This is a genomic window from Streptomyces sp. NPDC037054, from assembly GCF_055606745.1.
This window is the reverse complement of the sequence record NZ_JBVJSJ010000022.1, coordinates 1-42,306: the sequence shown is the minus strand read 5'-3', so window position 1 is coordinate 42,306 and position 42,306 is coordinate 1. Positions and strand designations below refer to the sequence as shown.

34 protein-coding genes and 1 pseudogene are annotated in these 42,306 nt (G+C 73.4%); 30 read left to right on the top strand and 5 right to left on the bottom strand.

Annotated features, from left to right (window positions below):
• From ACZ7D7_RS33480 to tpg, 5 genes and pseudogenes are all read left to right on the top strand, one after another.
• A pseudogene (locus ACZ7D7_RS33480) lies at positions 1-254 on the top strand (Fe-S oxidoreductase); the annotation flags it as partial.
• 303 nt (positions 255-557) lie between these two features.
• Positions 558-1,520, top strand: coding sequence for a hypothetical protein (locus tag ACZ7D7_RS33475; protein ID WP_470829296.1), 963 nt, complete (start codon positions 558-560; stop codon positions 1,518-1,520).
• Between the two features lie 81 nt (positions 1,521-1,601).
• Positions 1,602-2,075: a hypothetical protein gene (locus tag ACZ7D7_RS33470; protein WP_470829295.1), complete on the top strand. Its 474-nt coding sequence runs from the start codon at positions 1,602-1,604 to the stop codon at positions 2,073-2,075.
• Between the two features lie 269 nt (positions 2,076-2,344).
• Positions 2,345-4,636 (top strand): telomere-associated protein Tap, encoded by a 2,292-nt coding sequence (gene tap, locus ACZ7D7_RS33465; protein ID WP_470829294.1) that lies wholly within the window; start codon positions 2,345-2,347, stop codon positions 4,634-4,636.
• A gap of 6 nt (positions 4,637-4,642) precedes the next feature.
• A complete protein-coding gene (gene tpg / locus ACZ7D7_RS33460; protein WP_470829291.1) occupies positions 4,643-5,197 on the top strand; it encodes a telomere-protecting terminal protein Tpg in 555 nt (184 codons plus the stop codon).
• Positions 5,198-5,372: 175 nt separating this feature from the next.
• Here the strand turns inward: tpg and ACZ7D7_RS33455 are convergent, their stop codons facing one another.
• Both ACZ7D7_RS33455 and ACZ7D7_RS33450 read right to left on the bottom strand, forming a co-directional pair.
• Positions 5,373-6,008 carry a TetR/AcrR family transcriptional regulator gene (locus tag ACZ7D7_RS33455; protein WP_470829290.1) on the bottom strand — a complete coding sequence of 212 codons (636 nt, stop codon included), beginning with the start codon at positions 6,006-6,008 and terminating at the stop codon, positions 5,373-5,375.
• A 53-nt stretch (positions 6,009-6,061) separates the two neighbouring features.
• Complete coding sequence (locus ACZ7D7_RS33450; protein WP_470829289.1) at positions 6,062-10,150, bottom strand: type I polyketide synthase; 4,089 nt, start codon at positions 10,148-10,150, stop codon at positions 6,062-6,064.
• 315 nt (positions 10,151-10,465) lie between these two features.
• On the opposite strand from ACZ7D7_RS33450, the gene ACZ7D7_RS33445 reads away from it, so the two are divergent.
• From ACZ7D7_RS33445 to ACZ7D7_RS33340, 22 genes are all read left to right on the top strand, one after another.
• Positions 10,466-11,509 carry a hydroxyacid dehydrogenase gene (locus tag ACZ7D7_RS33445; protein ID WP_470829287.1) on the top strand — a complete coding sequence of 348 codons (1,044 nt, stop codon included), beginning with the start codon at positions 10,466-10,468 and terminating at the stop codon, positions 11,507-11,509.
• 3 nt (positions 11,510-11,512) lie between these two features.
• Complete coding sequence (locus ACZ7D7_RS33440; RefSeq protein WP_470829285.1) at positions 11,513-13,033, top strand: M20/M25/M40 family metallo-hydrolase; 1,521 nt, start codon at positions 11,513-11,515, stop codon at positions 13,031-13,033.
• A gap of 44 nt (positions 13,034-13,077) precedes the next feature.
• On the top strand, positions 13,078-14,064 hold the full coding sequence (gene sbnA / locus ACZ7D7_RS33435; protein ID WP_470829283.1) for a 2,3-diaminopropionate biosynthesis protein SbnA: 987 nt from the start codon (positions 13,078-13,080) through the stop codon (positions 14,062-14,064).
• Between the two features lie 181 nt (positions 14,065-14,245).
• Positions 14,246-15,271, top strand: coding sequence for a 2,3-diaminopropionate biosynthesis protein SbnB (sbnB, locus tag ACZ7D7_RS33430; protein ID WP_470829281.1), 1,026 nt, complete (start codon positions 14,246-14,248; stop codon positions 15,269-15,271).
• A 117-nt stretch (positions 15,272-15,388) separates the two neighbouring features.
• Positions 15,389-16,669, top strand: coding sequence for a phenylacetate--CoA ligase family protein (locus ACZ7D7_RS33425; RefSeq protein ID WP_470829279.1), 1,281 nt, complete (start codon positions 15,389-15,391; stop codon positions 16,667-16,669).
• 3 nt (positions 16,670-16,672) lie between these two features.
• The gene (gene asnB, locus ACZ7D7_RS33420; RefSeq protein ID WP_470829277.1) at positions 16,673-18,544 is read left to right on the top strand and encodes an asparagine synthase (glutamine-hydrolyzing); all 1,872 of its coding nucleotides are present in this window, start codon (positions 16,673-16,675) and stop codon (positions 18,542-18,544) included.
• Between the two features lie 32 nt (positions 18,545-18,576).
• On the top strand, positions 18,577-19,593 hold the full coding sequence (locus ACZ7D7_RS33415; protein ID WP_470829276.1) for an aspartyl/asparaginyl beta-hydroxylase domain-containing protein: 1,017 nt from the start codon (positions 18,577-18,579) through the stop codon (positions 19,591-19,593).
• Positions 19,594-19,595: 2 nt separating this feature from the next.
• A complete protein-coding gene (locus ACZ7D7_RS33410; protein ID WP_470829274.1) occupies positions 19,596-20,942 on the top strand; it encodes an ATP-grasp domain-containing protein in 1,347 nt (448 codons plus the stop codon).
• The gene (locus ACZ7D7_RS33405) at positions 20,939-22,279 is read left to right on the top strand and encodes a YlbE family protein (RefSeq protein WP_470829272.1); all 1,341 of its coding nucleotides are present in this window, start codon (positions 20,939-20,941) and stop codon (positions 22,277-22,279) included. The genes ACZ7D7_RS33410 and ACZ7D7_RS33405 overlap by 4 nt, the downstream gene beginning before the upstream one ends.
• Entirely contained in the window at positions 22,276-23,511 is a 1,236-nt protein-coding gene (locus tag ACZ7D7_RS33400) for an MFS transporter (RefSeq protein WP_470829270.1), read from the top strand. Before ACZ7D7_RS33405 ends, ACZ7D7_RS33400 begins: the two co-directional genes overlap by 4 nt.
• A complete protein-coding gene (locus ACZ7D7_RS33395) occupies positions 23,508-24,689 on the top strand; it encodes a thiamine pyrophosphate-dependent dehydrogenase E1 component subunit alpha (RefSeq protein ID WP_470829268.1) in 1,182 nt (393 codons plus the stop codon). The genes ACZ7D7_RS33400 and ACZ7D7_RS33395 overlap by 4 nt, the downstream gene beginning before the upstream one ends.
• Before the next feature lie 119 nt (positions 24,690-24,808).
• Positions 24,809-25,777 carry an alpha-ketoacid dehydrogenase subunit beta gene (locus ACZ7D7_RS33390; RefSeq protein WP_470829298.1) on the top strand — a complete coding sequence of 323 codons (969 nt, stop codon included), beginning with the start codon at positions 24,809-24,811 and terminating at the stop codon, positions 25,775-25,777.
• Complete coding sequence (locus tag ACZ7D7_RS33385; RefSeq protein ID WP_470829267.1) at positions 25,774-27,162, top strand: dihydrolipoamide acetyltransferase family protein; 1,389 nt, start codon at positions 25,774-25,776, stop codon at positions 27,160-27,162. Before ACZ7D7_RS33390 ends, ACZ7D7_RS33385 begins: the two co-directional genes overlap by 4 nt.
• 55 nt (positions 27,163-27,217) lie before the next feature.
• Positions 27,218-28,579 (top strand): phenylacetate--CoA ligase family protein, encoded by a 1,362-nt coding sequence (locus ACZ7D7_RS33380; protein ID WP_470829265.1) that lies wholly within the window; start codon positions 27,218-27,220, stop codon positions 28,577-28,579.
• Complete coding sequence (locus ACZ7D7_RS33375) at positions 28,576-29,226, top strand: TetR/AcrR family transcriptional regulator (protein ID WP_470829263.1); 651 nt, start codon at positions 28,576-28,578, stop codon at positions 29,224-29,226. Before ACZ7D7_RS33380 ends, ACZ7D7_RS33375 begins: the two co-directional genes overlap by 4 nt.
• Before the next feature lie 52 nt (positions 29,227-29,278).
• A complete protein-coding gene (locus ACZ7D7_RS33370) occupies positions 29,279-30,379 on the top strand; it encodes an alpha/beta fold hydrolase (RefSeq protein WP_470829261.1) in 1,101 nt (366 codons plus the stop codon).
• Positions 30,376-31,401 carry a threonine aldolase family protein gene (locus ACZ7D7_RS33365; RefSeq protein WP_470829259.1) on the top strand — a complete coding sequence of 342 codons (1,026 nt, stop codon included), beginning with the start codon at positions 30,376-30,378 and terminating at the stop codon, positions 31,399-31,401. Before ACZ7D7_RS33370 ends, ACZ7D7_RS33365 begins: the two co-directional genes overlap by 4 nt.
• A gap of 111 nt (positions 31,402-31,512) precedes the next feature.
• Positions 31,513-32,547, top strand: coding sequence for a DMT family transporter (locus tag ACZ7D7_RS33360; protein ID WP_470829257.1), 1,035 nt, complete (start codon positions 31,513-31,515; stop codon positions 32,545-32,547).
• Between the two features lie 39 nt (positions 32,548-32,586).
• The gene (pheA, locus tag ACZ7D7_RS33355) at positions 32,587-33,468 is read left to right on the top strand and encodes a prephenate dehydratase (RefSeq protein WP_470829256.1); all 882 of its coding nucleotides are present in this window, start codon (positions 32,587-32,589) and stop codon (positions 33,466-33,468) included.
• An 853-nt stretch (positions 33,469-34,321) separates the two neighbouring features.
• A complete protein-coding gene (locus ACZ7D7_RS33350) occupies positions 34,322-34,999 on the top strand; it encodes an ArsR/SmtB family transcription factor (RefSeq protein WP_470829254.1) in 678 nt (225 codons plus the stop codon).
• Positions 35,000-35,159: 160 nt separating this feature from the next.
• The gene (locus ACZ7D7_RS33345; RefSeq protein WP_470829252.1) at positions 35,160-36,422 is read left to right on the top strand and encodes an MFS transporter; all 1,263 of its coding nucleotides are present in this window, start codon (positions 35,160-35,162) and stop codon (positions 36,420-36,422) included.
• Between the two features lie 262 nt (positions 36,423-36,684).
• Positions 36,685-37,098 carry a hypothetical protein gene (locus ACZ7D7_RS33340; protein WP_470829251.1) on the top strand — a complete coding sequence of 138 codons (414 nt, stop codon included), beginning with the start codon at positions 36,685-36,687 and terminating at the stop codon, positions 37,096-37,098.
• An 18-nt stretch (positions 37,099-37,116) separates the two neighbouring features.
• Here the strand turns inward: ACZ7D7_RS33340 and ACZ7D7_RS33335 are convergent, their stop codons facing one another.
• Positions 37,117-37,269 carry a hypothetical protein gene (locus tag ACZ7D7_RS33335; RefSeq protein WP_470829250.1) on the bottom strand — a complete coding sequence of 51 codons (153 nt, stop codon included), beginning with the start codon at positions 37,267-37,269 and terminating at the stop codon, positions 37,117-37,119.
• Positions 37,270-37,769: 500 nt separating this feature from the next.
• On the opposite strand from ACZ7D7_RS33335, the gene ACZ7D7_RS33330 reads away from it, so the two are divergent.
• Positions 37,770-38,225, top strand: coding sequence for a hypothetical protein (locus ACZ7D7_RS33330; RefSeq protein ID WP_470829249.1), 456 nt, complete (start codon positions 37,770-37,772; stop codon positions 38,223-38,225).
• A gap of 210 nt (positions 38,226-38,435) precedes the next feature.
• Here ACZ7D7_RS33330 and ACZ7D7_RS33325 read toward each other — a convergent pair whose 3' ends face one another.
• Both ACZ7D7_RS33325 and ACZ7D7_RS33320 read right to left on the bottom strand, forming a co-directional pair.
• Positions 38,436-39,029: an NlpC/P60 family protein gene (locus ACZ7D7_RS33325; protein WP_470829248.1), complete on the bottom strand. Its 594-nt coding sequence runs from the start codon at positions 39,027-39,029 to the stop codon at positions 38,436-38,438.
• An 18-nt stretch (positions 39,030-39,047) separates the two neighbouring features.
• Positions 39,048-40,232 carry a DmpA family aminopeptidase gene (locus ACZ7D7_RS33320; RefSeq protein WP_470829246.1) on the bottom strand — a complete coding sequence of 395 codons (1,185 nt, stop codon included), beginning with the start codon at positions 40,230-40,232 and terminating at the stop codon, positions 39,048-39,050.
• A 123-nt stretch (positions 40,233-40,355) separates the two neighbouring features.
• Here ACZ7D7_RS33320 and ACZ7D7_RS33315 point away from each other — a divergent pair, with 123 nt between their 5' ends.
• Entirely contained in the window at positions 40,356-40,961 is a 606-nt protein-coding gene (locus ACZ7D7_RS33315; RefSeq protein ID WP_470829245.1) for a TetR/AcrR family transcriptional regulator, read from the top strand.
• A 629-nt stretch (positions 40,962-41,590) separates the two neighbouring features.
• Positions 41,591-42,031 carry a TY-Chap domain-containing protein gene (locus ACZ7D7_RS33310; protein ID WP_470829243.1) on the top strand — a complete coding sequence of 147 codons (441 nt, stop codon included), beginning with the start codon at positions 41,591-41,593 and terminating at the stop codon, positions 42,029-42,031.
• Positions 42,032-42,306: the final 275 nt, after the last annotated feature.

Sequence of the window (42,306 nt, the reverse complement as noted above, 5' to 3'; positions counted from 1 at the left end):
GCGTCGACGAGGCCCTCGCCCTCAACCCGGACATCGTCTCCACCGCCTGCCCGTTCTGCCTCGTCATGCTGACCGACTCCGTCAACGGCAAGAAGGCTGCATCCGACAGCGGCTCCGCCGCGGGCGGCAGGGCCAAGGAATCCATCCAGGTCGTCGACGTCGCCCAACTCCTCCTCGACTCCGTCAAGACCCCCGCCGACCCCACCGACCAGGCGGAGCCGGAGAACGAACCGGAGCCGCAACCGGTGAAGTAGCCCTCCCAAGAGGGCAAGTGACGACTGCAGGGCTGCCGAATGGCGGCCCTGCGGTCGTTTCGGCAAGACGACCGGCCGCCCTCTCGCCGCCGCGTACGGGCAACGCCCATCAGACCGAACCGAAAGCGGCCACGTGCTGCCGTAATCCGCCCTCGTCCCTCGGGTGATGCTCGGTCTTTCGAGGAAATTCGAAAGGCTTTCGGCTGTCCCACGGTTGTCGAAGGATGGTGCCACAGCCAGTGGCCCGGACCGCTCCCTTTCCGCGACCACCGGTGGGTTTCGTATGCGGGGGAGGGGATCGGCATGGACAGCAGTGCGCACGGCTTACGGAATGGCGCCCGGCCGAAGGGGAAGACCTTCGTGCCGCGCGCCGTCCCCGCACTGGCCGTTACGGCACTCGTCGTCATCACCGGAGGCGGCTGCACCGGGACCGCGGAGCCCCGCACGGCCGAGCCGGCGGCTGCGGCGCGAGCGCTGACCGATGCCGAACTCCTGCGGATCTCAGACGCCCAGCAGCGGCTGATCGGCACCTGCATGAAGCGCGCGGGCTTCCGGTTCTGGGAAGCGGAGCGGCGGAGCAAGGCGGAGAGCCGAACCCTCGGCTACGTCTCGGACGACGTGGACTGGGCGCGTGAGTACGGCTATGGCAGCCGGCTCCGGGAAGCGGAGAACCGTGCGCGCCGCACCAACCCCAATCTGGCCTACCGCAAGGCGCTGTCCGACGAGCGGCGCGCCGCGTACGACGAGGCGTTGGACGGCGGGCGCGACGCACCCGTGTTCTCGGCCGACGTCCCGGGCGGCGCGACGATCCGCAAACGCGTGGGGGGCTGCGCGGCCGAGGCGGAGAAGCGTTTGTACGGGGATCCGGAGGCATGGTTCCGCGCGGAGAAGACCGTCGCGAATCTCCAACCCCTCTACGTTCCGCGGCTGATGGCCGACAAGCGGTTCACCGCGGCGCTGAGCGCGTGGTCGCGGTGCATGGAGCGGGCGGGACACGACTACGAAGACCCCGGCGCGGCCCGCGCGGCGGCGGACCGGCAGGTACTGATGCCCGACCCGGACAGGGCGTTCGACGCCGAACGGAAGCTCGCCGTCGCCGATGCCACCTGCGTACGCAACACCTCTCTGGTGTCCATCGGCCGAGAGCGCGAGACCCACTACGTGAACCAGTTGCGCGGCCGGTACGGCGAGGCCCTCGACACGCACACACGCCTGCAGCGCAGAGCTCTCGCACGGGCCGTGCGGATCGTCGAGCCCCGCGCCTGACCACCACCCCCAGATGTCCGCGGCCACCGGTCGCGGATCGGATCAGTACGTCCTCCACGAAAAGACAAAAAGGAGTTCATCATGCGAAAGTTGGGCACAGCCATAGCCGTTCTCGGTTTGACGGCCCTGGGACTGGCCGTCCCCGCCGCAACGGCCCAGGCGGGAACCCAGGGCGCCACCTGCGACGCGAAGTGGCCGGGCCGTGACGGTTTCGTCCGCGCCTGGCAGCATCCCGACTGCGAGGGCATCCTCCTCGGCGCGACCCAGGGCAACGACGCCCACTGGGGCGACAACCAGGGCGGGTTCACGCACTCGGCGTACTACGACACGAGTTCGGTCATGAACAGCGGCACCCTCGGCGGCAGGGACGTCGTCGCCTTCTACGTCGGCCCGGGCCACCAGGGCGGTTACACCTGCCTCTCGCCGTACGAGCTGTACGCGGACAACCTGACCGACAACTACTTCACCAACGGCGCCGGCGTCGTGGACAACCGGATCGGCTCCCACCGGTGGGTGACGGCCGCCGAATGCGCGCCGGGCAGCTGGCTCACCTGAGGCGGCATCCACCTGACTGGCGCGCCACTTCCTGCCGGCGGAAGCACGACGGTCGGGATGTGAACGAGGCGAGATAAAACGACCCCGGCGACCTGACGGCTGCCGGGGTCGTCCTGAAGGGCGTTCGCGAGCATGGCTGAGGGGCCCCTGTGGCAGTGGGCTTTTCGCGTCCGCCACGTCGGCACACCTAGGCGCGTACGGTTTTTGTGCGCCAAAGGTGCGCTGTCCGTACGCTTTTCGCGGATAGGATGGGCGCCTGGGAGGTGCCCATGTCCGAGTTGTTCGAGGCGGTAGACGCGCTCATCGCATCCGCGTCACCGCTGCCGCCGCCCGCGGAGCGCAAGCGGCTTCGCCTGGCCCACGGGCTGACTCTGGACCAAGTGGCCGGCGCGCTGAAGGTGCGCCGGGCCACGGTCAGCGGCTGGGAGGCGGGGCGGACCGAACCACGGGCGCCCGAGCGGGAGGCGTACGCGCGGCTTCTGAAAAAGCTCGCGGAACTCTATCCCGCACCCGCACCCGCACAGGCGCCTGAGCCCGCACCCGCGCCCGCACCGGGGCCCGGCTCGAACCCCGGTCCCACCCCGGAACCCCGCCCCACCCCGGAGCCCGGCCCCGCACCGGGGTCCGTCCCCAGCCCAAATTCCGGGTCTGCCGTCGTCCCCGCCAGGACCGGGGCTTCGGCAACGGCGCCTTCCGTCCCGGCCGTCGAGGAGCAGACGGCCCCACCGGCGCCCGCGCACCGGGCCGGCAACGCGCCGCCGCGTCGGCCGGCGGTGAAGAAGGCTGCCGTGAAGAAGGCCCCGGCGGAGCCCCGGCCCGGTGCCGCCGCCGAGGCCGACCCCCGTTTCGAGAACGGGCCGCTCGCGGTCGTCGACGTGGCCGACGGCGAGGCGCTCGCGTACTGCGTCGGCGGTCTGGTGCTGGACGTGCCCGCGAAGACGCTGCCCGCCCTGGTGGCCTGGACGCTGGCCGAGGCGAAGCTGGGTGCGCCCCGGCTGAGCTTCCACGGCAAGGACGCCGACCCGCTGGTCGTGCTGACCGAGGCCGCGTGCGAGCGGTTCGGCCTTCCCGCGCGGCTGACGCAGGAAGAGCGTATGGCCGGGCGGATTCCCGAAGGGCACAAGGTGGTCAAGCAGTTGGCGCGGGCCGACTGGAAGCTGACCAAGCGCGGCTTCGGGCCGTGGGCGCGGATCTACCGGCCGGCGCAGGGCTCCCAACGGGCGTGCGTGCAGTTGTGCATCCCGTCCTGGGGCGCGCTCGACCCGCGGCACTGGGGCGACACCGAGCGGCTGTATCCGGCCGACCTGGCCCGGCTGCTGGGCACGTACGCGACGCGGGTGATGACGCCGCGCGGGTCCACCGCGGTGACCGGCCTGGAGCTGATGACCGCCCTGCATCCGCCGACCCGGGCGGGGGAGCCGGACGCCACGGGCAAACGCCACAGCGAGCACAACCCGGGCTCGCTGGGCACCCAGCCGGTCGACTGCGCGCCGTGCGAGGCGCCGGACGGGCACCCGCTCCTGGCGGACCTGCCGCGTTTCCACCAGCGCACGCCCGCCGAGATGCTGATGGAGGAGGCCTACGACTGGGCGCGCCCCCTCACCGACAACGAATGCCTGCTGCCTCATGTGGTGGGCATCGACGTGAACATGGCCTTCGCGGCGGCCGCCAACGGCACGACCGTCGGGCTGGGGGCGCCCGTGCGCGTCAAGGCCCCGGCGTTCGACCCGAAGCTGCCCGGTTCGTGGCTGGTCGACCTCTCCCACGTGGACCTCTCCCGGGTCCTGGTCGGCAAGGAGCGCGTACGGCTGGAACGGGAGCTGCTGCCCAGTCCGTTCACGCCCGGCGGCGAGCGGCCTGGGGGACCGGCCTGGTACGCGACGCCGACCGTCGCGTACGCGGTGGAGCTCGGCTACGACGTCGCGCCGCTGGAGGCGTATGTGCGGCCGGACAACGGGCGCTATCTGGACGCCTGGTACACGCGGCTGAGGGACGCCTACGTGGCCACCATGGCCGAGCTGGGGGTCGGTGCCGATCTGTCGCCCGAGGAGTTCCTGGCGGCGATGGAGGGGCACCGGCAGCGGGATCCGCAGCTCGCGGTCGTGCTGTCGGCGATCAAGGCGACGGTCAAGGGCGGTATCGGCAAACTGCGCGAGCGGCCTCGCGGGGGAGGCTGGCGGCCGGGGCAGCCGTGGCCGGCGCTGGCCCGGCCGACCTGGCGTCCGGACATCCGGGCCGCCGTGATCTCCAAGGCGCGTGTCAACATGCACCGCAAGATGCTCAAGCACGCCGCCTTCACCGGCCAGTACCCGGTCGCGGTCCTGTCCGACTGTGCCGTGTACGCCTCGAAGGGGCCGAGTCCGCTGGACTTCCTGCCGTACCGCGACGGCAAGCCGCTGCCGGGGGGCTTCCGTCTGGGTGTCTCGCCGGGGATGGTCAAGCACGAGGGCACGCAGAGCACTTTGTGGGCCGAGGGCATCCGCGAGGAGCACGGTTCCGAGCTGAACCTGGCCAGGTACATCAAGGACGGACAGGTCACCACCAAGGACGACGGGGAGTAGGCCGCGATGGGGATGTTCGGCGACAGCCTGGACAAGGCGGTGCGGCAGGCGTTCACGCGCCCGGTTCCGAAGTCGGCGGGAGCGCAGATGCGTTACCTGGTCAAGCAGATGAAGGGCACGAAGGCCGTGGCGCAGTTGCTGCGCGTCTCGCAGCGCACCGTCGAGCGGTACGTCAAGGACCAGATCAAGAAGCCCCGCAGGGACCTCGCCGAGCGCCTGGAGGCGGAGGTGACGAAGCGGTGGCAGCCGCAGGTGCGGGCCAGGGCCCGGCAGGCCGCGGCGACAACCGGGGGCATCGTCATCGACACCCGGGCCCGCTTCGGCTACACCGCGGCGCCCGGGACCACCGACGACGCCCGTCTGCGGCACTTGACCGTGGCGCTGCCTCCGCACTACGCGGCACGGCTCTTCGAGGCCCGGGAACAGGGGGCGGGGGACCGGCAGTTGCAGGCGATCGCCGCTGAGGGACTGCAGGAGACGTACTTCAAGGACGGCGGCCGGCGGGCCGCGGGGCTTCAGGTGGAGTACACCGATCTGGAGCACGTCGAGTTCGGTCTGTAGGCAGGTCCCTTGAACCGCAGCGGGGAAAAGGGAGAGGGCAGGGCGCCCGTTCGCCGATCAGCGTCGCATCGTCGAAGGGCTCATCTACCGGTACCGCACCGGCCGGCGCGCCGGGGTGAGGCCCCCTCGGGGGCCTCACCCGCGCGTACGAGCCGGGTCCGCGGTCCGCGGCCGGTCAGCGCGGTTCGCGGTAGCCGAGGACGCCGGTGAGGACGACCCGCAGGATCGCCCGCAGCTCCACGTGCAGCGGCGGCTTGCCCTCGTTCTGCGGCGACCAGCGGTAGAGCGCGCCGAGGTAGCAGTCCCGGAGCATGTGGCCGACCTGCTCGGAGTCGATGTCCGGCGCGACCCGCCCCTGGCGCTTGCCCAGTTCGATGATCGTGGTGAAGATCGAGGCCGTGTACGGCTCCTCGTCGAGCGGGCGCCCGGCCTTCACCCATGCCTCCAGCATGACGGGGGTGATGTCCCGCTCCGCCTCGTTGAGCTGGGCCAGGGCGGCCATGCACCGCTCCAGGTGGACGGTGACGTCGTCGGTCGCGTGCAGCGACTCCTCCATGATGGAGTTCAGCCTCTCGCTGCGTCCCTCGGCCCAGGCGGTGACCAGGTCCTCTTTCCGCTGGAAGTAGTTGAAGAACGTCCCCCGCGCCACGTCCGCGCGCTCCGCGATCTGGTCGATCGTCGTTCCGTCGTACCCCTGCTCGGCGAAGAGGTCGAGGGCGGAGGTGTAGATGGCGTGCTTGACGCGCTGCTTGCTCCGCTCCCGGCGTCCCAGCGGACGCCCCGCTTCCGTCCGAGGTGTGTGGATGGCCATGGCACGGCCTCGCTCTCACTGCACGTGTTTCCCTATCAGAACCTATATTTATACTAGGGTACATCTATGGGTTGCCGTCTGGGTTCGTTCCCGCGAACGTCCGGCTCGGCACCGTCGAGAGCCGTGACCAGGTCGCCGATGCTCTCCTTGCCCAGCAGCCGCTGGACGGCCACCTCCGTTCCGTGGCTGGCCCGCAGCCTGCCCCGCAACTGCAGGGCCATCAGGGAGTCGAGGCCCAGTTCGCGCAGGCTCATCCTGGGGTCTATCCGGTTCACCGGCGTGCCCAGCACGTGGGCCGCGTGGTCCAGGACCGTGGCGAGGGCGGGCCGCGCGGCACCGGCGCGCTCGCCTCGCCGTCCGGCCGGCTCCGTGCGGGCGTGCGCCCCGGCCGGCTCCGTACGGCCCGGCGTTCCGGCCGGCTTCGCCATGAGGTCCTCGGCCGACTCCCAGCCGGGCTCGCCCTCCCCCCGCCCGCCCGACTCCCAGCCGGGCTCGCCCACCGTCCACCCGCCCGACTCGCCGCCCGGCGCCGCATCCGGGAGCCGGCGCATGCGCACGCCCCGGAACTCGGCGGCGACCCGCCCGTCAGCGGCGACCAGCAGAATGTCCGCCTGGCCACCGGCCGGGGCGTCCTGCGCGGCGGGCGACGGGGCGAACCGCGCCACCGACCAGTACGCGCCGTCCAGCGGGCCCGACAGCCGCACGCTCTCGAAGGACTCCGTCAGGAAGACGCACGTCGCGGCACCCGGGCCGCCGGAGTGCGGCCACGCGGCCACGACCGGCAGCAGTCCGGCCTCCAGGGCAGCGGCCCCGCCGCCCGGCGGGACGGCCACCCGGGCCACGGCCTCGCCGTCGCGGCGCCAGACCTGGCCCACCGTCCGCAGCGCCTCGCCGATGCGGTATCCCCGCGCCTCGGCCCGCCGGTAGAACTCACTGCCCGGCACGTACTCCGTGCACCGGGTCAGCGCCAGGTCCAGCTCCCGCGACCCGTCCGGCCCGGTCTCCCGGCGTACCGGCGACGCGCGCAGCAACCCCGTCAGCCACGGGTCCGCGCCCGGTCGTACGGCCGGCTCGACGGCGAAGCGGTACAGGCCTGCCGTGTCCTCGGGTACGAGCGTGATGCGGGCGACGGTGTCCAGGGCGTCCGGCAGGTGCGGCTGCTCCGCGCCGAAACGTATCCGCTCAAGGGTGAACTCGCCGTCCGGCAGGACGTCCCGGGCCAGTTCGGTGACCGCGCCGCAGTACACGGGCGGCGGCACGGGACACAGCCCGCGGACCGACAGGCCGTCGGCCACCTCCGCCAGGCCGAGGCGGCGCAGGGCGACGTCCCTGGAGTACGTCCCCGGACCGGCCGGGGCGGAGGCCGCGCCGTACGCCCCGCGCGTCGCGGGCTCGGGGACGTACCGCTCCTCGTCCCACACGTACAGGGGCAGCGGCACGCGAGGTGCCGGTCCGGAGTCCGGGACGCCGTGGAAGCGGTCCCAGTCGACGGGGACGCCCAGGGTGAACGCCCGCCCCAGGGCCCGTAGGGCCGCCGACGTGCCGTCCTGCTCCTTCAGCAGCGTCGGCACGCCCGTGCCCGGCAGCCCGGCGGCCGCCTCGACGTCCCGCACGGCCTGGACCAGTACGGGATGCGGGCCGACCTCCACGAACACCCGGTCGCCCGCTTCGGCCGCGCGCTCCACCGCCTCCCTGAACCGGACGCGCTGCCGCAGGTTCTCCTGCCAGTACGCCGCGTCGAGGGCTCCGTCCCGCACCGGCTCGCACCGGGTCGTGGAGAACATCGGGGTGTGCGGGGCCGTGGGCCGCAGGTCCCGCAGCGCGGCCCGCAGGTCGTCCCCTATCTCGTCCATGACGGGCGAGTGCGAGGCGACGTTCACGCGGACGACGCGGCACAACGTGCCCTGCTCGTCCAGCCGCCCGGCGATGCGTTCCAGCGTGACGGTGTCGCCCGCGAGGACCGTCGCCTCGGGTCCGTTCTCGGCCGCGACGCACACCCCGTCGCCGTACGCGGAGACCAGCTCGCGGGCCTCGGCCGCGGGCAGTTCCACGGACAGCATGGCCCCGCGCCCCGCCAGCCGCTGCATCAGGGCGCTGCGGCGGCAGATCACCGCGGCGGCGTCCCGCAGGGACAGCGCCCCCGACACGTACGCCGCGGCCGCCTCGCCCATGCTGTGCCCGATGCAGAGCGCCGGGTCCACGCCCATCTCCCGCCACAGCGCCGCCAGCGCGACCTGGACGGCCCAGAGCGTGGGCTGCACCTTGTCGACCGTGTCGGGGAACCCTCCGTCCTCGGCGTTCAGCGCGTCGAGCACGGACCAGCCCGCCTCCTCCCGCACGGCGGCGTCGCACTCCGTCATGGCCGCGCGGAACGCCGGCGAGGAGCGCAGCAGGTCCCGTCCCATCCCCGCCCACTGCGAGCCCTGCCCGGCGAAGACGAAGACCGGCTCGCGGTCCGCGGCGAACCCGGCCTCGCCGGTGCCGCCGTAGGGAGACTCGCCGCCGTCGGCCAGCGTGCGCAGGACCGCGGCGACTTCCGCGTGGGTCGTGCCGACGGCCCACAGGCGGTACGGGTGCGCGTCGCGGCGGGTGGCCGCGGTGCGGCAGACGTCCCGCAGTGCGATGCCGTGTCCGGGGCCGCCCGGCTCCAGGTGGCCGGCGTAGCGGGCGGCGAGTCCGCGCAGGGACCGCTCCGAGCGGGCCGACAGGACGAGCAGGTGTGGGGCTTCCCGGGCGTCGTCGCGCTCCGTCCCGGTCGCGGGGGCGGACGGACGCGGGGTTCGGTGGATCGCGGGGGCGGACGGACGCGGGCTCCGGCCGGCCGCGTCGGCGGCGTACTCGCCGATCACGACGTGGGCGTTGGTGCCCGAGATGCCGAAGGAGCTGACGCCGACGACCGCCGGCCCGCGGTCCGGGTCCAGCGGGGTGTTCTCCGTGACGACCCGGACGGGCAGGTCCCCGGCGCGGAGGAGGTCGTTCGGCGTGGCGCAGTGCAGGGATGCGGGCACCGTCCGGTGACGGACGGTCAGCACCGCTTTGATGAGGCCCGCGAGGCCGGCCGCCGCCTCCGTGTGCCCGATGTTGCTCTTCACGGAACCGACGAGGAGGGGCCGTGCGACCGGGCCGTCGGAGCCGTAGAACTCGGCGAGGGCGCGCAGTTCGACACCGTCGCCGACCACCGTGCCCGTGCCGTGGGCCTCGACGTAGTCCAGGCGCGCCGGGGCGATGCCCGCGCTGCGGCACGCCTCCCGCAGCATCTCCACCTGTCCCGGCACGGCGGGCTGGAGCAGCAGGCCGCTGCCCTGGCCGTCGTTGGTCACCGCGCTGCCCCTCAGGACCGCCAGCACCGGGTCGCCGTCACGGACGGCGTCGGGCAGGCGCTTGAGGAGGACGGCGGCGACGCCCTCGCTGCGGACGAAGCCGTCGGCGTCCGCGCTGCCGAACTTGCAGCGGCCGTCCGGGGACAACATGTGGCCCTGCGAGTAGGCGATGGAGTCGGTGGGGGAGAGCAGCACGTTGACGCCGGCGGCGACGGCGATGTCGCTCTCACCGGTGAGCAGACTCTGCCGCGCCGCGTGCACCGCGACGAGGGAGGAGGAGCAGGCGGTGTCGAGGACGATGCTCGGCCCGCGCAGGTCCAGGGCGTAGCTGACGCGTCCCGCCGTGACCGCGCGGAGTCTGCCGCCCGCCATGGCGCGTACGTCCGCGACGGCCGCCTCGCCCGTCGTCTCGGCGTACTCCGACGTGGCCTGGCCCACGAAAACGCCGCCGCGGCGGCCCGCCAGCGACGAGGCCCGGATCCCCGCCTGCTCCAGCGCCTCCCACACCACCTGGAGCAGCAGCCGCTGCTGCGGGTCCATCGTGCGGGCCTCGCGCGGCGACAGCCGGAAGAACGCCGCGTCGAACGCGTACACGTCGTCGAGGAATCCGCCGTGCCGTGACACGGTCCGGCCCGGGGTGCCGGGTTCGGCGCCGTAGTGCGGGCCCACGTCGAACCGGTCCCCGGGGACCGGTGTGATCGCGTCGACGTTGCCGCGCAGAAGGTCCCAGTACGCGTCCACTCCCCGAGCGCCAGGAAACCTGCACCCCATGCCGACGACGGCGACGGCGGGCACCTCGCTGGTCTCGCACTGGCTCGCCACCACGTACCCCTCTCGGTAATCAGGTTCAAATATGCATGGCGATCCAAACTTATTCTTCAGTTTTACACAAGGGCGTCGGGGGTGGGTTTGGGCCGGTTTAGGGGTCCGATTTTCGGTCGTTACGTCCGAGTGCCTGGCCGAACTGCTGCGGAATTATGCGCTCCGGTCAAAAGTGCACTTGCGTACATGGATGAGCTCTGGTCTATGGTTGCGTCGCAGCGCATGAATGCCGGGCGTGATCCGCTCCGGCGCACCCCCGGCGGGGACACGCCCCCCACCCTCGGGGTGTCCCCGCCCTCATGAGGAGATGCCGTCATGCCCAGACCTGTGGTGCTGGTGAGCGATCCATTGCCGGACGACGCGCTGGCTCCCCTGCGCGCCGCGTGCGAGGTCCGGAGAGCCGACGGAGGCGACCGGGCGCGGCTGCTGGCCGCCGTCGCCGATGCCTCCGTTCTGATCGTGCGCAGCGGCACGCGGGTGGACCGCGAGGTCCTCGCCCACGCGCCCCTGCTGAAAGGTGTCGTACGCGCCGGGGTGGGTCTCGACAACGTGGACACGGCGGCCGCCGACGACGCGGGCGTGTCCGTCGCCAACACGCCCGCAGCGAACGCCGTCAGCGTCGCCGAGCTGACCGTCGGCCTGGCCGTCGCCCTCGCCCGGCACATCCCCGCGGCCGCGCAGCACGTCCGCCAGGGGGAGTGGAACCGCTCCGCCTTCAGGGGCGGCGAACTCGCCGGCCGCACCCTCGGCGTGCTCGGCCTCGGTCGCATCGGCCGCCAGGTCGTGCGCCGGCTGGCCGCCTTCGACATGACCGTCCTCGCACACGACCCCCACGTCTCCGAGGACGACTGCCGGCGCGCCGGCGCCGAGCCGGTGGCCCTCGACGAACTCCTCGCGCGCAGCGACCTCCTGACGGTCCACCTGCCGAGGACCGCCGAGACGGAGGGCCTGATCGGCGCGCGCGAACTGGCCCTGGCCAAGCCCGGGCTCCATCTCGTGAACACCGCACGCGGAGGAATCGTGGACGAGGACGCGCTGGCCCGGGCCCTCAAGGACGGGCGCGTCGCCGCGGCGGCGCTCGACGTCTTCGCCGTCGAACCGCCCCGCGACTCCCCGCTCCTCGGCCTCCCCAACGTGCTGCCCACCCCCCACCTCGGCGCCGGCACCGCCGAGGCCCAGCACCGCGCCGGGCACGAGGCGGCACGTATCGCCCTGGAGATGCTGGAGTCGCGGGGCCTGCTGGAGGAAGCCGGATCATCCGGGGCGGGTGGCCCCGCGGCGCCCGGAAGCCTCGTCCCGCCCGGCCGCGCCGAGCCGGAACGGGGCCCGTTGGCCGGCACCGGCGCGCGGGGGGTGTGAGCCGTGGCGCGCACGAGCCCCGCCCCGGGCCGCGACGTCGGCCCAGGCCTCGACGCCGGCCCCCGCCGCGATCCGGCGCGGGGTGCCGACTTGAGCCCCCGCCGCGACCCGGCGCGAGGTGCCGACGCCGGCCCGCGCCTCGACCCCGGCCGGTGTGCCGCCGCCGTCCAGGCGTTGATGCCTCGGCTGCGGGGCGAACTCGCCGAGCTGGTGGCCCTGCGGTCCGTCGCAAGTGACGGACGCGAGCCCTCGCCGGACTGCGAGGCGGCCGCACGGTGGGTCGCCGACGCCTTCGCCGCCGAGGGGTTCGCCGTACGGCAGCTGCGCACCGACGACGGCAACACGACCGTCGTCGGCCGGCTGCCCGGCCCGCCCGGCGCCCGCGAAGTCGTGCTGTACGCGCACTACGACGTCGTGTCCGAGGGCGACGCCGACCGCTGGACCTCGCCGCCCTTCACGCTCACCGAGCGGGACGGCCGCTGGTACGGCAGGGGCGCGGCGGACTGCAAGGGCAACCTCCTCATGCACCTCGCGGCGCTCCGGGCGCTGCGGGCCGCGCTCCCCGAAGGCGACCCGCCGCCGGTGTCGCTCACCGTGCTCGTGGAGGGCAGCGAGGAGCGGGGCAGAGGCAGCCTGGAGCGGCTCCTCACCGAGCGGCCCGAACTGGTCACGCCCGACGCGGTGCTGGTCGCGGACTCCGGCAACTTCGAGGCCGGCGTGCCGACGCTGACGACGTCCCTGCGCGGGATGGCGGTCGCCGAGGTGACCGTGTCCACGCTGCGGGGCGACCTGCACTCGGGACAGTTCGGTGGGCCGGTGCCCGACGCCATGACCGCGCTCGTCCGGGTCCTCGCGTCCCTGCACGACGAGCACGGCGACACCGCCGTGGCCGGCCTGGAGCCGCCCGTACCGCCCATTCCGGCCGCCGACCCGGCCACCATTCCGGCCGACTACCCGGAGGACCGGCTCCGGCAGGACGCAGGGCTGCTCGACGGCGTGCGCCTGATGGGCACCGGCACCACCGCGCAACGCCTGTGGACGCGGCCCGCCGCGACGGTCCTGGCCGTCGACGGGCCCGCCCCGCACGAGGCCGTCCCCGCCCTGCGGGCCTCCGCCAAGGCGCTGGTCAGCCTGCGCCTCCCGCCCGGAACCGACCCGGCGCACGCGCACGACATGCTCGCCGCCCACCTGCGGCGGGCCGTGCCCTTCGGCGCCCGCCTGGACATCACGCGCATCACCACGGGCGCGTCCTTCCGCGGCCGCACCGACGGGCCGGCGCACCGCGCCATGAGCGCCGCCATGGCCGAGGCGTACGGGCGCGAGCCCCTCGTCATCGGGGCGGGCGGGTCCATCGCCCTGTGCAGCACCCTGCAACGGCTCCACCCGGAAGCGGAGATCCTGCTGTTCGGCGTGGAGGACCCCGAGGCGCGCATCCACGCGCCCGACGAGAGCGTGAATCCCGGCGACATCGCCGCCACAGCCCTTGCGGAAGCGCTTTTCCTGGACCGCTTCGCGCACATCTGACGAGGCGCTGACCCAGCGCTGCCCTTCGGTGGAACGGGGAATCCGTGATCTTTCAGCACGCGCACGAAATCATCACCGACGACATATTCGTCAGGCTCGACGGACTCGTCCCCGGCAGTGAGTCCTTCCTCAAGATCGAGGGATGGAACCCGGCCGGCTCCATCAAACTGAAGTCGGCCGTGGGCATGGTCAAGGACGCCGAGCGGCGCGGCCTGCTCTGGACCGGCGGCCGCATCATCGAGTCCTCGTCCGGAAGCCTCGGCATCGCCCTGGCCATCGTCGCCGCTGCCAAGGGCTACGCCTTCACCTGCGTGACCGACCCCAACATCTCCCCGCAGAGCCTCGCGCTCATCCGGGCCCTGGGCGCCGAGGTCATCCAGGTCGACGAGCGCGACGCGAACGGCGGCTTCCTCGGCACCCGTATCGCCCGCATCCGGCGGGAACTCGCCGCCGACCCCAAGCTGATCTGGCTCAACCAGTACGCCAATCCCTCCAACCCCGACGCCCACGCCCGCTCCACGGCGACGTCGATTCTGCGACACATCGGCCGGGTCGACCGGCTCTTCATCGGCGCCGGCACCACCGGCACGCTGATGGGCTGCATCCGCCACTTCCGGGCCTTCTCGCCCAGTACGGAGATCATCGCCGTGGACACGGCCGGGTCCGTGACCTTCGGCCACCCGCCCGGCCCCCGCCACATCCCGGGGCTCGGCACCAGCCGCCGCCCGGAGCTGTGCAGGCCCGAGGCCGTCGACGACGTCGTCCTCGTCCCCGAGACGGACGCCATCCGCATGTGCCGCCGCCTCGCGGCCGAACGGGGCCTGCCCGTCGGCGGGTCCACCGGGTCCGTGGTCGCCGCGGTGGAACGTTACGCCCCGCTCATCCCGCCCGGCGCCCGGGTCGTGGCCCTCTCGCCCGACACGGCGGACCGCTACATCCACACCGTCTACGACGACGCGTGGGTCGCCCGGACCTACGGCCCCGAGACGCTCGCCCACATCCGGAACGAGAGCCGCCCCGTGTCCGCCTGACCTGTCCCGCACCCGGGCTCGCCCACCGACCCGTTCCCCGGCCCGTGCCCGCCGCGGCCTCCGGCTTCTGGCCGCCTCGGCCCCCGCCCTCGCCCCTGACCCACATCCACGGCCCGTGCCGCCCCGCGCCCGGCCGACACCCGAATGCCCCCTGACCCGCCCCAGCCCGACGGAGAATCACATGACGTCCCAGCAGCGCCCCTTCGACTTCCAGGTCGTCGGCGGGGCCGCCATCCGGTCCCTGATCGCCGACTCGCGTACCGAGATCGTCGACACCGTCCGCACCGCCTACCTCACCCACCACGACGGCGACTCCGTCAACCCCAACAGCTACTTCCTGCGCTTCCCCGACAAGCCCGACGCGCGGATCATCGCCCTGCCCGCCTACGTGGGCGGCGACCACGACGTCGCCGGCATCAAGTGGATCGCCAGCTTCCCGCGGAACATCCACCACAACATCCCCCGCGCCTCCGCCGCGCTGCTCCTCAACGACTACGAGACGGGCTACCCCTTCGCCTGTCTGGAGGCCTCCCAGATCAGCGCGGCGCGCACCGCCGCCTCCGCGGTGCTCGGCGCCGAGGAGCTGCACGGGGGGCGCACCGCCCGGCAGATCACCGTCGTCGGCGCCGGCGTCATCGCCCGCAACATCGTGGAGTTCTTCGACGCGCAGGGCTGGAACGCCGAGCGGTACGTCGTCCACGACCGCGTCCCCGCGTACGCGGACGCCCTGCGGCGCCACGTCACCGCGCTGGGCCACCGGGCCGAGCGCGAGGACGACTTCGAACGGGCCGTCGACGGCGCCGACGTCGTCGTCTTCGCCACCACGGCCGGGGAGCCGTGGGTCACCCGGGCCGGGACGTTCACCGCCGGGCAGACCGTCCTGAACGTGTCCCTGCGGGACCTGGCCCCCGAGATCATCGCCGAGTCGCAGAACATCCTCGACGACATCGACCACTGCATGACGGCCAACACCTCCCCGCACCTGGCGGAACAGGCCTACGGCCACCGCGACTTCCTCGACGGCACCCTCGCGCAGGTCCTGCGCGGGGACGTCAAGCCCGACCGGGGCCGGCCGCGCGTGTTCTCCCCGTTCGGTCTGGGCGTGCTCGACCTCGCCGTCGGCCTGCGGGTTTACCGTGCCGCCGCCGCACGCGGACTGACCGTCGCCGTCCCCGACTTCTTCGGCGAGACCGAGCGCTGGGCCTAGAGGGCACCGCACAGCCGTGTCGGCGCGATCCGCCGGACACTCCCCGCCACCGCCGCCCCACCCCGTCACAGGACCGAAGCACCGCCGGGCTACCGGCCCCGAAGAGGAGAACCCTCCGTGACCACAGCCTCCGCAGTCTCCGCGCCCTCCGGCGCCTCCCCGTCCGGACACCCCGCTTGGGGTGCCGAGCGCGCGGCCGACATCGCCGCCCTCGCCGCCCGGTACGCCGAACGCTTCCCCTGGTACGGGCGGCTGCTCGACGCCCGCGGCGTACGCGGCTCGGGCCGCCTCCACGACCTGCCCGTCATCGACCCCGGCCTGCTCACCGAGCACTACTACACCGCCGACCACCCCCACCTCGCCGACGCCTCCGCGTACCACACCTCCGGCACGTCCACCGGCCGGCGCAAGCGCATCCTCTACAGCCCCGCCGACGACGACGCCTACGTCGCCCAGCGCAAGGCGCTGTTCCAGGACTTCGCGGGCGACCTCGCCGCCGGCTCGACCGCCGTGGCCGACCTCGGCACCGGCCACGCCGCCGCCTCCGCCCGGCGGATCTTCGAGGAGATGGGCTTCCTCGCCCACGACATCGACTTCCAGCTCCCCGTCGAGCAGCACGTCGAACGGCTCAACGCCTGGCGGCCCGACGTGCTGTTCACGATGCCGATGATCCTCGACCGGCTGATGCGCTCACCCGGCCTGCGGATATCACCCCGCTTCATCATGGTCGTCGGCGACCTCGCTCCCGAGAACTGGCGTCGCCGGGTGGCCCGCCACTTCGGCATCGGACACGGCGATGTGCTCGACCTCTTCGGCAGCATCGAGATCGGCGCGATCGCCCACCACAACGCGCGCACCGGCCTCTACCACTTCCACGACCACATCCTCCCCGAGGTCGTCCCCCCGGCGGAGCTGTACGCGGACGAGCCCGGCGGCACGGCGGGCGGCGGCAGCGGTGCCCTGCTGCTGACCTCCTTCACCCGCGCCTACTTCCCCGCTCTGCGCTACGTGACCGGCGACATGATCAGCGGACTGCGCACCCTCACCGCCGACGGCCGCACGGTCTACGCCTTCGAGCGCATCGAGGGCCGCCTCGGCGGCGACTTCAAACACGGCGAACGGATCAGCAACCACGACGTCTGCTCCGCCATGGCCGAGGTGTTCCCGGGCGCGCCCTTCGAGGTCGCCAACGCCGACGGCCTGCGCATCCGGGTCGTCCGCGAGCGCGTCACGGACGAGGAACTGACCGCCGTACGCCGGCTGCTGCGCGCGGCGTCCCCGGACGTCGCGCAGATGATCGACTCCGGCCTCGTCGGCGACATCGACGTCCTCGCCGTCCCCGCCGACGCCATCCGCGCCGACCACGCGAAGCGCCGCTTCGACGTGAAGGAGGGCTGAGCCGTGTGCGGCATCGCCGGAACCGTCACCTTCGACACCACCGGCCCCCTCACCGGCTTCCCGGCAGCGGCCTGTGCCGCCATGACGCACCGCGGGCCCGACGAGGAGGGCTACCACCACGACGCGCGCGCCGCGCTCGGCATGTGCCGGCTCAAGGTCATCGGCCTGGCCGACGGCTCCCAGCCCGCGTACAGCGAGGACCGCGGCATCGTCGTCGTCTTCAACGGCGAGATCTACAACCACCGTTCCCTGCGGCGGTACCTCGCGGACCGCGGACGGCCCGTGCGCGGCGGCAGCGACGCCCACATCCTGCCCGTCCTCTACGACGAGCTGGGCGAGGACTTCGTCGACCGGCTCCACGGCATGTACTCCATCGCCGTCCACGACACCCGCACCGGCCGGCTGCTCCTCGTCACGGACCGGGTGGGCAAGAAGCCCCTCTTCTACAGCCGGCTCGCCGACGGCACCGTGGCCTTCGCGTCCGAGCTGAACGCGCTGATGCGCCACCCCCGCATCGACCGCGCCGTCGACCCTCTCGCCGTCGACCAGTACCTCTCCTACCGCGTCGTGCCCGCCCCGCACACCATCTACCGGGACGTGCGCAAGGCCGAGCCCGGCACCGTCCTCACCTTCGAGGCCGGGCAGCCCGAGAAACGGCGCCGCTACTGGCAGTTCGACTTCACCGCCGACCCGGCGGAGGCCGTGGACCCGCGCCGCGCCGTCGACACCGTCGACGCGCTCCTGCAGCGGGCCGTCGCCGACCGGCTGGAGGCCGAGGTGCCGCTGGGCGCCATGCTCAGCGGCGGACTGGACTCCAGCCTCGTGGTGGCCGTCGCGGCGCGGCAACTGGGCCGCCCCATCCACACGTTCTCCGTCGGGTTCGAGCACGACGCGTTCGACGAGTCGGCGTACGCCCGGGCCGTCGCCGAGCACTGCGGCACCGTGCACCACACGTACCGCATCGGCGTCGCGGACGCGCGGCGGTCCGTCGACCGCATCCTCACGCACATGGGCGAGCCGTACGCCTTCCCCTCGGCGATCGCCGCGGACTGCATGTACCGGCTGGCCCGCGACCACGTCACCGTCGTCCTCACCGGCGACGGCTCCGACGAGATCTTCGCCGGCTACCGGCGCTACCGGCTCTTCCAGGACCTGCCGCACATCGACCCGGCGTACGCGGCGAAGGTCGACGCCGAGGCCCTGGCGGCCGGCGACGGCGGCATCGCCGACCGCTACCAGGCCGTCCTCGTCGACGGCCTGCGCGGCGGCGTCAAGGACCGGCTCTACAGCCCCGCCTTCAAGGCATTGCTGCCCGGGTACCCGGTGAACCACCTGCGCGACCGCTTCGCCCGCACCGGCGCCCACCGGCCCGAGCTGGACCGCGTGATGCAGGTCGACTGCGGGTTCTGGCTGCCCGACGCCCAGCTCGTCAAGATCGACCGGATGGCGATGGCGCACTCCGTCGAGCCGCGCAGCCCGCTCCTGGACCACCGGCTCGTCGACTACGTCACCCGCATCCCGGCCGCCGCCAAGCTCGTCGACGGCAACGAGAAGGTCCTGCTGAAGCAGGTCGCCGCCCGGTACGTGCCGGAGTCGGTCGTCCACCGGCCCAAGCAGGAGCTGGCCGTCCCGCTGGAGAGCTGGCTCGGCACCGCCCTGCGCCCCGCCATCCAGGACACGCTCCTGTCCGAAGCCTCCCTGGAGCGCGGCTACTTCGACCCCGACGCCCTGCGCGCCTTCGTCACGGCGTTCCGCCCCGAGCACACGTACGCCCTGTGGACGCTCTACATGCTCGAACGCTGGCACCGCCTCCACACCGACGCCGAGGCGTTCCCGGAGCCCGCGGTCCGCCTCCAGCCCGCCGCCGTCCGCTGACGCCTGCCCACCCGGACCCGAAAGGACCCACCATGACCACCGCTCCCGAATCCGTCCGCACGGCGGCCACCGTCGCCATGCCCGCCGAGGCCGCGCGGCTGAACGCGACCTACGACCCCGAGCGGCTGCTCGCCGAACTCGACGCGGTCCGCAATCGCACCTGGGAGAAGCAGCGCGTGTACTCCGAGACCGGCGTCGGCGCCGCCACCGACGTCGACTGGCGCTGCCTCGCACTGCGCAGCCCCGGCGGCGACGGCACCCGCACCGACCCCGGCGGCCCCGGCCCCCGCGACTTCGCGCCCACCGAATGGCTCGACCGCATGCCGTACGTCCGCGAGGTCCTCGACTCCATCCCCGCGCCGCTCCACGCGGTCCGCTTCATGGCGCTCGGCACCGACACCGTCGGCATCGACCACACCGACCCCAAGTACGGCCCGCGCTGGGGCGTCGCCCGGCTCCACGTGCCCGTCACCACCAACCCCCGGGCGCTGCTCGTCCTGGACGGCGTCACCCACCGCTGGCAGCCCGGCGAGTTCTGGTTCGGCGACTTCAGCCGGGTCCACCACGTGGAGAACACCGGCCCCGAACCCCGCGTGCACCTCGTCGTCGACGCCCTGGTCACGCCCGGCCTCGTCCGGGCCTTCCCCGAGGAGTGGCAGGAGTTCTTCGCCACCGGCGAAGTCCTGTACAACCGGCCCTCCTGCGGCCAGCGCGCCGAGGAGCGGGCCCGCCTGGAGTGCTCCTTCGACGTCCCCGCGGCGTTCCCGCTGTGGGAGGAGGACGGCACCCTCGACGTGGACCAGCCCTGGACGCGGGTCCGCGTCCGCGACGACGGCACCCAGCTCGTCCTCGACCAGGGGACCGGCCAGCCGTACGCCCTCGTCCACATCGACGCGAACGAGTACCGCCTCGCAGGCTGGAGCGAGGAGCGCACCCTCCAGCTGTTCCTGGAGGGCCGGCAGCCGCACGCCGTGCTGCGGATCCGCGACGGCCGGTCCGTCACCGAGCGGTCGGTCCCGGCGGTGCCGGGCCGCACCGACGGGCGGTGACCATGACCGCACCACCCCATGGCAGGCCCCCCGCCCTGCTCCTCGTCACCGACCTGGTGGTGATCTGCCGTCACCTCCAGCTCCTCACCGACGCCGAGCGCCGCGGCCTGGCCGTCCTGACCGTCGTCGGCCCCGAGACCCCGGCCGACCGGCTCGCCCGGCACCGCGCCGACCCGGACCACCCCCTGTCGCGCGTCGCCGAAATCGTCCACGTGCCCGACTGCACGCTCGACACCCTGGTCGGCGCCGTCCACGGCCTGCTGCGCACCTACGACGTGCGGGCCCTGCTCAACTGCGGCGAGGTGTTCGCCGAACCCGCCGGCACCCTCGCCGAGGCGCTGGGGCTGCCCGGCCCCGGCGCGCACGCCGCGCGGGTCTCCCGCAACAAGGTGCTCCAGCGGCTCGCCGCACCCGCCCTGGCACCCCGCTGGACGCAGCTCGGCACCGAGGCCCGTGCCGCGGCCCTCGACGGCGACGACGACACGCTCGCCCGCCTCGTGGGCGACGTCCCGCTGCCCGCGGTCCTCAAGCCGGCCGGGCGGATGTCCAGTTCGGGCGTACGGGCCGTCGAGTCCCTCGGTGAACTCCGCACCGAACTCGCCCACTACCCGCAGGACGAGACGCTCCTGTTGGAGGAGCGGGCGCGGGGCGCCGAGTACTCCGTCGAGGCCCTGGTGTGCGCCGGCGAGACCGTCTGGGCGGGCATCACCGCCAAGGACACCAACGAGTGCGCGACGCGCTACTTCACCGAGACCGGCCACACCTCTCCCGCCCCCGCCCTCGGCGCGGCGGACGAGGCACGCCTCCTCGACGCCAACGCGCGCCTGCTCGACGCCATCGGCTTCGGCACCGGCATGAGCCACGCCGAGTTCCGCCTCGGCCCCGACGGCGTCGTCCTGATGGAGGTCGCCGTCCGCCCGCCCGGCGACGCCATCACCAAGCTGTGGCACCTCGCCACCGGCCGGCCCCTGGAGCCCGCGCTCCTGGACCTGGCCCTGGGGGAGCGGCCCCTGGTCGCGCCCCCGCGCCGCCGGGCCCGGCAGGTCTACCTCGACCATCCGCACGGCGAACTCGCCGACGTGGTCTGCGACGGCACACCCGTGCGCTGGATCACCCGCGACGGCGCCTGGCCCGAGTTCGTCCCCACCACGTCCGGCGCACCGCCCCGGCTCTGCGCCGTGATCGTCACCCGCGACAGCGGCGACACGCTCGGCGACCTCACCGACTCCGGCGGGCGCGCCGTCTCGATCGTCGTCGACGCGCCCGAGGACGAGGACGTCCACGCCGTCGCCGAACGGTTCGCCAAGACCGTCCGCGTCAGCACCCACCCGAACAGGAGCACCCCATGACGACCGCCACGGACACGGTGGCCCCCGCCGACGGCCGCGAGGAACGACGCCGCCGCGCCAACGAGGAGGCGGTGCGCCGGATCGTCACGTCCGAGCCCGTCCTGGTGGACGTCCGCCCCGCCGGCGAGGTCCTCCCCGGCATGACCCCGCACACCATCCTCACCTCCGGCGCGCCCATGGACTGGTCCGCCTACACCGGAGGCCAGCGCAACGCCGTCATCGGCGCCGTCCTCTTCGAAGGCCTGGCCGCCACCGCCGAGGAGGCCGACGCCCGCCTCGCGTCCGGCGACATCCGGCTCGCGCCCTGCCACGACCACGGCGCCGTGGGCTCCGTCAGCGGCGTCTGCTCGGCGTCCATGCCCGTCCTCGTCGTCCGCGACCAGGCCAACGGCACCACCGGGCACTGCCGGATGAACGAGGGCATCGCCCGCGAGTCCCTGACCTTCGGCGTCTGCAACGAGGCCGTCCTGCGGCAGATGGCCCACGTGCGGGACGTCATCGCGCCCACGCTCGCCGACGCCGTCCGCTCCGTCGGCGGCATCCCCCTCAAGCCCGTCATCCGGCGGGCCCTCAACATGGGCGACGACCTGCACAGCCGCAACATCGCGGCGTCGCTGATCTTCCGGGCCCGCATCCAGGAGGCGCTGCTCGCCGCGCGGGGCGTCATCGACGACCGGCGGGCGCTGGGCCTCTCCGTGTTCCTCACCGAGTCCGACTACTTCTTCCTGCACCTGTCGATGGCCGCGGGCAAGGCCGCCGCCGACGCCGCGTCCGGCATCCCGGGCAGCAGCGTCGTCACCGCGATGACCGTCAGCGAGAAGGAGTTCGCGCTGCGGCTCTCCGGCACCGGCCCCCGCTGGTTCCGCCACCCGCTGCCGCCCATCACCAGCCTCCCCATCAAGCTGTTCGACGGCTTCACGCCCGACGACCTCGCCTTCATGGGCGGCGAGAGCACCATCACCGAGACCATCGGCCTCGGCGGGATGGCCGCCGCGGCCGCCATGCCCCTGCAGGACTACGCGGCCGGCTCGCCCGAGGGGATGGTCGAGCAGACCGACCGGATGTACCGCATCACCCTCGCCGAACACCCCGTCTACCGCATCCCGTTCCTCCGCTTCCGCGGCACGCCCACCGGCATCGACGCCCGCCTCGTCGCCGACACCGGCATCCCGCCGGTGATCCACATGGGCGCCTCCCACCGCGACGGAGGGCACATCGGGGCCGGGCTGTTCCTTCCCCCGCTGGACCCGTTCAGGGCCGCGCTCGACGCCCTGCACACCCTCGACGACACCGACGACACCACCGGCACCTCCGAGATCCCCGAGGACCACGCATGACCCACTCGACCGACCCCCGGTCCGGGACCGTCACCGAAACCACCGCCGCGGCGGCCGCCCCGGCCACCGCCGAGCGCACCTCGCCGCGCCACTGGCTGGCCACCGTCTCCATCTCCCTCGCCGTGTTCGCGTTCACGACGACCGAGATGGTCCCCATCGGCCTGCTCACGGCCATCGGCCCCGACCTGGACGTCACCACCGGTACCACCGGCCTCGCGGTGACCCTGTTCGGCGGCATCGCCGGTCTCGCCGCCCCCTTCATGACGAGCTTCACCCGCACCGTCGACCGGCGGGCCCTGATGCTCGTGCTGGCCCTCGTCCTCATCGCGGGCAACGAACTCACCGCACTCGCCCCGAACTTCGCCGTGCTGATGGCCGCCCGGGTCGTCCTGGGCTTCGCCCACGGCCTCATGTGGTCCATCGCCGCGAGCATCGCCCTGCGCCTCGTCGCGCCGAAGGACGCGGTCCGGGCCACCTCCGTCGTCTTCGGCGGCATCTCCGTGGCCTCCGTCGTCGGCGTCCCGCTCGGCACGTTCATCGGCGAACTCACCGACTGGCGCACCGTCTTCCACTCCATCGCCGGACTCGGCGCCGTCTTCCTGGTCGCCGCCGCCGTCCTGCTGCCCAAGCTCCCCTCGCGCAACGCCGCACGCGTGGCGGACCTGCCCCGCCTGCTGCGGGACCGCAACATCCTCACCGCGATCGTCATCACCGTGCTGGTCGTCGCCGGGCACTTCGCCGCGTACACGTACCTCGCCCCCTACCTGGAGGACCGGGCCGGCATCGACCCGAAGCTGATCAGCACGATGCTCCTCGTGTACGGCGTCGCCGGTGTGGCCGGCAACTTCGTCGGCGGCGCCGCTGCCGCCCGCAACCTGCGCGGCACGCTGCTCGTCGCCATCGCCGGGCTCGCGGCGACGCTCGTCGCGCTGCTCGCCGTCGGCACGTTCCAGCCGGGCGTCTACCTGCTCCTGGTGCTGTGGGGCCTGTCCTTCACCGCCGTCCCCGTGTGCGTCCAGACCGTGGTGTTCACGTACGCGGGCGACTCGCCCGAGGCGGCGACCTCGCTGTTCGTCCTGGGCTTCAACGTCTCCGTCGGCCTCGGCTCGCTCATCGGCGGCCTCATCGTCGACCGCGCGAGCCTCACGGCGGTCTTCGTCACCGGCGCCGCACTCGCCGTCCTCGCCCTGCTCAACGTCCTGCGGCTGGAGAAGGAGGCGACGACGCCATGACCTCGGCCACAGCGCCCGCGACAGCGCCGGACGCCGGGACGGCGGCGCCCGGCAGGGGGGCGGCGGCGCCCGCCGCCCAGGAGCCGCCCGAGTACGCGCTGCTGCCGTCCGCCCGGCCCGTGTCGTTCGTCGACGCCGACGGCCGGGCGGCCGGGCCCGGGCCCCGCCCGTACCCCGTGCCGGACGACACCGAACTGGTCGCCGCCCACCGCGCGCTCGTCGTGGGCCGGCGCCTCGACCAGCAGGCCACCAACCTGGCCAAGCAGGGCGAACTCGCGGTCTACCCGTCCTCGCTCGGCCAGGAGGCCTGCCAGATCGGCGCCGCCCTGGCCCTCGGCCCCCGGGACTGGCTGTTCCCCACGTACCGCGACTGCGTGGCGGTCATGACCCGGGGCGTCGACCCGGTGGAGACCCTCACCCTCATGCGCGGCGACTGGCACTGCGGCTACGACCCGGTCGCCCACCGCATCGCCCCCCAGTGCACGCCCCTCGCCACCCAGGCGCCGCACGCCGTCGGCCTCGCCCACGCCGCCCGCCTGCGCGGCGAGGACACCGTCGCCCTCGTCCTCATCGGGGACGGCGCCACCAGCGAGGGCGACTTCCACGAGGCGCTCAACTTCGCCGCGGTCTTCAAGGCGCCCGTCGCGTTCCTCGTCCAGAACAACGCCTACGCGATCTCCGTACCGCTGGACCGGCAGACGGCCGCGCCCTCCCTCGCCCACAAGGGCATCGGCTACGGCATGCCCGGCGAACGCGTCGACGGCAACGACGTGGCCGCCGTCCTCGGCGTCCTGCGCCACGCCGTCGAGCGCGCCCGCCGCGGCGAGGGCCCCACGCTCGTGGAGGCCCACACCTACCGCATGGAGCCGCACTCGAACGCCGACGACGACGGCCGCTACCGCGACGCCGGCGAGGTGGCCCGGTGGCGCCACCGCGACCCGATCGCCCGGCTGGAGACCTACCTCACCGAGCGCGGACTGCTCACCGAGGACGACATCCGGGCCGCCGCCGACGAGGCCGAGGAACGCGCGGCCGCGCTGCGCACCGGCCTCGTCCGCTCCGAACCCCCGTCGGCCGAGGCGCTCCTGCGCGAGGTGACGGCGGACGACTCCGCCCAACTCGCCCGGGACCGCGAGCTGTTGCTGTGGGAACTCGAACGGGAGGACGACACCCCATGACCCTCGTGACCGAGAGCGGCGCACGCCCCGCGATACCGGCCGCGCCGCCACCGGCCGCCGCGCCTTCGCAGGACCCGCGCCCGGCCGCCGGCGCCGTGCCCGCCGTCCGCCCGACCTCGATGGCCGAGGCCCTGAACCGCGCCCTCCTGCACGCCATGGCCTCGGACGACTCCGTCGTGGTCTTCGGCGAGGACGTCGGCCGCCTGGGCGGGGTGTTCCGCATCACCGACGGCCTCCAGTCCGCCTTCGGCGCCGAACGCTGCTTCGACACCCCGCTCGCCGAGTCCGCGATCGTCGGCATGGCCGTCGGCATGGCGATGAACGGCTTCCGGCCGGTCGTGGAGATGCAGTTCGACGCCTTCGCCCTCCCCGCGTTCGAGCAGGTCGTCGGACACGTCGCCAAGATGCGCAACCGCACCCGCGGCCGGCTCCCCCTCCCCATGGTCATCCGCGTGCCGTACGGGGGCGGGATCGGCGGCGTCGAGCACCACAGCGACTCCTCCGAGGCCTACTACGCGCACACCGCCGGGCTCACCGTCGTCGCCCCCGCCACGGTCGCCGACGCCTACAGCCTGCTGCGCGACGCGATCGACCACCCCGACCCCGTCGTCTTCCTGGAGCCCAAGCGCCTCTACTGGTCCCGGGAGGACGCCGCCCTCCCGGCCCGTACGGAACCGATCGGCACGGCCGCCGTACGCCGCGCGGGCGAGGACGCCACGCTCATCGCCTACGGGCCCTGCGTGCCGGTCGCCCTGGCAGCCGCGGAGGCCGCCGCGGAGGAGGGCCGCGACCTGGAGGTCGTCGACCTGCGCAGTGTCGCTCCCTTCGACGAGGAGACCGTCGTCGAGTGCGTACGGCGCACCGGCCGCGCCGTCGTGGTCGCCGAGGCGTCCGGGGTCGCCTCGGTCTCCTCCGAGATCGCGGCCCGCGTCACCGAGCGCTGCTTCCACCACCTCCATGCCCCCGTCCGGCGGGTGACGGGCCTCCACATCCCGTATCCGCCGCCGAAGCTGGAGCGCCACCACCTTCCCGACGTCGACCGGATCCTCGACGCCGTCGACGCACTGCAGTGGGAGGACGGCGCATGAGCCCGCGCGAGTTCCGGCTCCCCGACCTGGGGGAGGGCCTGGTGGACGCGGAGATCGTCCGCTGGCTCGTCGCCGTCGGGGACACGGTCGCCGTCGACCAGCCCGTCGTGGAGGTGGAGACCGCCAAGTCCGCCGTCGAGGTCCCGTCGCCGCACGCCGGTGTCGTCGTCGCCCTGCACGCCCCCGAGGGCGGCACCGTCTCCGTCGACGCCCCGCTCCTCACGGTCGGCGACCCCGCGGGCGACGAGCCGGCGGGCGACGAGCCGGCGAAGGGCTCCGGCAACGTCCTCGTCGGCTACGGAACGGCGCCGCAGGGTGACGCCAAGGGCCGCCGGCGCCGCCGCACGACGGCACCCCGCGGGCCGGATCGGGCCCGGCGCGCCGACCGGCCCGACGCACGCCGGGACGCGCGGGACGGCACCCCGGCCCGTACCGCCACCGTCCGGCTCCCCTCCGCCGTACGCCACACCCTCCCTGCCCGCCAGGCCGCCGGCCCCGCCCACGCGCCCGCGGTCCTCTCGCCCGTCGTCCGCCGACTGGCCGCCGAGCGCGGGCTCGACCTGCGGACCGTCGACGGCACCGGCCCCGGAGGGCTCATCACCCGCCGGGACGTCGAGACCGCCGCGCCCACAGGCGCCACCACCCCGGTATCCGCCACCACCACACCCGTTTCCGCCGCCACCCCCGAACCCGCCCGGACCGCGGTGACCGCCCGCGTGCCCCTCACCGGCGTCCGCCGGACCATCGCCGAGCGGCTCACCCGCTCCGCCGCCGTCCCCACCGCCACCGTATGGGTCGACGCGGACGTGACCGGCCTCGTACGGCTCCGCGACACCCTGCGCTCCCGATCCGACGAGGCGCCCGGACTGCTCGCCCTGCTCGCCCGGATCACCGCCTCCGGACTGCGCCGCTTCCCCGAACTCAACGCCTCCGTCGAGGGCGACGACATCGTGCGGTACGCCGACGTGCACCTCGGCATCGCCGCCCGCACCCCGCGCGGTCTCCTCGTCCCCGTCGTCCGCCACGCCGGACGGCTCACCGCCCGGGAGACGCACCGCGAGATCACCCGGCTGGTGGGCGCGGCCAGGGCGGGCGAGCTGCCCCCGGCCGAGCTGACCGGTTCCACCTTCACGCTCAACAACTACGGGGGCTTCGGCGTCGACGGCAGCTCCCCGCTCCTCAACCCGCCCGAGGCCGGGATCCTCGGCGTCGGCCGGGTCCTCGACCGTCCCTGGGTCGTCGACGGCGCCCTGACCGTCCGCAAGGTCGCCCAGTTCGCGCTCGTCTTCGACCACCGCGTCTGTGACGGCGAGACCGCCGGAGGCTTCCTGCGGCACGTCGCCGACCACGCCGAGAACCCCGCCCTGGCCCTCGCCGACCTCTGAACCACCCGCCCGCCCCTGCTCCATGTGCCGCCACGTGCGGAGAACGGAGACCCCAGTGACCACGACCCCGGCCTCTCCCGCCGGCGCGGGCCTCGTCCCCCGCCTGGCGGCCGGCGAATTGGCCGACCTCCAACTGCGCCGACTGCGCGGGACCCTGCGCCACGCCTACGACAACGTGCCCTTCTACCGGAAGTCGTTCGACGCGGCCGGCGTCACCCCCGACGACTGCCGCTCCCTCGCCGACCTCGCGCACTTCCCCTTCACCACCAAGGCCGACCTGCGCGACCACTACCCCCTCGGCCTGTGCGCCGTGCCGGACGACCGCGTCCGCCGCATCCACGCCTCCAGCGGTACGACGGGCCGGCCCACGCTCGTCCCGTACACCGACGGGGACCTGGAACGCTGGGCCGACCTGGTGGCCCGGTGCCTGCGCGCGGCGGGCGCCCGGCCCGGTGACCGGGTCCACATCGCGTACGGCTACGGGCTGTTCACCGGCGGCCTCGGCGCGCACTACGGTGCCGAACGGCTCGGCTGCACCGTCGTCCCGGCCTCCGTCGCGATGACCGGCAGGCAGGTGAGGCTGATCCAGGACCTGCGCCCCACGATCATCATGGCCACCCCCTCCTACCTCCTCACGCTCCTCGACGAGTGCGAGCGGCAGGGCGTCGACCCCCGCTCCACGTCGCTGCGCGTCGGGCTCCTCGGCGCCGAGCCGTGGACCGAGGCGATGCGCGCCGAGATCGAGCAGCGCTCGGGCATCGACGCCGTCGACATCTACGGCCTGTCCGAGGCGATCGGGCCCGGTGTCGCCGGTGAGAGCGTCCGCACCAAGGACGGCGTGCACCTCTGGGAGGACCACTTCCTCCCGGAGATCGTCGACCCGGCGACCCTCGCCGTGCAGGAGGACGGCCGCCCCGGCGAACTCGTCCTCACCTCCCTCACCAAGGAGGCCATGCCCGTCATCCGCTACCGCACCCGCGACCTCACCCGCCTGCTGCCCGGCACCGACTTCGGCTTCCGGCGCATGGAGCGCATCAGGGGCCGCAGCGACGACATGCTCGTCGTCCGCGGCGTGAACCTGTTCCCCACGCAGGTGGAGGAGGCGGTGCTGCGCACCGACGGCCTCGCCCCGCACTTCCGTGTCGTCCTCACCCGGGAGGGGCGGCTCGACCGCGTCACTGTACGGGCCGAGGCACACCCCGCCGCGGCGGGTGAGGAGCGGCGCGCGGCCGCCGGACACGCGCTGGCCCGCGCCCTGCGCGAGACCACTGGGCTCGGCATGGCCGTGGAGATCTGCGCCCCCGGCTCGCTGGAGCGCTCGTCGGGCAAGCTCAGCCGCGTCATGGACCACCGCGGCACGGACTCGGCGCACGCCTCCCGTCCGGACACCGCGGCTGCGCCGGGGCCGATACGGTGACCGCCGCCGCGTCCGCCCCCGCCCGCCCCGGACCGCCGCGCCGCCCGGCCGGCTCCGGCCGCTCGGGCCGTCCGGCCCACAGCCAGGCGACCCTGCTGGACTCCGCCGTGGAGGCGTTCATCGAACGCGGCTACGACGGCACCAGCATGGAGCACCTCGCCGCCCGCCTCGGCATCACCAAGTCGTCCATCTACCACCACGTCATGGGCAAGGCCGAGCTGTACCTGATGGCGCTGGACGAGGCCGCCGAGCGGTTCGCGCCCCTGGTCGACGCCGTGTCCGCCCCGGACGCCGACTGCCGGGGGGCCGAGCGTCCCGTACGGCTCGTGCGCTCCGTACTGGAGCTGCCGGCCGACCGGCAGGGCCCACTGGAACTGCTGCTCAGCATCCGCGACGGACGGGAGGAGGCCCCCGGGGCGCTCCTGCGCCGCCGGCACCTCGAAGCCCGGGTGGCCGACGTCGTCGGACTCGCCGTACGGGAGTGCGGCGCCGACGACGGCCCACCGGTGGCCGTGGCCGTACGCACCCGGCTCCTCCTCGACCTGTTGTGCTCCCTCCTCGTCCAGCGCCGCCTGGGCCGGCTGCCGGCCACGGCCGCGCACGGCCCGGCCGCGCTGGCCCGACTGGTGACCGGCTGCGTCCGCTGACGCCCCTTCCTCCCCGCCGAGTTCCGCCTTCCCGTCAAGGAGACGACCCCGCATGACCCACGACGTGTACGAGATCGAGGACTTCGTCCTGGAGAGCGGCGCCACCCTGCGCCCCGCGCGGCTGGCCTACCGCACCTACGGCACCCTGAACGCCGACCGGTCCAACGCGGTGCTGTTCCCCACCTGGTTCGCCGGCAGCCACGAGGCCAACGAATGGCTCATCGGCCCCGGCGAGGCCCTGGACACCGACCGGTACTTCGTCATCGTGCCGAATCTCTTCGGCAACGGCCTGTCCTCCTCGCCTTCCAACACGCCCCCGCCCTACGACCGCGCCCGCTTCCCCGCCGTCAGCGTCCGCGACAACGTCGCCGCCCAGCACCGCCTGGTCACCGAGGTGTTCGGCATCGAGCGGCTGGCCCTCGTCACCGGCTGCTCCATGGGCGCGCTCCAGACGTACCAGTGGGCCGTCAGCCACCCCGGCATGGTCGAGCGCGCCGCGCCCTACTGCGGGGCGGCCCGCACCTCGCCGCACAACTCCGTCTTCATCGAAGGGGTCCGGGCGGCGCTCACCACCGACCAGGACTGGCGGGGCGGCTGGTACGACCGTCCGCCGCGCGCCGGCCTGCGGGCCTTCGCCCGGGTGTACGCCGGATGGGGGTTCTCCCAGGCGTTCTACCGCACCCACACCTACCGCGAGCTGGGCCACGCCTCCCTGGAGGACTTCCTCGCCCACTTCTGGGAGATGAACTTCCACCACGCGGACGCCAATGACCTGCTCGCCATGCTCGACACCTGGCAGCGCGCCGACGTGGGCACCACCCCCGGATTCGACGGCGACACCGCGCGCGCTCTCGGCACGATCCGGGCCCGGCTGCTGGCGCTCCCCTCGGAGACCGACCTGTACTTCCCGCCCGCCGACGAGGAGTGGGCCTCGGCCTTCGTCCGGCAGGGAGAGGTACGGGAGATTCCCGGCGTCTGGGGTCACTTGGCCGGCGGGGGCGGCGACCCGAAGGCCGCCGCGTTCATCGCCGACGCGCTGCGCGAGCTGCTGGCGTCGCCTCCCGGCGGGGCGACGAACGAGGCGCGGGGGGAGTCCGCGGTCAACGGCGCCGGGGGAGCCGGCGGCGTCCGGGGCGAGGGGACGCGGCCGTGACCGGCTCCGGCGTCCTGGACTTCCGCTCCGACACCGTCACGAAGCCCGACGACCGCATGCGGGCCGCCATGGCCGCCGCGGAGGTCGGCGACGACGTGCTGGACGGCGACCCGACCATGCGCGCCCTGGAGGAGAAGGCCGCCGAACTCCTGGGTGTCGAGGCCGCGTTGTGGGTGCCCAGCGGCTCGATGGGCAATCTCGTCGCGCTCTTCCTGCACCTGAGGCCCGGCGACCGGTTCCTCGCGCCCGCCCAGGCGCACGTACTGGAGAGCGAGGTCGGCACCGCCAGTTGGCTGGCGGGCGGCATGGCCCACCCGCTGCCCTGGCGGCCGGACCTGCCGGGCGCCGTCTCGGCCGAGGACGTGCGCGCCGTGGCCACCGCGGCCGGCCCGTACTTCGCCCTCCGCACCACCCTGCTGTGCCTGGAGAACACCCACAACGCCGCCGGCGGCACGGTCGTCCCGCCCGACGCGTACCGGCGTGTGACGGACACCGCGCACGAACTCGGCCTGACCGTCCACCTCGACGGGGCCCGGGTCTGGCACGCCGCCGTCGCCCTGGGCGTGAAACCCGCCGAGCTCACCCGCGGCGCCCACACCGTGCAGGCCTGTCTGAGCAAAGGGCTCGGAGCGCCCGTCGGCTCGGTCGTCGGCGGCAGCGCCGCCTTCGTCGACGAGGCGCGGCGGGTGCGCAAGATGCTCGGCGGCGGCGTACGCCAGGGCGGCGTCCTCGCCGCCGCCGGAATCGTCGCCCTCGACACCGTGGACCGGCTGGCCGACGACCACGAGAACGCCCGCCTCCTCGCCGAGGGCCTGACCGCGCTCGGCTGGGAGGTGACGGAGCCGCAGACCAACATCGTCATGGCCCGCGTCCCCGACGTCACCGGCACGGTCGACCGGCTGGCCGCAGCCGGGGTCCTCACCGTCCCGGTCGGCGGACGCGTCCGGCTGACGACCCATCGCGACGTCAGCCGCGACGACGTCCGCACCGCCCTGGAGCGCATCGCGCCGCTCGCCGTGTGACGCCCTCCGACGAGACCCCGCCCTTGGCCCCCGCACGCACCCGGCCCACCCCCCTTACGGGCACGCCGCCGACCGCGCGGCGCCCCCACGAGCACCCGGATGGAGACCACCATGCCCACCAAACCCGCCCCACCCGCCGCCCACGGCGCACCCCCACCCCTCCACCGGTCGGGGGCGCGCCCCTCCTCCCGCCCGCGCCCCCTGCCGCTCCTCGGCGCCCTCGGCACCGGCGCGGCGTTGGCCTTGGAATCTGTTGTCAACGGCGAGCTGGGCCGGGGGATCAGACCCGTGCCCGCGGCCGCGTTCTCCGACCTGCTGAGCCTGCTCATCATGGTGTGTGTCGCACCGTTCCTGCCCGGCCTGCGGCCCGCGTTCCGCCGCATCGGGCCCGCGCTGCGCGACCGGCGGCTGCGCCCCTGGCACCTCATGGGCGGCGTGGCGGGCGGCTGCATGGTGCTGACCCAGGCCGCCGTCGCCGCCGACCTCGGGCCGGCCCTCTACGCACTGGCCCTCGTGTCCGGCCAGACCCTCGCCGGGCTGCTCGTCGACCACTTCGGGCTCGGACCGGGCGGCGCCCTGAACGTCTCCGTGCGCCGGGGTCTCGGCGCCGCGCTCACCGTGGTGGCCGTCATCGCCCCCGTGGTCCTGGAGCCGGGCGACCACGGCGCGGTCTGGCTGGCGGCCGTCCCGTTCCTCGCCGGCGCGGGTCTCTCGCTGCAACTGGCCGCGAACGGCCGTACCGACGAGGTCGCCGGCAACGCCTACCCCTCGGTGATCCTCAGCTTCCTCACCGGCGCGGTGATTCTGCTGCTCGCCCTCGCGGCCGACCTCGCCGCCCACGGAGCGCCGGAGACCTGGCCCACGAACCCCCTCGACTACACGGGCGGCGCGCTGGGCGTGGTCGTCGTCCTGGGCTCGGTGCTCGTCGTCCGGCGCATCGGCGTCCTGGCGACCGGCCTCGGCATGATCGCCGGCCAAGTGGCAAGTTCCGTGCTGCTCGGCGCCGTTCTGCACACCGGTGCGGCCCAGGGCTGGGTCACCGCCACGTCGGCGGCGCTCCTGCTGGCGGCGGTAGCCCTCGCTTCGACGGCCGAACGCCGGCCCACGGGCCCGGTGCCGCGGCCGCGGACCCCCTCTTCGCACTGACCGGTGCCGGTGCCGACCACTGTCGACTTGGAGCCTTTCATGCAGGTTGCCTATCTGGGCCCGGCCGGATCGTTCACGGAACTCGCCGCGCACAAGCTCGTGACGCCCGACGAGGACCTCACCCCGCGGGCCTCGGTACCGCTGGCCCTGCGGCACGTCCGCTCGGGCGCGGTCGGCGCAGCCGTCGTACCGCTGGAGAACTCCGTGGAGGGCGTCGTGCCCACCACCGTCGACGGCCTCGTCCGCGGCATGCCCCTGCGGATCACGGGTGAGGCGCTGCTCCCCGTGACCTTCGCCCTCGCCTGCGCGCCCGGCGCCACCAAGGCGTCGATCCGCCGGGTCCTCACCCATCCGCACGCGCACAGCCAGTGCTGCGACTGGCTCGCCCGCGAGCTGCCCGAAGCGGAGTTCGTCCCCGCGGGCTCCACCTCCGAGGCGGCCGCGACGGCGGCCCGGGAGCCCGACCCGAAGACGGCGGCCGTGTGCGCCCCCGCGACCGCCGAGCGCTACGGCCTCGACGTCCTGGCCACCGACATCGGCGCGCGCAGGAACGCGGTCACCCGGTTCGTCCGCGTCACCGGGCCCGACGCCGCAGCGCCGGCACCCACCGGGCGCGACCGGACGTCCGTCGTGCTGCCGCTCCTGGACCAGGTGGGCGCGCTCCACCGCGTCCTCGGTGCGTTCGCCCGCCACGGGGCGAACCTCACGGCCATCAACTCCCGCCCCACGGGCGACGCCCTCGGCCGGTACTGCTTCTTCCTGGAGTGCGACGGGCACATCGCCGATACGGCGGTGGCCCGGGCGTTCGAGGAACTGCGCCGCCACGCGCCCCAGGCGCTGGTCCTCGGCAGCTACCCCCAGGCCCCGACCCCCGCCCCGCCCGCCGGCCCCACCTCCACCCCGGCCCTCGCCCACAGCTGACCCCCCCCCACGGGAACGCAACCGCCCCGCCCGGCGCATGCCGAGCGGGGCGGAAGCGCGTGAACGGCAGCCCAGAGAGGCGGGGATCACGCCGGAGGTGGCAACCCCCCGACCGCAACGGGGCGCCGCTCGGACCTTGCGGATGGCGCGGAGGCCGTCGTTCGGGCTGCGGCCGGTGCAGACGAGCCCCTCGCCGTACGCGGCGAAGGTCTTGAGGAAGGAGGGCCCGAGGCGTCTACAGAAGCGGACCAGGTTCTCGGGGCCGTCGACAGACGGCCGCGCTGGGTGTTCATGCCCGGCGGGAACATCGGGCGGACCTCGGGGCAGCGGGTGAAGAGGATCGCGCAGCAGTAGACCGTCCTGTCCGTGGCCAGTGGCTCCACCACCGCGGCGGAGGCGCGTATGAAGCCGATCCCGTGGGGCGATAGGGGGAACCGGGGCGACTCGACGACCGGGCGGATGTCAGGAGTGCGATCCGGTCCTCAGTGCCTGGAGGCCGGCCCGTCACGGGCGGTGCCGTGCGTGGCGACTTCGAAACCGGACCCGATGGCAGAGGACCTCCGTCGCGCTCGCCGTCGCGGCGGCGGCGATGGTTTGCGGCCGCCGTGCCCTCCGCTGTGCCCGCTGCCGGGCCCGCGGCGGCGCCGGACCGGTCCTGTCCCGCTGCGGGGGCGAGGATCGTGGCGCCGGTGTCGTGGTCGAGCAGGTGAGCGCTGTTCCCCAGCCCGCCGTCGGCCAGCGGATGAGGTGACCGCCCCGAAAGCAACGGCGGCCTCCAGGACCCGGGAACGGGGACGTGTGGCCACACCCATCAAACTCGACTACATTAATCCATGGATTTATGGAGGATATCGTGTCGGAGAACACGAAGAACGCGACGAAGGCGCGGCTGTACGACGCGTTCGCGGCCAGTGGTAAGGCGCTGGCCAGCGGAAAGCGTCTGGAGCTGCTGGATCTGCTGGCCCAGGGCGAACGTACCGTCGACGCGCTGGCGAAGGCGGCCGGGCTCAATCTGACCACCGCCTCCGCGCACCTGCAGACCCTCAAGCAGGCCGGTTTCGTCGCCACTCGCCGCGAGGGCGTGCGCATCCACTACCGGCTGGCCGGTGACGACGTCGCCCAGCTGTTCGCGCTGCTGCGCAAGGTCGCCGACCGTCACCAGGCTGCCGTGCCCGCTGCGCGTGACGCCTACCTCGGCCAGGACACCGCTGCCGAGCTCGGCCGGGAGGAACTGTGCGCTCGTGCGGCGGCCGGGGATGTCGTCGTGCTCGACGTGCGCCCGGTGGAGGAGTACCGGGCCGGGCACATTCCCGGTGCGCTGTCCATCCCGGTCGACGAACTCGCCGGCAGGACCAACGAGCTGCCCGAGGACCTGGAGATCGTCGTCTACTGCCGCGGCGAGTACTGTGTTCTCGCCTACGACGCGGTACGGCTGCTGACCGACCGCGGACGGCGCGCGATCCGCCTCAACGACGGCATGCTCGAGTGGCGCCTGTCGGAGTTGCCCGTCGACACCGCGGACTCGGCGTGACCGCCGACCAGGCCTCGACACCGAGTGAACCCACCTCCGGCGCACCGGCCCACACAGCGCCCAACATCCGGCGTCGGCCCGTGCCACGGCCGAGCCCTCTCTGTCGGGATCGCCAGGCCCGCCCGGTCCCACACCGTTCCCAGCAGCTCCGGAAAGAGACATGACCAGGACCACGTCCACGACGACGGCCCCCATACCCGACGCCGTCCAGGCACAGCGACGCATCCTGCGTGTCCTGGTCGCCTCCCAGATCCTCAGCGGCGCAGGTCTGGCCGCCGGTGTCACCGTCGGCGCCCTGCTTGCCCAGGACATGCTCGGCTCCACCAGCCTCGCCGGCCTGCCCAGCGCGCTGTTCACCGCCGGATCCGCCCTCGCCGCCGTCACTGTCGGCCGCATCTCCCAAGCCAGAGGCCGTCGCCCCGGCCTCGCCACCGGCTACCTCACCGGCGCCCTCGGCTCCGCCGGCGTCATCACCGCCGCCGTCCTCGACAACCCCGTCCTGCTGTTCATCGCCCTGTTCGTCTACGGCGCCGGCACCGCCACCAACCTCCAGGCACGTTACGCCGGTGCCGACCTGGCCCCGGCCGGCCACCGCGCCCGCGCCGTCTCCATCGTCCTGGTCGCCACCACCCTCGGCGGCGTCGCCGGACCCAACCTTGCCGGCCCCTCCGGCACCCTCGCCGAATACCTCGGCATCCCCCACCTCGCCGGACTCTTCGTCATCTCCGGCGCCGCCTACGCGCTGGCCGCGCTCGTCCTCACCATCTGGCTGCGCCCCGACCCGCTGCTCCTGGCACGCGACCTCGCCCGGGCCACGGAAGCCGGCGCCGCGACCGCCCCGGCCGCCGCCGAGCCCGCCGACGCCGGCGAGAGCCGCGGCGGCGTGGCCCTCGGCGCGCTGGTCATGATCCTCACCCAGCTCGTCATGGTCGCGATAATGACGATGACACCGGTCCACATGCACGACCACGGCCACTCCACCGCCGCCTCCGGCCTCGTCATCGGCATCCACATCGGCGCCATGTACCTGCCCTCACCCCTGACCGGCTGGCTCGTGGACCGCTGCGGCCGCATCAAGATCGCCGCTGCCTCCGGCCTCACCCTCTTGGCCGCAGGCGTCCTCGCCGCCGCGGCGCCCGACGACTGCGTCGCCCTCCTCGCACTCGCCCTCGCCCTGTTGGGCCTGGGGTGGAACTTCGGCCTGGTCTCCGGCACCGCGATCATCACCGACACCGTCCCGCTCGCCACCCGCGCCAAGACCCAGGGCCTGGTCGACGTCTCCATCGCCATCGGCGGTGCCACCGGCGGCATGGCTTCCGGCATCATGGTCGCCGCCACCAGCTACCCCGCGCTGGCCCTCACCGGCGGCGCACTCTCCCTCGCCCTCCTGCCCGCCATCGCCGCCACGGCCTACCGCCGATGAGGCACCATGAACCCCGAGACCCCGGGCGCGTTCGGTGAGGAAAGCAGCGGGGAAGGCTCTGGAGCATCCTCACGAAGATCCGCCTCGGCGCGGCTGAGATGCCGAATGAGTTCCCGGGAGGCGACCAGCCGCGCCCAGGCAGGCGGGTGCTGACCCCCGCCCCGGAGCGCCCCACTTGGTCGCGAGCGCTTCAACTGGCCATTCTGGGCCCGGCGTTCGCCGAGGCCGGTTCGTCAGTTCGCGAGACGGCGAGAATGGTGTGATGAACCGAGTCATTCGCTTGGCGGCATCGGCTTGCGTCGGATCCGTCGCCCTGCTGTCCGGCTGTTCCGCGGACAGCGCCCCGAGTCCCGATCGCTCGTCCGCCAGTCCCCGCCCCGCAGCCACTTCGACCGTCGCGCCGGAGGTCGCGGTCCAACTGGCCGAACGCTACCGCCGGTCGGGCGGGATGAAGGACGTGTACGGGATTCAGCGGAGCTCCCGCCCCGACGGCGTCCCTCAGCTGACTGTCTGGACGCACAACCCGGACGACGACGCCGAGCCCTTCGATGAGCTCAAGGACTCGATCACCGGATTCCTCCAGCGCGAGGAGGGGCTTTCCTTGAGACAGGGCTATCTGATGGATGTCTTCGGTCCGCACGGGAAGCTGCAGCACCGGCTCGACGCCCGCCCATAGCTCCGGTGCGGTAGCCGATCAGAGGCTGGTGCCGCCGATGAGGGCGACGACGCTGCACCAGGCGGCCCACCCGCCGGCCAGGACGCCGGCGGCCACGGCTGCGGCCCTCGCCCATCGCGGTTGCTGCGCGGGTGCGGGAGTTGCCCGGTCGGGACGGGCGCGGTGGTTCATGCGGTTCTCCTGAAACATGCCTTCGGCAAAGGGACGTGGCTGGCGGCACAGTCTTGTGGCCGTCCGTACGTCATGTTCTCGGCGTGAACACTTCGCAGCATCTTCGTTAGACAAAGCCTTCTCCCGCTACCCGTGGTAACCGGAAGGTGTTGTGGCATCCGCACTCGAAATGGCCAACTCCGCTGCGTACGCCAGGAATTGGCGCCAAACGGCCGACCCCCGAGTCCTGTGCCGGCGCTGACGGTGTGTGGTCGTGGGCGGTGCGGCGGGGCCGGGTGTGGTGTGCCGGAGGGTTGTCGGAGTCGGGCACTGGCTGTGGTCATCCTCACGTGCTGTCGATGTTTACGCCGGCTGGACTGTGATTACCAGGGGCTACTGATCGCTTACCGGTCGTGCCTTCAATTACCTCCTGGTAGAAGTCGATGCAGTGTCAACTCTCCTTTGATGGGCGGAAGTTGGTGTGCCATAACGATCTCCGCCACCCCCCGAAAGTCGTGTTCATGTCACTGGAGGTCGTTGTGAAGAACATCGTTCGTAAGGCTGCTGTCGGCGTCGTGGTCCCCGTCGCGGCGCTCGCGCTGACGCTGGGGGCGGCGCAGGCGGCGGTGGCCGGTGCCGGTGCCGCGACGTCGGGGGCCGCCGCGCAGCAGTCCGTGATCGGTGAGCTGGAGGCCGCGATCGCCGCGGACGTCGAAGCGGCGGTCGAGGCGCGGGTTGACGCGGATGTCACCGCCCAGGTCACCGTCGCGGTCCTCGCCGGGAGCGTGGTGGACGTGTCCGTCGATGTCACCGCGGATGCCCAGGTGCAGGCCGACGCCCAGGCCGAGGCCGCGATCGCGGCGGACATCGAGGCCGCGGTCGAGGCCCGGGTCCGGGCCTACCTCGGTCTCTCCGTCGACGTGGACGCGGTCGTCCGTGTCGACGGCACCGTCACCGTGGACGTCGTCACCCTCTGAACGGGTGACGACGCCGTTCCGCTCACCCTTTGCTGACGCGGAACGGACGACGGCGTACGGCGGGCGGCACCCCGGCTCACAGGGCGGGGTGCCGCCCGCACCGCGTCCCTGGCCGGGCGCGGTGCGGTGGCCGGGCTCGGTTCGGTCGCTGTGTTGCCGGTGGCGCGAGGTTGGCGGGTTCGGCTGGGGGTCGCGCCGCTCGGGGCTGGTTCAGTAGCCGTTGGGGGTGAGGACGTCGACGTAGATGGGGTCTCGTTCGGTGCCGCCGAGGGTGACGGAGTCGTATTTCACGTAGCCGTAGTAGGCGTTGGCGTCGATGGCCTGGCCGTTGCCGATGTAGACGCCGGTGTGGTCGAGGTCGCCGCCGTAGCGGATGCCGTCGTTGGGGTCGGTGTCCCAGAAGATGAGGTCTCCGGGGCGGGGCGTGGTGGTGCGGCGGCCCTGGTTGATCTGGCCCTGGAGCCAGTAGTTGAGCTGGAGGCCGCGCCCGGTGGCGGCCTTGGTGCCGTCCCAGATGGCGTGGCGGTTGAGGCATTCGCAGTCGACGCGGAGGGTGCCGCAGGTCCAGCCGTACTCGAGCTTGTACGGGGTGCCGAGGTAGGCCTTGGCGGCGTTCACGACCGCTTGCCGCACGCCGGCGGCCTGCGCGGAGAGGTCCGCGGCGGATGCGGGCCGCGGCCTCTCGTCCGGGGCTGCCGGGGCTGCCGTGGCTGCTGTGGCGGGGGCGGCGAGTACGCCCGCGAGGACGGCGGCGGAGGCTGCTGACGCGAGGGTGGCGCGCCGACGGCGGAATGTGGAGGGCATGACTCTCCTCGTGTGGGGTCAGTGGCTGGTGCGTGATGTGTGCGGGTGACGGGGGAGCAGGTCGCGCACGGACTGGTGGGGCAGGGCCGGGACGTGGTGGCCGTCCCGGCCGGTCATGGGGGTGTTGCAGACCAGGGCGTCGGCGACGGCCTCTTCGACGCACTGCACGGTCGCCTCGCAGAACGGGTCGATGTGGCCGAGCGGCAGGAAGTCGAGCCGGTCGAGCCGTGGTGCTGAGGTGCGGCGCGGCGGGTCGCTGTGCAGCGCGCCGGCGTTGGCGGTGGAGAAGGCGAGGAACAGGTCGCCGGAGAAGTGCGAGCCGGTGGTTCCGGTGCGGGCCAGGCCGAGCGGGACGCGACGGGCGAGTGCGGCGCACTGCGCCGGCAGCAGCGGCACGTCGGTGGCGACGACGGCGATGACGGACCCCGCGCCCGGAGGCAGTTGACGCCCGGCGAGCGGATCCGTGCCACCGAGGAGCCGGCCGACGGGCACACCGGCGAGGGTGAGTTCGCGCCGGGCACCGAAGTTGGCCTGGACGAGGACGGCGACGGTGTAGTCGGTGCCCGCGAAGGAGACGATCCGGGAGGCCGTCCCGGTGCCGCCTTTGAAGCCGTAGCAGCACATCCCGGTGCCCCCGCCCACGGACCCGAGCGGGAACGCGCCGGGGCGCGCGGCGTCGAGCGCCCGCCGGGCGACGGCGGGTGTGACGTGGTCGCCGTCGATGTCGTTGAGGTGCCCGTCATAGGTCTCGCCGATCACCGGCAGATGCCACCCCTCCCGTGAAGCGGGCAGGCGGGCGTTCATCCAGTCGATGACGGCCCGGTGGCATGCGCCGACGGCGTGGGTGTTGGTGAGCAGGACCGGTGAGGCCAGGGTGCCGCTCTCACGGATCCAGGCCGCTCCGGTCATCTCGCCGTTGCCGTTCAGCACGTGGAGACCCGCAGCGCAGGGCTGCGCCAGGCCACCGCGCCCCCGCGGCAGGATCGCGGTGACGCCGGTGCGTACCGGCCCGGCACCGGGCCGCAGCGGACCGTCGCCGCTGATGAGTGTGACGAGGCCGACCTCGACACCCGGGACGTCGGTCAGCGCGTTCAAGGGGCCGGGCGTGCCGTCGAACGGGACGGGCAGCTCGCGTGCGCGAACGCGGCGCGCACCGCCCGCGCCGGAACCGGGCCAGGTGACGGGAGAGGCCGGGCTGTCCATCGCACTCCCTCCCGTATTCTTCGGACGGTACGACAAAGAACCTAGAAGTCACGACGCGTACACGTCAATAGGCCGGGGATAGCATCAGGTCGTCAAAGTCTCCGCCGCCGTCGAGGAGGGCCCGTGGCACGCCCCAAGCAGCAAGAGGCGCGACGCGAAGAACTCGTGCGCGCCGCCCGCGCCGCCATCCTCCAACGCGGTCTGTCGGCCACCCGGGTACGCGACATCGCCGACCAGGCCGGCCTCGCCGTCGGCACCGTCACCTACTACTTCCGCGAACTCGACGACCTGTTCGACCTGGTGTTCGCCGAGGCCGTCGAACGGTTCTGCACCGGACGCGAGAACAACGCCACCAAGAGCGAAGACCCGCGCGCCCAACTCGCCGCCGTACTGCGCTCCGGACTCCCCACCGGCCCGGACGACGAACTGTGCTGCCTGCTCTACGAGTTCTCACCCGCCGCCCGCCAACGCCCCACCCACGCCGCGCTGCGCCGCGAGCTGTACGGCAGGCAGGTCGAGCTCTACATCCGCGTCCTCACCGCTGGACAAGACACCGGGCGCTTCCGCCTCCAAAGGCCCGCCCCCGAAATCGCCGCGAACCTCGTCGCACTCGAAGACGCGTACGGCTACCACGTCATCGCCGAGACATTCATGACCCGGCAGACAGCCGAACAGCACATGTTCGGCTACGCCTCACTCGCCACCAACGACCCGCTGCTCGTTCCCTGACCCCCGCACGGACCTGACCAACTCGGACCGATGAGGGCCACGATGACTCGGCGGTGCGCGGTTGTTCCCTGTCTCCCGCGGCAGCCGCAATCCCGTGCCTGATCAGCGGAACCCGCATGCGAGGGTTCGTAGAGAGAACGACCTCGTCACCCATGCCCCGGAGGGGCGCGGGTGACGGTGGCATGGTCACGGTCGTCAAGGAGGCGCCCTCATCAGCGGACCGCGGCTGCCCAGAGTCTCCGTGAAGTGCGACTTCCCAGTGCCGGACGGGCCAGATCCCTCCCCGCGCCCGGGAGACCCGCTTTCGGTGTTTGCACCGGCCGGGACCCACTCCGTCCTCGGCCGGTTCCGCGTGCCAACATGGCGGACATGACTGCGAGTTCCCCGCCTCCCACCCCACGCCGGTTCCGCCGAGGGCCCGAGCGTGCGGTGGCGCGACGAGCGCCGCCTGCTGATCCTCAAGGGGGATCGCCTCGGCGCACTCCTCGAGGTCCACGACACGGAGGAACTCGAGGAGGAGGAACACCGCACCTTCAAGTGGGGCGGCCCGTGGAACGCGGACGAGCCGTCGGACTTCGCGTTCCTTCCCGTGGCAACTCGACCGCGGCGGTCCGGGCTGGGCACCCGACATGTACCCGGGAGGCCGCCTCGCGCCGAGCCTGGACCGCCTCGGCGAGGCACTCACTCTGCTGCTCGGTTCGCTGGTGGAACACTTGCCGGCGCAGGTCGGCTCGAACTGGGCCGGCCTGGTGATCACCCACAGGGGCCGGGACGCAGTGCAGATCATGTTCGACCCGGACGACGGCCTCCGCCTCTCCCGGACCGACCGCGCCGGATCCTGTACCGAGGACTCGATGCACGAGATCGGCTGGCAGGCCCGCGACTCCCACCGATGGTCGGCCGCCTTCCCCGAGGCCACCGAGGACTCCGCCGCGCGAGCCGCCCGCCTGGTGGTCGCCCAACTGCGCGTGCTCGGCGTGGAAAACCCGGCCGAGGAGTGCTGTCTGCACGACGTCACCGGCAACGACATGGGCTCCTTCACCCTCTACGGCGCAGGCTTGCCGCGGTGACGGGCCACCGCGGCAACTCCGGCGCCCCCACCCGGGGGGAGTAGAGGTGGTCAAGCGGTTCACGTCGAAGCGGGGTGGTCGCGGCCGTGCGACGGAGCGGCGAGGCCGGCGTCGTGCCCGGGGACGGCCTCGGCGAACCGGCCGTCCGCCGACTCGTTGGCGGCCCCGTCCATGTGAGGCCCTAGTACTGCAACGGTGCTTGTTCTGAGTGCTGGGCAGTTTTCAGGGGCTGTGTCCGCGTCGTTTGTAGTGGCTGATGCGGGCTTGGTGCTGGC

Excerpts from the sequence above, each read along its gene's own strand:
- tpg (WP_470829291.1), top strand. The coding sequence starts at position 4,643 with ATGGGGATGTTCGGCGACAGCCTGGACAAGGCGGTGCGGCAGGCGTTC.
- ACZ7D7_RS33445 (WP_470829287.1), top strand. The coding sequence starts at position 10,466 with ATGCCCAGACCTGTGGTGCTGGTGAGCGATCCATTGCCGGACGACGCG.
- ACZ7D7_RS33475 (WP_470829296.1), top strand. The coding sequence starts at position 558 with ATGGACAGCAGTGCGCACGGCTTACGGAATGGCGCCCGGCCGAAGGGG.
- ACZ7D7_RS33345 (WP_470829252.1), top strand. The coding sequence starts at position 35,160 with ATGACCAGGACCACGTCCACGACGACGGCCCCCATACCCGACGCCGTC.
- ACZ7D7_RS33400 (WP_470829270.1), top strand. The coding sequence starts at position 22,276 with ATGACCCACTCGACCGACCCCCGGTCCGGGACCGTCACCGAAACCACC.
- ACZ7D7_RS33360 (WP_470829257.1), top strand. The coding sequence starts at position 31,513 with ATGCCCACCAAACCCGCCCCACCCGCCGCCCACGGCGCACCCCCACCC.
- ACZ7D7_RS33320 (WP_470829246.1), bottom strand. The coding sequence starts at position 40,232 with ATGGACAGCCCGGCCTCTCCCGTCACCTGGCCCGGTTCCGGCGCGGGC.
- ACZ7D7_RS33340 (WP_470829251.1), top strand. The coding sequence starts at position 36,685 with ATGAACCGAGTCATTCGCTTGGCGGCATCGGCTTGCGTCGGATCCGTC.
- ACZ7D7_RS33325 (WP_470829248.1), bottom strand. The coding sequence starts at position 39,029 with ATGCCCTCCACATTCCGCCGTCGGCGCGCCACCCTCGCGTCAGCAGCC.
- tap (WP_470829294.1), top strand. The coding sequence starts at position 2,345 with ATGTCCGAGTTGTTCGAGGCGGTAGACGCGCTCATCGCATCCGCGTCA.
- ACZ7D7_RS33385 (WP_470829267.1), top strand. The coding sequence starts at position 25,774 with ATGAGCCCGCGCGAGTTCCGGCTCCCCGACCTGGGGGAGGGCCTGGTG.
- ACZ7D7_RS33335 (WP_470829250.1), bottom strand. The coding sequence starts at position 37,269 with ATGAACCACCGCGCCCGTCCCGACCGGGCAACTCCCGCACCCGCGCAG.
- ACZ7D7_RS33330 (WP_470829249.1), top strand. The coding sequence starts at position 37,770 with ATGTCACTGGAGGTCGTTGTGAAGAACATCGTTCGTAAGGCTGCTGTC.
- sbnB (WP_470829281.1), top strand. The coding sequence starts at position 14,246 with ATGACGTCCCAGCAGCGCCCCTTCGACTTCCAGGTCGTCGGCGGGGCC.
- ACZ7D7_RS33415 (WP_470829276.1), top strand. The coding sequence starts at position 18,577 with ATGACCACCGCTCCCGAATCCGTCCGCACGGCGGCCACCGTCGCCATG.
- ACZ7D7_RS33405 (WP_470829272.1), top strand. The coding sequence starts at position 20,939 with ATGACGACCGCCACGGACACGGTGGCCCCCGCCGACGGCCGCGAGGAA.
- ACZ7D7_RS33310 (WP_470829243.1), top strand. The coding sequence starts at position 41,591 with ATGTACCCGGGAGGCCGCCTCGCGCCGAGCCTGGACCGCCTCGGCGAG.
- ACZ7D7_RS33455 (WP_470829290.1), bottom strand. The coding sequence starts at position 6,008 with ATGGCCATCCACACACCTCGGACGGAAGCGGGGCGTCCGCTGGGACGC.
- ACZ7D7_RS33395 (WP_470829268.1), top strand. The coding sequence starts at position 23,508 with ATGACCTCGGCCACAGCGCCCGCGACAGCGCCGGACGCCGGGACGGCG.
- ACZ7D7_RS33370 (WP_470829261.1), top strand. The coding sequence starts at position 29,279 with ATGACCCACGACGTGTACGAGATCGAGGACTTCGTCCTGGAGAGCGGC.
- ACZ7D7_RS33410 (WP_470829274.1), top strand. The coding sequence starts at position 19,596 with ATGACCGCACCACCCCATGGCAGGCCCCCCGCCCTGCTCCTCGTCACC.
- pheA (WP_470829256.1), top strand. The coding sequence starts at position 32,587 with ATGCAGGTTGCCTATCTGGGCCCGGCCGGATCGTTCACGGAACTCGCC.
- ACZ7D7_RS33470 (WP_470829295.1), top strand. The coding sequence starts at position 1,602 with ATGCGAAAGTTGGGCACAGCCATAGCCGTTCTCGGTTTGACGGCCCTG.
- ACZ7D7_RS33390 (WP_470829298.1), top strand. The coding sequence starts at position 24,809 with ATGGCCGAGGCCCTGAACCGCGCCCTCCTGCACGCCATGGCCTCGGAC.